Genomic DNA, 57,362 nt, shown 5'->3' with positions numbered 1-57,362 from the left:
GACGGCGGGGTGGAGCCTTCGTAGGTGGTGATCTGGTTGCTGTCGATGCCGAACATCAGCGAGACGGTGTCGGTCTCGGTCAGCGGCACGCCGAACACCACCTGCGCCGAACCATTGGTGCTGTTGTACTGCGCGGTGTTGAAGTCGGAGTAGTCCAGTTCGCGCCAGGACAGGTTGTAGCCCAGCGACACGCCGTCATCGGTGAAGTACGGGTTGGTGTAGCTGAAGCCGTAGCGCTGCAGGTAGCTGCTGCGCGAGGCTTCGACCGACACGCGGTTGCCGCCGCCGAGGAAGTTGTTCTGCGACAGCTGCACCGAGGTGGTCATGCCGTAGGACTGCGAGTAGCCCAGGCCGAACACGAAGCTGCCCGAGGTGGTTTCCTTGACGTTGTAGACGACGTCGACCTGGTCGTTGCTGCCGCTGACGGCCGGGGTTTCCACTTCCACCGATTCGAAGTAGCCCAGGCGCTGCAGGCGGATCTTGGAGCGGTCGATCGCGGCCTGCGAGTACCAGCTGTTCTCGAACTGGCGCAGCTCGCGACGCATCACTTCGTCGGAGGTACGGGTATTGCCGCGGAACAGGATGCGGCGCACCGACACGCGCGGGCCGGGCACGACCTGCATGTTGATGGCGACGGTCTGCTCGGCGCGGTTGGTGGTCGGAATCGGGTTCACCTTGGCGAACGCGTAGCCGATGTTGGACAGCGAATTGGTGATGGTGTCCGAGCTGAATTCCAGCAGGGCGCGCGAGAACGTGTCGCCGGACTTCTGGATCACCATGCGCTCGACGTCCTCCTGCGGGAGGATGGTGTCGCCGCTGACCTTGATCTCGGAGATCTTGTACTGCGCACCCTCGGTCACGCCCGCGGTCAGGAACATGTCGCGCTTGTCGGGGCTGATCGAGACCTGGGTGGAATCGATGCTGAAATCGACGTAGCCGCGGTCCAGGTACCAGGAGTTGAGCTTTTCCAGGTCGCCGGACAGCTTTTCCTTGGAGTACTGGTCGTCACGGCGGTACCACGAGGCCCAGTTGTGCTCCTTGGACTCCCAGGTCTCCAGGATGTCCTTGCTCTCGTACTTCTCGGTGCCGACCAGGTTGACGTGGCGGATCTTGGCCGCCTTGCCTTCCTTGATGGCGATGGCGATGTCCACGCGGTTGCGGTCCAGCGGGCTCACCGTCGGGGTGATGTCGACGTTGTACTTGCCGCGGTCGTTGTACTGGCGGCGCAGTTCCTGGGTCACGCGGTCCAGGCTCAGGCGATCGAAGGTGCCGCCTTCGGTCAGGCCGATGTCGGACAGGCCCTTGAGCAGCTGGTCGGACTTGATGTCCTTGTTGCCGGTCACGGTCAGCTTGTTGATCGCCGGGCGTTCCTTGACGGTCACCACCAGGATCGTGCCCTGGCGGTCGAGCTGCACGTCTTCGAAGAAGCCGGTCTTGTACAGGGCGCGGATCGTCTCGCCGACCTTGTTGTCGGTGACCGTCTCGCCACGTTCCACCGGCAGGTAGGTGAACACCGTGCCCGAGCTGATGCGCTGCAGGCCATCGACGCGGATGTCGCTGACAGTGAAGGGCTCGGCTGCCTGGGCCAGGGCGGGAGCGCCGGTGACGGCGGCGAGGGCGAGGGCCAGCAGGCGGCGATTGGGGAGTCGCGTCATGTCACGTCCGGTAGGAAGGTCGATTTCATTGGTGCGGGATGCCGACGCTGTAGACGGCAACAACGTGGAAAAGTTCATCGCGGGACCAGGCCGAGGATGTCGTTGTAGAACGCCAACCCCATCAGCCCGGCCAGCAACGCCAGGCCGATGTATTGGCCGGCGGCGATGGCACGCTCGCTCAGCGGGCTGCCCTTGACCAACTCGATAAGGTAATACAGCAGGTGGCCGCCGTCCAAGATCGGGATCGGCAGCAGGTTGATGATGCACAGGCTGAGGGACAGCAGGGCAAGGAACTGCAGGAACCAGTCCAGGCCGCGCTTGGCCGAGACATTGGCCACGCGGGCGATGGTGACCGGCCCGGAAACGTTCTGCAGCGAGGCCTTGCCGGTCACGATGCGGCCCATCATGCCCAGCGAGTCGGCCGCCAGGCGGCCGGTTTCGCGCACCGCGACGGTCACCGCGTCCAGCGGCCCGTAGCGCAGCAGGGTGTCGTAGGCGGGGCTGTAGGTGGTGGGGAAGCCGACGCCGATCTGCCAGACCGGGTTGCCCTTGCCGTCCTTGCCCTGGCGCGGGGTGACTTCCAGCGCCAGGCGCTCACCGCCACGCAGGACCTCGATCATGCCCGGGCCACCGGCACGCCCCAGCGCCTGGATCTCACCGATCACCTGGTCGGCGCCGTCGATGCGCTGGCCGTCGATGGCCACGATCAGGTCGCCCGGCTGCAGTTGCCCGCTGACGACCGAATCCGGGGTCAGCGACTCGACCAGCGCCGGCTGCAGCCACGACTGCCAGTACATGCCGGCCAGGATCGGCACCCGCCGTTCATCGAAACCCGCCGGCAGCTGCGACAGCGGCAGGGTGCGCGTGCGCACCTGGTCGGCCGTATCCAGCACTTCCAGCTTCACGTCGCGGCGGTCCATCGCGGCCGCTGTCAGCGCCATGCTGGCCTCGCCGAGGGTGACTACCTGGCGCTCGTCCACGCGCAGCACGCGGTCGCCGCTGGCCAGGCCGGCACTGGCGGCGATGCCGCTGACGCGGCCGATGGTGGGCGAGTAATCCTGCTTGCCGATCACGAACATCGCCCACAGCAGGAGGATGCACAGCAGCAGGTTGGCGATGGGGCCGGCGGCGACAATGGCGATGCGCTGCCAGACGGTCTTGTGGTTGAAGGCCTGGCCGCGTTCGTGCGGGTGGACTTCGACCTCGCGTTCGTCGAGGAACTTCACGTAGCCACCCAGCGGGATGGCGGCGATGGCGAACTCGGTACCGTGCCTGTCGCGACGCGACCACAGCGGCCGGCCGAAGCCGACCGAGAAACGCAGGATCTTGACCCCGCACAGGCGCCCGACCCAGTAATGCCCGAACTCGTGGAACGTGACCAGCAGCCCGAGGCTGACAATCATCCACCAGACCGATCCGATGAAGTCAGTCATGCAGGCTCACAGTGGCGGGCAGGGGCGGCGGCGTCATGCTGGGCGAGGCGGTCGTTCAGGCGGCGTCGATGGCGTTCAGGGTGAGCTGGCGTGCCCGCTGGTCGGCGGACAACAGGACCTCCAGTGTATCGGCTGGCTGGGTCGGCAGTGTTGAAAGAGCGTTAGCAACCAGCTCCGGGATCGTCAGGAAACCGATCCGGCCCTGAAGAAACGCTGAAACCGCCTCTTCATTGGCGGCGTTCAGCACCGCCGGGGCGGTGCCGCCGGCCTGCATTGCCTGCCAGGCCAGGGCCAGGCAGGGGAAGGCGTTGGTGTCCGGGGCTTCGAAATCCAGCCGGCCCTGGGCCAGCAGGTCCAGCCCGGCCACGCCCGATTCGATGCGCTGCGGCCAGCCCAGGCCGACGGCCAGGGTGGTACGCATGTCCGGCAGGCCCATCTGCGCCAGGGTCGAACCGTCAACGAACTCGACCAGCGAATGGACCAGGCTCTGCGGGTGTACCAGCACCTCAATGCGTTCGCCGGGCACGCCGAACAGGTGGTGGGCCTCGATGACTTCCAGGCCCTTGTTCATCAACGTCGCCGAATCGATCGAGATCTTCGGTCCCATCGACCACTTCGGGTGGGCAACGGCCTGGGCCGGGGTGACCTGGGCCAGTTCGGCGCGGCTGCGGCCACGGAACGGGCCGCCGGAGGCGGTCAGCAGGATCCGGCGCACCCCGGCGCCGTCGACGCTGGCGTCGCGCGAGCGCAGGCACTGGAAGATCGCGCTGTGTTCGCTGTCGATCGGGATGATTTCGGCACCGGCACGTTCGGCGGTGCGGGTCAGCAGTTCGCCGGCCAGCACCAGCGATTCCTTGTTGGCCAGCAGGATGCGCTTGCCGGCGGCGGCCGCGGCCAGGGTCGAGGACAGGCCGGCAGCGCCGACAATGGCCGCGACCACGGTGTCGCAGGCGTCGCTGGCGGCCAGCTGGTCCAGCGCGGCATTGCCTGCATGGGCCTCGGTGGCCAGTCCGGCGTCGCGCAGGCCGTCACGCAGTTCGGCGAACAGCGACTCGTCGGCGATCACCGCGTGCGCGGGTTTGTGTTGGCGGCACAACGCCAACAGCGCCTGCACCTGGCGACCGGCGGCGAGCACCGTGGCCTGGTAGCGCTGCGGGTGGCGGGCGATCACGTCCAGCGTGGAGGCACCAATCGAGCCGGTGGCGCCGAATACGGCGACCCGGCGCAGGTCTGCAGCAGCATTCATGGTCAGAACCCGAAGATTTCCTTGCCCAGCGCGAACACCGGCACGGCGGCGAGGACGCCGTCGACACGGTCGAGCACGCCGCCATGGCCGGGGATCAGGTGGCCCGAATCCTTGGCGCCGGCGTGGCGCTTGATCAGGCTTTCGAACAGGTCACCCAGCACCGAGGCGAACACGGCCACCACCGAGGTGATCAGCAGCCCCGGCAGGTGTGCGGTATCGATGCCGGCCAGCCAGCCCAGGCCGACGGCCACGGCGACACCGGCCAGCAGGCCGCCGAACAGGCCTTCCCAGGTCTTGTTGGGGCTGATCCGCGGGGCCAGCTTGTGCCTGCCGAAATGGCGGCCGGCGAAATAGGCGCCCGAGTCGGCCGCCCACACCAGCGCCAGTGCAGCCAGCAGCCACAGGTGGCCCTGCTTGCCCGGCGGATCGCCACCGGCATGGATCAGCACCAGCGCGGCCCAGGCCGGCACGATGGCCAGGGTGCCGGCCAGCATCTTCAGGATGCGCGAGGGCGCCGACGGTTGTGCACCGAAGTTGAAGAAGCGCAGCCAGACCAGCGCGGCCAGCCACCAGGCAACGCCGGCCAGGGTGGTTATCTGGAACAGCACCAGCGTACTGCCATCGGCCCAGACCAGCAGCACCATCAGCAGCAGGTTCAGCACCAGCAGCACGGTGCGCGCCAGGGTGTCTTCGATACCGGCCAGCTTCAGCCATTCCCACAGGCCGATCAGCAGCACCGCGGCGGCGGCGGCGGCCAGCCATTGCGTGGGCAGCAGCAGGATCGCCGCAATGGCAACCGGCGCCATGATCAGTGCGGCGAGGACTCGGGTCTTGGTCATGGGCTGGAAGTCTCGGTGGCCAGTGCGGCGATCTGGGCGCTGGTCAGGCCGAAACGACGCTCGCGGCCGGCATAGGCGTCAAGCGCCTGCTGCAGCTGCCCGGCATCGAAGTCCGGCCACAGGGCCTCGGTGAACCACAGCTCGGTGTAGGCCAGCTGCCACAGCAGGAAATTGCTGATGCGGGTGTCGCCGCCGGTGCGGATGAACAGGTCCGGCGGCGGCAGGTCGGCCAGGGCGACCTGGCTGCCCAGCAGCGATTCGTCGATCTGCTCGGGCAACAGGCGACCGGCCGCCACTTCGACGGCCAGGGCGCGCGCGGCGCGGGCGATGTCCTGGCGGCCACCATAGCTGGCGGCGATCGACAGGGTCAGGGTGGTGTTGTCGGCGGTGCGCTGCTCGGCCAGCTGCATGCGGCTGACCAGCCCTGCACCGAAGCGCTCGCGTTCGCCGATGAAGCGTACGCGCACGCCACGCCGGTGCAGCTCGTCCACTTCGCGGTCGAGTGCGCCGAGGAACAGCTTCATCAACGCATCCACTTCCTCCTGCGGCCGGCCCCAGTTCTCGCTGGAGAAGGCGAACAGGGTCAGCGCCGGAATGCCCAGTTCAAGGCAGCGCTCGATGGTGCGGTTGACCGCGCGCGCGCCGGCACGGTGGCCGATCACGCGGGGGCGACGGCGCTGCTGTGCCCAGCGACCATTGCCATCCATGATGATGGCAATGTGGCGGGGCAGGGCGGCCGGCAACGGAGGCGGGGCTGAAGGCATCGACTTCAGACCGACAGCAGTTCTTTTTCCTTGTCGGCGACGACCTTGTCGACGTCCTTGATGTTGGCGTCGGTCAGCTTCTGGATGTCGTCTTCGCCGCGCTTCTTCTCGTCTTCGCTGATCGCCTTGTCCTTGACCAGCTTGGCGATTTCCTTGTTCGCGTCCTGGCGGATGTTGCGGATCGCGATCTTGGCGCCTTCACCTTCCTTCTGCACCTGCTTGGCCAGCTCCTTGCGGCGCTCTTCGGTCGGCGGCGGCATGTTGATGCGGATCGCGGTGCCCAGGGTGTTCGGGGTGAACTCGGCGTTGTAGAGACCCTTCTCGATCTCCTTGATCATGCTCTTGTCGAACGGCGTGACCAGCAGCGAGTGCGCGTCGGCGTTGGAGATCGAGGCAACCTGGTTCAGCGGGGTGCTGGCGTTGCCATAGGCACTGACCGTCACGCGGTCCAGCAGGGCCGGCGTGGCACGCCCGGTCCGGATGGAGGTGAGGGTGTGCTTCAGAGCGTCGATGCTCTTGGCCATGCGCGTCTGCGCGTTGTTCTTGATGTCGTTGAGCATCGCCCGGTCCTGGATGTATCTGGAATCGGGCGATTATAGGCGAATACGGGACGCTGCCGGGCCTGAATCGGCCCGGTCGTCGCTTTGCGCTCAGGCTTAGGCCGGGTCGCGGCCCTGGACCAGGGTGCCGATGTTCGCGCCGTTGAGGATCTTCAGCAGCTCGCCCGGCTGGCCCATGTCGAACACGCGCATCGGGAGGTCGCTGTCGCGGGCCAGTGCGAAGGCCGCGGTGTCCATCACTTCCAGACCACGGCGGATCACTTCGTCGTAGCTCAGGCTGTCGAAGCGGACCGCATCGCTGTGCTTGTTCGGGTCCTTGTCGTACACGCCATCGACCTTGGTGGCCTTCAGCAGCAGGTCGGCGCCGATCTCGATCGCGCGCAGGGCGGCGCCGGAATCGGTGGTGAAGAACGGGCTGCCGACGCCGGCCGCGAAGATCACCAGGCGGCCCTTTTCCAGATGGCGGATGGCGCGGCGGCGGATGTAGTCCTCGCACACGTCGTTGATCTTGATCGCGCTCATCACGCGGGCCTTGGCGCCCAGCTTCTCCAAGGCGTCCTGCATGGCCAGGGCGTTGATGACCGTGGCCAGCATGCCCATCTGGTCGCCGGTGACCCGGTCCATGCCGCCAGCGGCCAGGCCGGCGCCGCGGAAGATGTTGCCACCACCGATCACCAGCGCCACTTCGGCACCGGCCTGCTGGGCTTCGATGACCTCACGGGCCAGGCGATTGATGATCTTCGGGTCGATGCCGTAGTCCTCATCTCCCATCAGCGCCTCCCCGGACAGTTTCAGAAGGATGCGGCGATAGGCGAGCTTGGACATGGGGACCTCGGGTGCGTGGAAATCGCGGGCGATTCTACGCGCATGCGGCGTCGTGCCAAAGTGTTTTGTGCACTGCGGCGCAGAATCCGGTGATTCGCCCCGGTCAACCGGGGCTTCCCGTTCAGCCCAGCTCGGCGCCGGCAGTGGCCGACAGCTCGTCGTGGCCGAGGGCGCCCGGTGAGCGGGCGATCACCCGGTTGCGGCCCAGGTTCTTGGAGCGGTACAGCACATCGTCGGCCGCGCGCAGCAGGTCCTGCACGTCGGCGAAGCGCTCGTAGCCACCCTGGGTAGCCACGCCGGCGGAGAAGGTGACGAACAGCGGCCCGCCCTCCAGCTCGGCCATCGGCGTGGCGACGATGTTGGCCAGCACCCGGCGGATCACGTCCAGGGCCACGCTTTCGCTGGTATTGGGCAGCAGCGCGACGAATTCCTCGCCGCCGAAGCGGGCGACGGTGTCGCTGTTGCGCAGCTGGCCCTGCAGCTTGCCGGCGAAGGCGCGCAGCACCTCGTCGCCGGTCAGGTGGCCGTGGGCGTCGTTGATCTTCTTGAAGTCGTCCAGGTCGATGAAGGCCACCGACAACGGCCAGCCCTGGCGGCCGGCGCGCAGGAATTCCTGCTCCAGCACCGCTTCCAGCTGGCGGCGGTTGAGCACGCCGGTCAACGCGTCACGATGGGCCTGGTCGGCGAGGCGCTTGGCGCGCGCCTCGAACTCGTCGGCGCGGCGGCGTGCCTGGTCGGCATCCTGCAGTTCGCGCAGGTTGCGCAGCGTCGCCAGCTCCTGCGCGTGATCGATCAGCTCGCGCACCCGGGACGGTGAATTGAGGCCGGCATCGAACAGGCTGGCGATGTCGGGCAGGGCGTCGCTGATGCGGGCCAGGACCTGGTCGAAGCGCGCGCTGTCCAGTTCCAGGCGGTCGTGCACCTGCTGCAGGGCGCGCTCACGCGCGGCATCGGCGTCGGTATCCAGCCAGATGTCGGCCACCGCGCCGGACAGCTGCACGCAGGCCTGGAACGGCGATTCGGCGGCGTCCTCGTCCTCGCTGTGGCTGATGCTCTCGACCAGGTAGCGGGGCAGGCCCCATTGCTCGGCCACCCAGGCGCCGACCTCGGCATGGCTGCAGCCCAGTTCCTCGCGCTCGCGGGCGACCAGGTCGATGTTGTCGCGTGCCTCGCGCAGCAGCGGCAGGTAGCGCTCCGACTCGGCCTGGGCCAGGCACAGCACGCCCAGGTCCTGCAGCAGGCCGGCCAGCATCAGTTCCTCCAGCCGGCGCAGACCGCGCGCCTGGCCCAGCTGGCTGGCGGCCAGGGCGCTGAGGATGCTGCGCTTCCACGCGCGCTGGCGCAGGTCATGGTCGGCGCCGGTGCCGCCGGTCAGGCCCTGGGTGACGGTGAAACCCAGGGCGAGGCTGATCGTGGCGTTCAGGCCCAGCATGGTCAGCGCCTGGCCGAGGTTTTCGATGCGGCGGCGGCTGGCATACAGCGGCGAATTGGCGATGCGCAGCATGCGAGCGCTCAGCGCCATGTCGATGGCGATGATGTCGGCGGCGGTGGCGATGTCCGCTTCCGGGTCCTGGGCCAGTTCGATGATGCGCAGGGCAATACCGGGTGGCGAAGGCAGGTTGCGGCAGAGCGCCAGGGCAGCTGTCAGCTCGGGAGGCATGTCGGGTCGTTCAATTCCATTAGGACAAGAATACCTAGGAATGCATCACAGTCCGCGATTTTCGTTCCTGCTATGTGACTGTGGATTCCCTGCGCCGAGTATCGGCTTGATTCGCGCGCAACGCAAAGGTGCCGGTTGTGCGCACCAACGGAGGCTGTGCGCACCAACGGTGCGCACCCACAGGTTCACCGGCATAAAAAAAGAGCCGCGGTTTCCCGCGGCTCCTTCTGGTCGCTTCACAGCCGGAAGGCTGGAATCAGACCTGCATCGCCTTGGCAACTTCGGCGGCGTAGTCTTCCACCACCTTCTCGATGCCTTCGCCGACGATCAGCAGCTTGAAGCCTGCCACGTCGGCGCCAGCGGCCTTGACCACCTGCTCGACGGTGGTGTCGCCCAGCACGTAGGTCTGGCCGTACAGGGTCACGTCGCTGACGATCTTGTTGATCTTGCCGCTGATGATCTTTTCCAGGATGTCGGCCGGCTTGGCCTTGTCCTTCTCGGACATCTTGGCCAGCTCGATTTCCTTTTCCTTCTCGACGAACTCGGCCGGGACGTCCGCAGCCTTGTTGTGCGGCGGCTTCAGCGCGGCCACGTGCATGGCCAGGCCGCGGGCCAGCTCGACGTCGCCGCCGACCAGATCGACCAGAACGCCGACCTTGCCGTTGGTGTGGACGTAGGCGCCGATGGTGTTGTTGCCATCCACCTTCACCATGCGACGGATCTGGATGTTCTCACCCAGGGTCTGCACGGCGGTGGCGCGGGCTTCTTCAACGGTGCGGCCGTCGGCCAGCTTGGCAGCCTTCACGGCTTCGACGTCGGTGGCGCCCGATGCCAGGGCAGCGGCGGCGACGGCGTTGACGAAGGACTTGAAGTTGTCGTCGTTGGCGACGAAGTCGGTTTCCGAGTTGACTTCGACCAGCACGGCCTTGCCGCCGTCCTGGGCCAGGCCCAGACGGCCTTCGGCGGCCACGCGGTCAGCCTTCTTGTCGGCCTTGGCAGCGCCGGACTTGCGCATGGCTTCAGCAGCAGCGTTGATGTCGCCGTTGGCTTCGGTAAGCGCCTTCTTGCATTCCATCATGCCGGCGCCGGTGCGCTCGCGCAGTTCCTTGACCAGGGAAGCAGTGATTTCCACGGGATTACCTCACGAAAGAAAGGGGTTGGGCCGGCATGGTGGCCGGCCCGTGTGACACGGTCCTGTCACGCGCCAAGGGCGGCGTGCAGGGAGGGTGGACGCCGGGCGTCCACCCCGGGGCCTGGATCAGGCCTGGGCGTCGTCGCCCTTCTTGGCAGCCTTCTTGGCCGGAGCGCGGCGGGCCGGCTTCTCTTCGCCTTCAGCAGCGGCTTCAGCGAACTCTTCCTCGCGCACCGAAGCGGCGTGCGGAGCAGCGGCCTTACCTTCCAGCACGGCGTCGGCAGCGGCGCGGGCGTACAGCTGCACAGCGCGGATGGCGTCGTCGTTGCCCGGGATGGCGTAATCAACCAGTTCCGGGTTGTAGTTGGTGTCGACCACGGCGATGACCGGGATGCCCAGCTTCTTGGCTTCCTTGATCGCGATGTCTTCGTGGCCGATGTCGATCACGAAGATGGCGTCCGGCAGACGGTTCATGTCCTTGATGCCGCCCAGCGAGGCTTCCAGCTTGTCGCGCTCGCGACGCAGGCCCAGCACTTCGTGCTTGACCAGCTTCTCGAAGGTGCCGTCGGTTTCACCGGCTTCCAGTTCCTTCAGGCGGGCAACCGACTGCTTGACGGTACGGAAGTTGGTCAGCGTGCCGCCCAGCCAACGCTGGTTCATGAACGGCATGCCGCAACGCTCGGCTTCTTCCTTGATGGTTTCGCGGGCGCTGCGCTTGGTGCCCAGGAACAGGACGGTGCCGCGCTTCTGGGCAACCGACGAGATGAAGTTCATCGCGTCGTTGAACAGCGGGACGGTCTTTTCCAGGTTGATGATGTGGATCTTGCCGCGGGCGCCGAAGATGTACGGAGCCATCTTCGGGTTCCAGTAGCGGGTCTGGTGGCCGAAGTGGACGCCGGCTTCCAGCATCTGACGCATGGTGACCTGGGGCATTGCAATACTCCTGATATGGAACCAGCGATTCCGCCCGCGGGGATAGGTATGCGGGACGCGTGGAAGCGCGATCGGTTCCGGGGTTGGGCTTCCCTGTTGCCTCCGTGGCCGAACTCCTTGCGGAGCACCCCGGCACGGATGGGGGCAGCAGGTGTGGATTCACCGGTGACGTCCGGTGTGGACGGGTTCCCGCGCACGCTGGCGGCAGGAATCCGGTCGATTATAGCCCGCTGGGGGCGCTTGCTGCAATTGCAGGGTCAGCAGTGGCCAGATCGACCTCGCGGCCGTCCTGCAGGCGTGCCTGGAAGCGGCCTCCAGCATAGCCATCGGCGCGGGCAGGCAGGGGCCAGCGGCGTTCATGGCCCGCCAGGATGTAGCCGGCCAGGCCAGCCGTCAGCAGCGTTGACTGGCCGTCCGCCGTGATGAAGCGCAGATCGTGCAGGCGGCCGTGCAGGGTACCGGTATTGCTGAGTCGCAGTGCGGGCTGCGACGCCTGGGCCTCGACGCGGCCCTGCAGGCGGGCATGCAACGGTGTTGCCGCTGGGCCGCGGAACAGTGGCAGGGAATAGCGCGGCAGCCCTGCCAGCGACGGCGCCAATACGATCCGATAGGCCTGTTCACCGACCGCCGCCGGCTCGGCTGGCAGCAGCCAGACGCGCTGGGTACTGCCGGGGGCGAGGTCCAGGCGCGCCGGGCTGACCCGGATCCGGTCGCTTGGCTGCAGCCGTTCGGCATCCAGCTGCTGATCCCAGGCCAGCACCTGCACCTGGCCCTGCCAGCGGCCGGGCCCGGGGTTGTGCAGCCACAGCTCGGCGCGGCCGCCCTGGGCCGGCAGCTGCAGGGTGGTCGGCAACAGCTCCAGCGCCGCGGCGGGCAGGGCCAGCAGTAGTGCCAGCAGGGTCAGCAGCGCGCGCATCAGTAGATGAGGGTCACGGAGGGTGTTGCGTTCACGTCCGTTGCCGGTGGCGCGAGCTCGCGGACCTGGGGCGGCACCTGGGGCGCGTCACTGCGCTGGTGCGGCGCCGGGCAGCGGACGCCACCGCCATCGTCGCTGCAGGATTCGACCACGGTCAGCCGGATCTGCAGGGTGCTGGTGCTGGGTTCGGCCCATGCCGGCAGGCTGGCGACCAGCATCGCCCCGATCAGAAATGCACGAACCACCTGCCATCCACCGTACTGAAAGACTCGCTGCGCGGTATCGGCGGGATGCGCCGGAACTGTAGCGTCGCGCTTGCCCGGCATCCGTATGCCCGCATCCACCGGTGGGTGCCGACCGTTGGTCGGCACGCGGATCGCCCCCGGTGGGTGCCAACCGTTGGTCGGCACGCAGGTCAATAAGTGATCGTCACCTGCACCAGGTCGTTGTAGGTGCCGGCCGGAGGCTGGCCGGTGACCGGCGGTACCCGGCCATAGATGGTCAGCTGCTGCGCGCTGCCGGTGCCGGTGCTGCTGGCCGTATCGACGGTCAACGTGTTGCCCCAGCGCTGGCTCCGTGCCGCGTCCCGGTAGAGCTCGTAGGTGAGGTAGTAGGTGCTGCCGCCGATGGTGGTGGCCATGCGCCGGGTGGTAGTGGCGGTGGGATTGTTCTGGCCGTTGTTGAGACCGACCTGGAAGGCGGTGTTCTTCAGGCAGGTCAGGGTCAGGGTTGCGGTCTGGTCGATGTTGGCCGGGATGCCACCGGTGACGTTGCCGAAGTTCATGTTGGTGGTGACGTAGCTGCCGCATTGCGGCAGCACATTGGCGGTGGCGGTGAAGCTGAAGGCCGCACTTGCGCTGTTGGTGCCGGTGGCGCCGCCGTTGCAGGTGGCGGGAATGGTGGCGGTGCCGAGCAGGACTTCGTTCCAGGCCCAGGTCAGCACCACGCTGGCACCGCTGAAGGTGCTGCTGTACGCGCCGGAGGCCAGGACCTGGTTGGCCGGGATCTGCCCGAACAGCTGCACCGTCTGTGCGCCGCTGCCGCCGGTCAGCAGCGGCACGTTGTAGCTCATGGTCAGTTCCTGCGCCGGGGGCGTGCCGTGCGGAGCCAGGCCAGTGACCTGGCCGAAGCTGGCGTTGTTGTACAGCTGGAAATTCATCGTGTCGCTGGTGGAGGTGGCCATCGTGCGGAACGTGGAACTGCTGCCGCCGCCACTGCCTGCGCCGATGCCCACGCAGACGCGCACGCCGGTGGTGGCCAGCAGGCTCAGCGCAGCGGTGGTGCAGGTCACCGTGATGTTGAGGTTGGCCGTGCTCGGGCCGGGTGCATTGCTGTTGATGTTGCCGAACGGCAGGGTCGGATTGGCGACCGCCGTGCAGACCGCGGTGGCACTGGCAGGCGCCGCTGCCAGCAGGCCGGCCCACAGCAGCAGGACGAGCAGCAGTACCCTCATGGCGCGACCTCCGGGATGCACTGCTGCGGTGCCGGCTTCGGCCGGGCGCCGGACGCCACCACCTTGGGCAGGTCCGGCACCTTCACCCGGCAGGGACCATGGCTGGTGGTGACGTACAGCACGCTGCCGGCGGCGACATCTTCCAGATAGAGCAGGCCGTCGTAGCCGACCGTGGCCTGGCGACCGTCAGGCAGCTGCACCTCGCTGCCCACCTCCAGAGGCTGGCCGTCCATCGCCAGCAGGGTCAGGCTCAGTGACGGCCGCGAGCGCAGCTGGAAGGTCACGCGGGTGCCGGCGCGCTGGCGCGGGGTCACCCAGTCCTCGATGCGGTCGGCGCGCATGTCTTCGGGCAGGTCCAGGGTGTCGATCGAGACCCGGTTGCGCTGCCAGGACAGCAACGGACTGACCAGCAGCAGGCCGCGATCATCGGTGACGCCGATCAGGCGGTTCTCCAGCCGCACCGGGACGCCGCCGACCCCATTGGTGCTGATCACCGCGAACGCATCGGAGACCTCGCGCGTGGCGAAGGCGTGCCCGCCCATCCACACCAGGCTGCCGCTGGCGCTGGCGTAGGCATAGTTGAGTCCACCCTGGCGCGAGGCGCCGAACGAATAGCGGCCGACATCGTTGAGGATGCCGACCTCGGCCAGGCCGCCGTTGCCGTCCTCGCCGTGGCGCAGCTGCGCGCGCCAGCCGACGCCGCCGGCGCTGCCATCGCCCGGCACCGGCTGGGTCACGTCCGCCACCCAGCTCTGGCTGTCGCCGTTGCGCTGGCTCGAAAGGCTGGCCTGGCGGTTGTTGCCCAGGCTGGCGGTCACCGACAGGTAGATGCTGCGGTCGTCGCTGCGGTCCAGGTTCTGGTTCAGCGACAGGTAGGCCGACCAGCGCTGGCTCCACGTACGCGACCAGAACAGGCTCGCGTAGCGGTTGTCGTCGCCGCCGGGGTAGCGCAGGCGCAGATAGCTGGCGCTGAGCGTGCCCAGCCGCAGCAGGTCCAGGCCGAGCGTGGCCTGCTCGCTGATGCTCGGTGGCAGGTTGCCCTGCAGCGCGCCCAGGTCGCGGTAGTCGCCGTGGCTGCGTACGCTGCGCAGATTGACGTTGAAGCGACGGTTGTTCCAGCTGTAGCCCAGCGCCCATTGCCCGCCCTGCAGGCCGTGGTAATCACTGTGTGCATAGGCGGCATTGAACACGCCGGCAGCGCCGAGCAGCCACCAGCCACCGATGCCGGCCTGGGCCAGGCCACCGCCGCCTTCGGCATGCGCTTCGCCGGTGAACGTGTCGGTGACACCGCCGCGCCAGCTGGCACTGGCCACCGTGCGATCGTCATAGGCGAAGGAACGTTCGCCGAAATCCCTGCGCAGCTGGCCGACGCCGACCGACCAGTCCGACAGGCCCTTGGCCAGCAGCTGCTGGGTGCCGTAGAAACTGAAATCCAGCGTCTGCATGCGGCCGAACGCATCGGTCACCACCACCTGCGCATTGCCGGTGCCGCTGATGCCGGGCTGCGCCGCCAGCTGGAAGGGTCCGACCGGCACCTGGCCGCTGTACTGGCGCAGGCCATCGACGTAAAGCTCGACCGTGGACGGCACCACGGCCTGGCCGAGAAAGCTCGGCGTGGGCGTGAGCACGCGGTAGGGCTGCAGCCCGTAGTTGCGGCCGATCTGCAGGCCGCCCAGGCGAACCGGGCGGGTCCAGTCGACGAAGCCGCTGTAGAAGTCACCGACCTCCAGCGTGGTTGCACTGTCCGGGAAATCCAGGCTCCAGCGTGTGTCCAGGCGCACGCTCTCGCCGCGCCAACGGCGGTCGCCGGGCTGCTGGTAGCGGCGGCTGATGGCGGTGTTCTCGAAGGTGCCGTTGCCGATGCCGAACACCCGCAGTTCCGAACTCAGGCTGAGGTTGCCGAGCGTGTCCACCCGGCTGCCGTAGACGTCGTAGTTGAGCAACACGCCCGGCGAGGCGTTGCCGGTGGGCGCGCGCGTCTGCGGGCGGCTGAGCACGGTGGTGGGCAGGGTCAGCTGGTCCAGCGGGACGTCCAGCGCCAGCGTCTGCATGTGTGCGTCGTAGCGCACCACCGCGCCGCTGATCTGGTCCAGGTAGACCGGTGCGTCGCCGCTGGCATTGAAGCCCAGCTGGCGCAGCACGTCGGGGCTGGCCTGCAGCCGGCCGCGGTTCTCGGTGAACGGCAGCAGGCCGCGCGGCGTGCTGTTGAGCGACACATCCAGGTACAGCGCCTGGCTGGCGGTCAGCGGGGTCGGTGGCGGCAGGATGGCATCTGCCGACACGCCGGATACATCAGCCGCCGCGCCGGACACATCGGCGGCCTCGGTCGCCGCGGGAGCCAGGGCAGCCAACAGCGCGCCCATCAACGCCTCAGCGAGCCGGTGGGGGCGACAGTGGCGTCTGTTCCGACTCGCCATTGAGCTTGGCCGTGATCTGGTCGTTGTCGCGGTCGATTGCCGTGCGTTCGATCGGCCAGCGCATCACCTGGCCGGGCAGCACATAGCCCAGCAGCCCGGGATGGACGATGCGCGGGCGCGTGGCGCTGCCCAGCGCGAGATCGGCGATCTGCGCGTAGCCGTCGCCCGAGTTGGCCACCTCCACGCCGTTGCGGCCGTCCGCCAACTGGACCAGGCGGGCCTGCAGCCGCGGTGCCAGCGTGCCGGACGAGGGCTGCACGAACACCGGGATCGAATAGCGCAGCACGAACTGCATGCCGCCGGCGCGCGTGGCCAGATCGGGCACCTCGTCGACGATCAGGCGGTAGTACCGCTGTGCCGGCGGCGGTTCCCGGTCCGGACGCATCACCCGCACCAGCTGCTGCTGGCCGGCAGCCAGTTCCTGCATCGGCGGCGTGGCCATCACTTCATCGGTGGGCAGCAGCTGTTCCTGGCCGTCCTGCTGCACCCAGCGGAACACGCGCACCTGCAGCTTCACCGGCGAGGTGCCGCTGTTGGTCAGCCACAACTCGCCGGCACGCTGGCGGGCTTCCAGCTGCAGGCTGGTCGGGGCGACCTGCAGGCTGGTGGCGCCTGCGGTGGCGGCGGCCAGCAGGTACAGGGCGAGCAGCGCCACGCCGGTGGCGCGCCACGGGCGGGGTCCGGCCATGCAGGCGTGCTCCATCAATAGGTGATCGTGGCGGTAACCGTATCCAGGTAGTTACCGGTAGCCGGGTTGTTGGTGCTCAGGTTCAGGATCTGGCCGTAGACGATGTAGGGCACGGCCAGGCCGGTGCCGATGCCGGCCTGGGTATTGGTACCGGACGTGGCGCCCCAGACCAGGGTATGGGCGGCGTCCTGGTAGAGCTGGTAGCCGACGTAGTTGTTGGCGGTCACCGCAGCATTGGTGTTCTTCATCCGCCGGGTGGTGACGTCATTGGCCGTGCTGGCATTGGCGCCCGCATTCAGCGAGATGGTGTAGGGCGTCAGTGCCGAGCACTGCGCGGTCACCGTGCCCTGGCCCAGGGTGGGCGTGGCGGTGGTCGAGGCGGCGGTGCCGAAGTCGACGTTGGTGGCGGCCGCCGCCGTGATGGTGCAGGCCTTGGTGACCACCAGCGTGACGTTGAAGGTGGTGGTGTCGGCGGCCAACGCCGGGCTGGACAGCAGGAGCCCGGCCACGACCCATGTCAGCGGGGATCGAACTGGGGATCGCATGGACAACCTCCCTGACCCGAAGGTCTGTTGAACAAGGCGAAGACGGCACGTTCGGCGCCGCTTTGACGACAGTGGGTCCAGCTTAGGAGGCGTAAGTGTCTGTAATCCGTGATAAATAGGCAGGCGAAAGAGTGGAGGGCATCACGCTTTCACTTTCCTTGCCGGAACCGCGCATGGCCCGGATCGCCAGTTGGGTGGCGTTCGTTCAGATTGCGGCCGGATCGGCGATAATGGGTGCCATGAGCGTGAATCTGAAAACCCCGCAGGAAATCGAGATGATGCGCATCGCCGGCCGCCTGGCCAGCGAAGTGCTCGACATCGTCACCCCCCACGTCAAGCCCGGTGTCACCACCGAGGAACTGGACCGCATCTGCCACGACCATATCGTGAACGTGCAGGGCGCCATTCCGGCCAACGTCGGCTACCGCGGCTTCCCGAAGACCGTGTGCACCTCGGTCAACAATGTCATCTGCCACGGCATTCCCAGCGAAGGGAAGGTGCTCAAGGATGGCGACATCATCAATATCGACGTCACCGTCATCAAGGACGGCTGGCACGGCGACACCAGCCGCATGTACTTCGTCGGCACCCCGTCGGTGATGGCCCGTCGCCTGGTGGAAACCACTTACGAAGCCATGTGGCGCGGCATCCGTGCGGTGCGTCCGGGCGCCACCCTGGGCGACATCGGCCACGCCATCCAGAGCTATGCCGAAGGCGAGCGTTTCAGCGTGGTGCGCGAGTACTGCGGCCACGGCATCGGCAAGGTCTACCACGACGAGCCGCAGGTGGTGCATTACGGCCGCCCGGGCCAGGGCCTGGTGCTGCAGCCGGGCATGACCTTCACCATCGAGCCGATGATCAACGAGGGCACCCGCTACAACAAGGTGCTGCCGGACGGCTGGACCGTGGTGACCAAGGACCGCAAGCTGTCGGCGCAGTGGGAGCACATGATCGCGGTCACCGAGACCGGCGTGGACGTGCTGACCCTGTCGCCAGGCGAGTCGCAGGTCTCCTGAAGATGCTGCCGGCGAGTTCGCTGCTGGACACGCCGGCCGCGTCGCTCAACGACCCGGATTGGGCTGCTGCCGCGCGCCAGGCGCTGCAGCAGGCCGACGCGCGCCTGTACCGCCGCTTCGACCAGGGCGACAACATCGAGCGCCTGCTGGCGCTGCGCGCGCGCGCTGCCGACCATCTGATCCGCCTGGCCTGGCAGCGCTGCCTGCCGGCCGACAGTGGCCTGTCGCTGTTCGCGGTCGGTGGCTATGGCCGCGGTGAACTGTTCCCGCGCTCGGACATCGACCTGCTGGTGTTCGGCGATCCGCCGGCACAGCTGGCGCACGAAGCGGCATTGGCGCGCCTGTTCGCGCTGCTGTGGGACTGCGGATTGGCCGTCAGCCATGCGGTGCGTTCGGCATCGCAGTGCCGCGAGGCGGCAGCTGACCAGACCGTGCTGACCGCGCTGATCGAGGCGCGTCCGATCCTGGCCGATGATGCCGCGCGCCGCGCGCTGCGCGAGGCCATCGACGACCGCGAGCTGTGGCCGGCACGCAGCTTTTTCCTGGCCAAGCTGGAAGAGCTGCGCAACCGCCACCAGCGCTTCGGCGATACCGCCGACAACCTGGAGCCGGACCTGAAGGATGGCCCCGGCGGCCTGCGCGATCTCAACACGCTGGGCTGGATGGCGTTGCGTGCCTTCGGCGTGCGCGACCTGGAGGCCCTGGTCGGGCTCGGCCATCTGGGCGCTGACGAAGCCGCGGCGTTGAAGCGCGAACGTGCCGTGCTGGCGCGGTTGCGCTTCGGCCTGCACCTGGTCGCGCGCCGTCCGGAAGAGCGCCTGCGTTTCGATTACCAGAAGACTCTGGCCGCGCGACTGGGCTTCGAAGACGATGCCGAGAATCTCGGTGTCGAAAAAATGATGCAGGGCTTCTACCGCGCCGCGCTGGTGGTGCGCCGGATCAGCGACCGCCTGCTGCAGCGCTTCGAGGAACAATTCGATGGCGAGGCCCAGCCGGAACCGCTGACCGTGGGCTTTTCCCTGCGCCGTGGCTACCTGGCCGCCAACGAGGCCGACTGGCCGCGCGGCGACATCGGCCAGGTGTTCGCACTGTTTTCCAGCTGGGCCAACAACCCGCAGGTGCGCGGACTGCACTCGCTGACCGCGCGTGCACTGGCCGAGTCGCTGCCGCTGCTGCCGGCCTATGACCAGGCCGACTCCGATGCACGCGAGCAGTTCCTGGCCCTGCTGCGCGGCCAGCGTCCGGTCGATACGCTTTCGCGCATGGCGCGGCTGGGCGTGCTTGGCCAGTGGATTCCCGCGTTCGCCCAGGTCAGCGGGCGCATGCAGTTCGACCTGTTCCATGTCTATACGGTCGACCAGCACACGCTGATGGTCCTGCGCAACGTCGGCCAGTTCGCCAGCAGCCGCGCCGACGAGCGCTTCTCGATCGCGCATGAAGTCTGGCCGCGCCTGCGCAAGCCGGAACTGCTGCTGCTGGCCGGCCTGTTCCATGACATCGCCAAGGGCCGTGGCGGCGACCACTCGGAGCTGGGTGCGGTGGACGCGCGTGCGTTCTGCCAGGCGCATGCGCTCAGTGGCACTGATACCGAGCTGGTGGCATGGCTGGTCGAACAGCACCTGCGCATGTCGGTGACCGCGCAGAAGCAGGACATCGCCGATCCGGTGGTGATCCACCGCTTCGCCACCCTGGTCGGCAGTCGCGACCGCCTGGACTACCTGTACCTGCTGACCTGTGCCGACATCGCCGGCACCAGCCCGAAACTGTGGAATGCCTGGAAGGATCGCCTGCTGGCCGACCTGTACTTCGCTACCCGGCGCGCGCTGCGCGAGGGGCTGGAGCACCCGGTACCGGCCGCCGAGCGCGTGGCCGAGGCACGTGACAGCGTGCGCGCACTGGTGCGCGAGCAGGGCTACGACGATGCCACCATCGACCGCCAGTTCGCGGTGATGCCCGATGAGGGCTTCATCCGCCTGCGCCCGGAGCAGCTGGCCTGGCAGGCTGCCGCGCTGGTGCCGGTGAAGCAGGGCCAGGCGCTGGTGAAGGTTCGCCGGATCAGCGTCGACGACCCGGCGCTGGAAGTGTTCGTGCACTCGCCCGACCGCGACGGCCTGTTTGCCGCGATCGTGATGACCCTGGACCGCAAGGGCTACGGCATCCACCGCGCACGCGTGCTGGACGGTCCGGCCGACACCATCTTCGATACCTTCGAAGTGAACCCGGCCGACACCTTTGCCGATGGCAGCAGCGCCAACCTGGAGGCGGCCCTGCGCGAGGCACTCAGCGGTGACCTGTCGCGGCTGCGGCCGTCGCGCCGGGTCGTGCCGCGGCAGCTGCGGCACTTCCGCTTCGCCCCGCGCATCGAGTTCCGCGATGAGCCAGGCGCAACCCGTTTTGCCCTGGTCGCCCCCGACCGTCCCGGCCTGCTGGCCGATGTGGCGTTCGTGCTGCGCAACCAGGGCCTGCGCGTGCATGATGCGCGCATTGCAACGTTCGGCGAACGCGCCGAAGACACCTTCGTGATCAGTGACGAACACGACCTCCCCCTGACTGAACCTGCCCGGCAGCAGCTGCATGACGCGATGCTGGCCTGCCTGGACCCTGATCGAAACGCCGGAGACCCCGCCTGATGGCCACCAAGCCCGCCAAGAAGACCGCCGCGACCCCCAAGAGCGCAGCGGCCCGGAAACCTGCTGCCGCCGCACCGGCCGCGAAGAAGACCCCTGCGCCGAAGAAGGCCGCTGCGGTGAAGGCCCCGGCGAAGAAGACGGCCGCGGTGAAGCGTGCTGTGAAGAAGCCGGCGCCGGCCAAGAGCGCCGAAGCGGTCCGCGCCGAGACCATCGCCCGCAAGTCGCTGCGCAAGCCGTCGGCACCGGGCGTGGAAGAGCTGAAGTTCGGCATCGAGAGCGCCTTCGAGCGCCGTGCGACGCTGACCCTGCACGAGCTGGAAGGTTCCACCCGTCCGCTGGTCAACCGCGTGATCGATGGCCTGGAAACCGGTGAATTCCGTGTCGCCGAGCCGGACGGCCAGGGTGGCTGGAAGGTCAACGAGTGGTTGAAGAAGGCAGTGCTGCTGTACTTCCGCGTCAACGACATGGCGGTGGTCGATGCGCGCCCGGCGCCGTTCTGGGACAAGGTCGAATCGCGCTTCGCCGGTTATGACGAAGCGAAGTTCCGCCGTGGCGGCGTGCGCGTGGTGCCGGGCGCGATCGCCCGCCGCGGTACCTACTTCGGCAAGGACGTGGTGCTGATGCCGAGCTTCACCAACATCGGCGCCTACGTCGGCGAAGGCACCATGGTCGACACCTGGGCCACCGTCGGTTCCTGCGCGCAGATCGGCCAGCACTGCCACCTGTCCGGCGGCGCCGGCATCGGCGGCGTGCTGGAGCCGCTGCAGGCCAGCCCGACCATCATCGAGGACCACTGCTTCATCGGTGCGCGCTCGGAAGTGGTGGAAGGCGTGGTGGTCGGCCACCACAGCGTGATCGGCATGGGCGTGTTCCTCAGCCAGAGCACCCGCATCTACAACCGCGCCACCGGCGAGATCACCTACGGCTACATCCCGCCGTACAGCGTGGTGGTGTCCGGCTCGCTGCCGAGCAAGGACGGTACCCATTCGCTGTACTGCGCGGTGATCGTCAAGCAGGTTGATGCCAAGACCCGCAGCAAGACCAGCGTCAACGACCTGCTGCGCGGCCTGGCCGACTGAGGATGACGGCGCCGGAGGATCTGGCGCAGTCCGCGATCTACCAGCATCCGTCCGACACCCTGTTCGGGCGGATGCTGCCGCGCCTGCTGCACGCCCCGCGCTGGACCCGGCTGCGCCGCGCGCTGTCGCGGCGCTGGCCGATGCCGGCGCTGGTCAGCGATGTACGCGACGTGGTCTACGTGAGCTGGTGGGTCGACGTGCGCCACGCGCCGATGCCACCACCAGGCCATCACTACGTGGTCCACGCCGGACGCACGCCCTACACCATCCTCAGCTACCGGCACGGGCACTTCGGGCCCGCGCTGGCCGGGCCGCTGCGCTCGCTGATGCCGTCTCCCAGGCAGAGCAACTGGCGCTGGTACCTGCGTCGCGACGACGCTCCGGATGGGGCGCCGGTGGTGCTGTTCGATCGCAACGTGATGGACCAGCTGGCCTTCGTCGCCGGCGCGCGCGCTTTCAGTGATGCCATGCAGCCGCACCTGTCGGTGCACTTCACGCATGCGCTGGATGCCGAAGGCAGTGGCCACACGCGGATCGAGGGCGGGCAGGGCAGTGCCCCGGCGTTGCACCTGCAGTGGCAGGCCGCTGCGGGCTGGGACGATGCCGGGTGGGCGGCGGCCTTCGGCAGCCATCAGGCCCTGCTGCGTTTCCTGACCTGCCAGGACGAGGCCATCGCCCGTACCTGCGACCAGCGCTGGGCCAGCACCCGCATCGCTCTGCCGGTGGACATCGCACAGCTGCAACCGCTGCAGCTGGAGGGCGAACCACATTGCCCGCGCCTGCAGGCAATGGGCGTGGCGCTGCACGAGGGGCTGGCCTTCCGGCTGCCAAGGGTACCGTTCCGGGTCGTGTCCGAGCGCCTGTTGTGAGATTCTGGCCCTCTGTTTTCCAGCATCACAGATGGCCATGAGCACCACTGTCTACGGTTTGAAGAACTGCGATACCTGCAAGAAGGCGACCAAGTGGCTGGACCGCTTCGGCGTGCCGTACACCTTCGTCGACTACCGCGACAACAAGCCCAGCCCGGAAACGCTGCTGGCATGGGCGGCGCAGCTGGGTGGCCTGGCCGCGATGGTCAACAAGTCCTCCACCACCTGGCGGCAGCTGCCGGACAACCGCAAGGCCGCCGACTCCGAGGCCGAATGGAAGCTGCTGCTGCGCGAGTATCCGCAACTGATCAAGCGCCCCGTGGTGGTCACCTCCGACGGTACGGTCAGCCAGGGCTTCAGTGACAACGGCTTCAAAGCACGCTTCGGCGTGGGTGGCGCGTGAGCGCGGTTCTCGACCTGACCTGCGAGCTGATCGCTCGGCCCTCGGTGACGCCGGACGACGCCGGCTGCCAGGCGCTGCTGGCGGCACGGCTGAAGCAGGCCGGGTTCCACTGCGACCATCTGCGGCTGGGCGAGGTCGACAATCTGTGGGCGACCCATGGACAGGGCGCGCCGGTTCTGGTGTTGCTGGGCCACACCGACGTGGTGCCGACGGGCCCGCGCGAGGCCTGGGCCAGCGACCCGTTCACGCCGCAGATCCGTGACGGCGTGCTGTACGGCCGTGGCACCGCCGACATGAAAGGCAGCGTGGCGGCGTTCGTGGTGGCGGCCGAGCAGTTCATCGCCGCACATCCTGATCACCCCGGCACGCTGGCGGTGCTGTTGACCAGCGACGAGGAAGGCGATGCCATCGATGGCGTGCGCCACGTCGCACGGCTGTTCGCCGAGCGCGGCCAGCGCATCGACTGGTGCATCACCGGCGAGCCGTCGTCGACCGCGACGCTGGGTGACCTGCTGCGCGTGGGTCGTCGCGGCAGCCTGTCGGCCAAGCTGCGCGTGCAGGGCGTGCAGGGCCATGTGGCGTATCCGGAGAAGGCACGCAACCCGATCCACCAGGCGGCGCCGGCCCTGGCAGAGCTGAGTGCACGGCGCTGGGATGACGGCTACGAGAGCTTCCCGCCGACCAGCCTGCAGATCTCCAACATCCATGCCGGTACCGGTGCCAACAATGTGATTCCCGGCGAGCTCGAAGTGGATTTCAACATCCGCTACAACCCGCACTGGGATGCACCGAAGCTGGAAGCGGAGATCACCGCGCTGCTGGATCGGCATGGCCTGCAGTACACGCTGAAGTGGCATCGCAGCGGCGAGCCGTTCTACACCCCGGAAGGCACGCTGCGCGCTACCGCGCGTGCGGTGCTGGCCGAGCACATTGGCCGTGCACCGGAGGAAAGCACCGGCGGCGGCACGTCCGATGCCCGCTTCATCGCGCCATTGGGCGCGCAGTGCATCGAAGTGGGGCCGGTCAACGCCAGCATCCACCAGGTGGACGAGAACGTGCGCGTGGACGATCTGGAGGCATTGCCGGGGCTGTACCAGCGGCTGGTGGAACGGCTGCTGGTGGGAACCCCATGACGGAATGAATTCCGCGAGGGTGGGTGCCGACCGTTGGTCGGCACGCCTCCCGCCGGGGCCGCTTCTCTACTCCGAAAAAATGAAGAACGGCGGCTCGACCGCTTTTTTCCAGTAACTCGGCGCGGCCATGTAGAAGTGCTGCGCTTCGGCCCTGGCGAACCAGTGCGTCGCTGCGTCGGTGTCCTTCTCCACGCCCGGCGCACCGCGGCCCAGCAGCAGTCCGGCGAAGTACTGGCCGAACACATTGCCCTGCTCGCCGGCGCGCTGGTACAGCTGCAGCGCGCGCGCGGGATCGCGTGGCAGGCCTACGCCTTTTTCCAGCAGCGCGCCCAGATCGACCTGTGCGCCGGCGTCACCCGCAGCGGCACGGCGTTGGATCCTCGCCACCAGCGGATGCACGGTATCGCCTGTGGCCGCTACCGCGCCGGGCAGTCCCGACGATGACGACGCATAGCGCTGGTAGACCATCGCGCGCAGGTCCCAGCGCAGTGCTCGCTGGGCATCACCGCGCTCGCGATAGGCCTTGGCCAGGTCAAAGAACGCATACGGATTGCCGTGGTTGGCGGCAGCCAGAGACCAGCGTTCACCGCGTCGCCAGGACGCGCGCAGCACCGGAGCCGGGTTGATGTGGGGGCTGTCGGCATACCGCAGCGTGCCGGAGATCCAGATCCGGCCCAGTGCTTCTTCCGCCCTGGTGTTGTGGAAGGTCCAGGGTGTGGCCGCTGCGGCACGCTCGTAGTAGGCGATGGCGCGCGGATCGTTGAAGCGCTCGAAGGTTTGCGCGGTATCAAAGGCACCCTCGAAGCTGCCGTCGGTTCCGCGTTGTTCCAGGCCCTGCAGCTGAGCCGGCGGCAGGGGCGACGGCGGGGGCAGGGTCTGGCAGGCGGCCAGGCCCAGGCAGAGCAGGGCGGCCAGCGCCGCGTTGCGTCCAGTGCGGTGTTGCATTTCCATTACACGTTTCACGGCGGGCCATTATGCGCGCCGTGGAGTGGTTGCCAACGCAACGGTTGCGCCGTGCCGGAAACCGGGGTAGGGTCGATGCCATGTCGATCCGCCTGGCCACCGCCGTCAATAACAACAACCGCAATAATCTGCGCGCGAATAATCGTGCGCGGCCGATGCGGGACTGCGCCCTGGGTAGATAGACAGCAACACACGCCCGGACACCAGAAAACCCGCATCAGCCGATGCGGGTTTTTTTGTGCCCGGGCGCAGCCCCACCCGGGCCTGGATGGCCGGTCGAACACCTTCCCACCCGTGAAATCCCCCAACAGGAGCTCTCCCATGTGTTCGATCTTCGGAATCTTCGGCCTGCAGGCCGGTGACGATCTTCCAGCCCTGCGCCGCCATGCGCTGGAACTGTCGCAGCGCCAGCGCCACCGTGGCCCGGACTGGAGCGGCGTATACCTCGACGAAGGTGCGCTGCTGGTTCACGAGCGGCTGGCCATCGTCGACCCGGCCGGTGGTTCGCAGCCGCTGCTGTCGGCCGATGGCCAGCTGGCGCTGGCGGTGAACGGCGAGATCTACAACCACCAGGCATTGAAGGCGGCACTGACCACCGCCTACGACTTCCAGACCGGCTCGGACTGCGAGGTGATCAACGCGCTGTACCGCCAGGGTGGCGCGCCGGCGCAGTGGCTGGAACAGCTCAACGGCATCTTCGCCTTCGCGCTGTGGGACCGCGACAGCGGGCGCGTGCTGGTGGCGCGTGACCCGGTCGGCGTGGTGCCGCTGTACTGGGGCCACGATGCCCAGGGGCGCCTGCGCGTGGCCTCGGAAATGAAGGCACTGGTCGATACCTGTGCCGACGTCGCGCAGTTCCCGCCGGGGCACTACTTCGACAGTGCCAGTGGTGAGCTGGTGCGCTACTACCAGCAACCGTGGCGCGACTACGCCGACGTGCAGGGCCGGCAGGCCGATCTGGCCGAACTGCGCCAGGCGTTCGAGCATGCGGTGGAGCGCCAGCTGATGAGCGACGTGCCGTACGGCGTGCTGCTGTCCGGTGGCCTGGACTCGTCGCTGGTGGCAGCGGTGGCCGCACGCTATGCACGTCGCCGCATCGAGGATGGGGGGCAGACCGAAGCCTGGTGGCCGCGCCTGCACTCGTTCGCGATCGGCTTGAAGGGCTCGCCCGATCTGGCCGCCGCTGCGATCGCCGCTGAAGCGCTGGGCACCGTGCATCACGGCTTCGAGTACACCTTCGAGGAAGGCCTCGATGCGCTGCCGGAAGTGATCCGCCACATCGAGACCTACGACGTCACCACCATCCGCGCATCGACGCCGATGTTCCTGCTGGCGCGGCGGATCAAGGCGATGGGGGTGAAGATGGTGCTGTCCGGCGAGGGCAGTGACGAGATCTTCGGTGGCTACCTGTACTTCCACAAGGCACCGGATGCGCGTGAATTCCACGACGAGCTGGTACGCAAGCTCGACGCCCTGCACAACTACGACTGCCTGCGCGCCAACAAGTCGATGATGGCCTGGGGCGTGGAGCCGCGCGTGCCGTTCCTCGACCGTGAGTTCCTCGATGTGGCGATGCGCTTCGATGCCGCGCACAAGATGGTCGGTGCCGGTTTTGGTGGCCGTCGCATCGAGAAGGCGGTGCTGCGCGAGGCATTCGACGGCTACCTGCCGGACAGCATCCTGTGGCGGCAGAAGGAACAGTTCAGTGATGGTGTTGGCTACGGCTGGATCGATGGGCTGAAGGCACATGCCGAAGCACAGGTGAGCGACCGCGTACTGGCAGCGGCCGACAAGCGCTTCCCGCACAACCCGCCGCAGACCAAGGAGGCGTACTACTACCGCCACCTGTTCGAGCAGTTCTTCCCGAGCCGTGCGGCTGCCGAGACCGTGCCGGGCGGCAAGTCGATCGCCTGTTCGTCGCCGGCGGCCATTGCCTGGGACGCCAGCTTCGCCGCAGCTGCAGATCCGTCGGGTCGCGCGATCGCCGGCGTGCACACGCAGGCCCTGGCCTAACCCCCCAAAAAGGGGACGGAGGGGATTAAGTCGTTTGTGCCACATACGACTTAATCCCCTCCGTCCCCTTTTTGTATCATCGCCCCCCTGCACATTGGGGAATGTTCATGGACGTACAGACCGGGGGCCGGGCGCCGCCGATCAAGTGGGGATGGCGCTACCTGGCCTGGGCCGGGGTGCCGTTGCTGGCTGGCGTGCTGCTGGCGCGGTATGCCGGGCCGGCGGCGCCCGAGGCGGTTGCCCGTGCCACGGCTGCGGCCGAAGGCAGCTGGACACAGCATCTGGCGTCTCCGCTGGGCCTGTTCCTGCTGCAGCTGCTGGTGCTGCTGCTGGTGGCCAAGGGCGCGGGTGCGCTGCTCAAGCGCTTCGGGCAACCGGCGGTGATCGGCGAGATGGCCGCCGGCCTGATGATGGGGCCGCTGGTGCTCGGCAGCCTGTTGCCACAGCTGCACGGCATCCTGTTCCCGGCCAGTTCGCTGGGTCCGCTGGGCATGCTCAGCCAGTTGGGCGTGCTGATGTTCCTGCTGGTGGCCGGTGCCGAGCTGGACCTGGCGGCGTTGCGTGGCCGCCGGCGTTTCGCCTTCACGGTCAGCCATGCCGGCATTGCAGTGCCGTTCGTGCTCGGCGTCGCGTTGGCGATCTGGTTGTATCCGCAGCACGGACCACAGGGTGTGGGCTTCACCGCATTCGCACTTTTCGTGGGTATCTCGATGAGCATCACGGCCTTCCCCGTGCTGCTGCGCATCCTGGCCGATCGCGGGATCATACAGACGCCACTGGGGCAGACCGCGATCGCCTGCGCTGCCTTGGGCGATGCCACCGCGTGGTGCCTGCTGGCACTGATCGTGGCCGCCGCCCAGGCCAGCGGCTGGTTGCCGGCCAGCCTCAACCTGTTGTGCGTGGTCGCGTTCGTGGCGCTGATGCTGGGGCTGGTGAAGCCGTGGTTCGCGCGCCAGCAGGTTGCGCCGGGCCGTGAGGGGCGCTGGCTGCTCGGCATCCTGCTGTTGTCGCTGGGCAGTGCGCTGGTCACCGAGATGCTGGGCATCCACGCGCTGTTCGGGGCGTTCGCTGCGGGCGTCGCGGTATCGTCCAATGCGCAGTTGCGTGACCTGCTGATGGCCCGTGTCGAGCCGTTCGCGGTCACCCTGCTGCTGCCTTTGTTCTTCGCCATGACCGGGCTGCGCATGCGCGCCGATGCGCTGCAGGCCAGCGACATCGTGTTGTGCGTGCTGGTGATCGCGGTGGCCACGACAGGCAAGCTGCTGGGCACCTTCAGTGCCGCGCGCAGTGCCGGCATGCCCACGCGCGAAGCGTGGCGGCTGGGCGCGTTGATGAACACCCGCGGCCTGATGGAGCTGATCGTGCTCAACCTGGGTTACGAGCTGGGCCTGCTCGGCGACCGCCTGTTTCCGGTGCTGGTGATCATGGCGCTGGTGACCACGGCGATGACCGGGCCGCTGCTGAACCTGATCGAGCGGCGCAGGGTCTGAGTGCTGGACGGTAGTGCCGGCCGCTGGCCGGCATCCAGGCAAGTGTGTCCAGCATCATGAGGTTGCCGGCCAGCGGCCGGCACTACCGGGCCGGCACCAGCGTCATCGTGTGCTGCGCCTTGCCGGGCAGGAACGGCGTCGGGCGCCCATGCACCCAGTCCTCGTGGCCGGCGCCCCAGTACGGTGACAGCGGGTGGCCGCTCTGGCCGCCGGGCATGTGCACGATGCCGTCGGCCTCGTGGCCGGGCGAGACCACCATGCGCTCGGAGGCGCCGAAGTTCGGCGTCTGCACGCGCGGCATGTCCCGGTCGCCGGGCAGGCGGTCGGCCGGCATGCACAGCCAGCGCTTGGCGATGTCCGGCAGTGCCCGCGCGATGGGATGGCAGATCGCCGCGGTATTGCGTTCGCCCCAGCTGCGCTTGGCCAACGGCCCCTGCTTGGCCAGCTCACGCTCGGTACGGCGCGCGGCGTCGATCAGCAGCGCATCCCAGCTGTCGAAGGCCGGTGGCAGCAGGTTGGCCGGACGCTGCTGCAGCATCGGCCAGGCCACGCCTTCCAGCTGTGCCAGGCGCGGATCCAGATAGGCATCGCCCAGCTGCGCGTTGGCCGGGGCAAGCAGTGCATCGGATAGGGTCTCCATCACCTGGGTGCGGAATTCACGCACCACCCGGTAGCTCACTGAACTGGCCGAGGCGCGCCCGCCCCATTGATGGCTGACCTCCTTCAAACGCTTCAGCGCAGGGTCGTCACTGCGTTCGATGACGTCGTGCAGCAGAGCCCACCAGCGCTGCAGGAACACGGCGCGGTCGTCGAGCTGGATAGCCAGCAGGTCGTGCTCGTCGAAGCGCTCCTGGATCGCCAGCAGGTCGCGGATCTGCCGCGCCCGGGCACCGAGGTCATAGCCGCCGTTGCCGACGCTGGCCAGTGCCTCGCCGTCGAGGACGCGTCCATTGGCGGTCCACAGGCGATGGTTGGGGGGATCGATCAATGCCGGCGAGGCATCGCTGCGGATCGGCCACGGCGCGCAGTCCTGGTTGCTGGCGGCATTGAAGCCGGCCGGTGCACAGCCAGGGCCACGGTCCGGGCGGGCGCCGATCAGGCGCCAGGCGATGCGCCCGCTGCGATCACCGACCACCAGGTTCTGCGCGGGGATGCCGGCACGGTCGGCGAAGTGCAGTGCACCGTCCAGGTCACCGGCGCGGGCCAGATCAGCGAAGTCCAGGCGCACGGCGCCGGGCAGGTGTGCGACCCAGCGCAGCGCATCGCCACTGCCATCGGCATGGGTATGCAGGATCGGCCCCCAGGCGGTTTCGCGTACCGGGAACAGCACGTCGGCCTGGCCGGCCACGGCGATGCGTTCTTCGTGCACGGTCACCGCGGCGTTGGCCGGTTCCGTGCGGTAGTCCGCCGTGTCGATGTAGCTGTTGGTGAAGCCCCAGGCGACGTGCCCGTTGCTGCCGACGATCACTGCCGGCAGGCCGGGCAGCGAGAAGCCGGTGACATCGACCTGGCCGCCGGCGGCCTGCGGGTCGGGGTAGCGCAGGCGCACGCGGAACCACAGGCCGGGTGCACGCAGGCCCAGGTGCATGTCGTCGGCGACGATCGCGCGGCCGTCGGCGGTGAGTGCACCGGCCACCGCGAAGTTGTTGCTGCCGATGACGTCGGCCTCTTCCTGCTCGGTGCCCGTTTTTCCCTTCAACGTGCGCAGGTCCAGCTGGCTGGCATCGGGCAGGGCGGCGTTGCCGGTGGGTTCGCCGAACAGCGGTGCATCCCATTCGGTGCCGTCGTGGGCGATCAGTGCGTACAGCGCCGGCGGCACCACCGCGCGGATGCGGCTGAGCGCAAGCTCGGTCTGGTTGTCCGGGTCCTGCAGGTCGGCGTACATGGCCAGCCCGGTCAGCACGCTGTCGCTGGCCTGCCACGGTTGCGGTGACTGCCGCAGCAGCAGGTAGGCCCACGGGCGCACGGAGAGATCGGCCAAGCCCTCATTGACCCCACCGATATAGGCGCTCACGGCTTCGATGTTGTCGCCCAGCGCAGCCTGCATGTTCGCCTCGGTGCGCGCGCGCAGCCGATGCACGCGCATCCGCTTGTCAGCATCGATGGCCTTCGGCCCGAACAGCGCCGACAGCTCGCCAGCGGCACTGCGGCGCATCAGGTCCATCTCGAAAAAACGTTCCTGCGCATGCACGCGGCCGAGCGCACGCATCGCGTCGGCCTGACTGCTGGCGGTAATGGTGACCACGCCCAGCGCATCGCGCTCGATCGTGACCGGCTTGGCCAGGCCCGGCAGCGTATGCTCGCCATCCAGGTCGGCCAGGCTGCCGCGCAGCAGCAGCCACAGCACCAGGGCGGTGACCAGCATGATGGCGATCAACACGCCCAGCACCCAACGCCATGTACGTCGCATCGCACGTCCTTTCCGAACTCGTGGGCTGATTGTAGCCGCAGGCGCAACTGCGACTGATTCCGATTAGATCACCGTATTTTGAAATGCGGCACCCTATGTCACATCGATTCACAGGAGCCCCCCCATGAAAGGCAACCCGGACGTCATCGCCTGCCTGAAGGAACTGCTGCGCGGCGAGCTTGCTGCCCGCGACCAGTACTTCATCCATTCCCGCCGCTACGAGGACCAGGGCCTGTTCGCGCTGTATGAACGCCTGAACCACGAGATGGAAGAGGAAACCCAGCACGCCGATGCGCTGCTGCGCCGGATCCTGTTCCTGGGCGGCGACCCGGACATGCGCCCGCATGCCACCGAGCCGGGCAAGACCGTGGAGGAGATGCTGCAGAAGGACCTCGATACTGAATACGCCGTTCGGAACAATCTCGCTGCCGGCATGAAGCTGTGCGAGGAGAAGGGCGACTACGTGAGCCGCGACATCCTGCTGGCGCAGCTGAAGGACACCGAGGAAGACCACGCCTGGTGGCTGGAGCAGCAGCTGGGCCTGATCAAGCGCATCGGCCTGGAGCTGTACCAGCTGAGCAAGATCGACGGCAACGGCGCTCCGGCGCACTGAGCCGCAGATGGCGCCGGGTCATGCCCGGCGACTACCCGGTAGAGCCGACCGCTGGTCGGCTGCTCTGCAAAAAGCAGCCGACCAGCGGTCGGCTCTACCAGAAGAAGCACAGCGTTCTGTCGCCAGCCAGCACCAGAGCATCGCCAGCCAGCCTTCGCCCGCCAGCTGCTCTACCGCCCGCCAGCCGACAACGAAAAAGCCGGGGAATGCCCCGGCTTTTTCGTGTCCGGGGTCGGATCCGTTTTCAACGAAAACGGCTCTGACCCCATTGGGATGGAAAACGCCAACCGGGGTTGGCGTCTACCGGGGCAAGGCGTGTCAACCAAGGTTGACACCTACCAGGAGCGGTTTCCCGGGGTCAGAGCCCTTTCTCCTGGAAAGGGATCCGACCCCTCACCCCTCACTCCACCGACAACCCTTCCACCTTCTGCCAGCCGCGCGGCAACAGGTGGCCGCGGGTGGCGCGGGCGCCGAGGTACGCTTCCAGTTCGTTGAACTTCAGGCCCATGGTGCGCTGGCCACTGCGTACCTGCAGGGTCTGGCCGGGGCTGATTGCAACCACGGCGACCACGCGTTCGGTGGCGAGCTTGGCCTTCGGGATCTCGATGATCTTGTTGCCCTTGCCCTTGTCCAGTTCCGGCAGGTCGTTGGCGGCGATCGCCAGCAGGTTGCCGGAGCTGGTCACCGCCACGATGCGATCGGTGGTGACGTTGGCGACCACCGACGGGGTCAGCACCGATGAACCGGCCGACAGGTTCAGCATCGCCTTGCCGGCCTTGTTGCGGCCGATCAGGTTTTCGAAGCGGGTGACGAAGCCGTAGCCGTGGGTGGAGGCCAGCACGAAGCGGGTGTCTGGCTCGGCGCTGGCCAGAGTCACGAAGCTGGTGCCCGGTGCCGGCGAGAAGCGGCCGGTCAGCGGTTCACCGTTGCCACGCGCGGAAGGCAGGGTATGCACCGGCGTCGAGTAGGCGCGGCCCTCGCTGTCGAGGAACGCCACCTGCTGCGTGCTGCGCGCACGTACCGCGCCCTGCAGGGCGTCGCCGTCGCGGTAGGACAGGGCGGACGCATCGACGTCGTGGCCCTTGGCCGCACGGATCCAGCCCTTCTCCGACAGCACCACGGTCATCGGCTCGCTCGGCACCAGCTCGGTCTCGTCGATGGCCTGTGCCGCCTGGCGCTGCACCAGCGGCGAGCGGCGGGCGTCGCCGAACTTCTTGGCGTCGGCGGTCAGTTCGTCGCGGATCAGCTTCTTCAGCTTGGCCTTGCTGTCGAGGATGCCGATGATCTTTTCGCGCTCCTTGGCCAGCTCGTCCTGCTCGCCACGGATCTTCATCTCTTCCAGGCGGGCCAGCTGCTTCAGCTTGGTTTCCAGGATGTACTCGGCCTGGTCGTCGGACAGGCCGAAGCGCGCGATCAGCGCCGCCTTCGGTTCGTCCTCGGTACGGATGATGTGGATCACCTCGTCCAGGTTGAGGAAGGCGACCAGCAGGCCTTCCAACAGATGCAGGCGGCGCTCGACCTTCTGCAGGCGGTGCTGCAGGCGGCGGGTGACCGTGTTGCTGCGGAAGGTCAGCCATTCGCTGAGCAGCATCTTCAGGTTCTTCACCTGCGGACGGCCGTCCAGCCCGATCACGTTGAGGTTGACGCGGTAGCTGCGCTCCATGTCCGTGGTCGCGAACAGGTGGCCCATCAGCTGGTCGGCGTCGACGCGGTTGGAACGCGGCACCAGCACCACGCGCACCGGGTTGGCATGGTCGGACTCATCGCGGATGTCCTCCAGCCACGGCAGCTTCTTGGCGCGCATCTGCGCGGCGATCTGCTCGATCACCTTCGACGGCGACACCTGGAACGGCAGCGCGGTGACCACGATGTTGTGCGCTTCCTTGGTGAAGGTCGCACGTGCGCGCACGCTGCCGTTGCCGGTCTCGTAGATGTTCCGCAGGTCGTTGGCCGAGGTGATGATCTCGGCGCTGGACGGGTAGTCCGGGCCCTGCACGTGCTCGCACAGGTCGCGCACGCTGGCATCGGGGTTGTCCAGCAGGTGCAGCAGCGCGCTGACGATCTCGTTGAGATTGTGCGGCGGCACGTCGGTGGCCATGCCCACGGCGATGCCGGTGGTGCCGTTCAGCAGCAGGTGCGGCAGCCGCGCCGGCATCCAGGTCGGCTCCTGCAGGGTGCCGTCGAAGTTCGGTGCCCAGTCGGTGGTGCCCTGGCCCAGCTCGCCCAGCAGCACTTCGGCGATCGGGGTCAGCTTGGATTCGGTGTAACGCATCGCCGCGAACGACTTCGGGTCGTCGCTGGAGCCGAAGTTGCCCTGGCCCTCGATCAGCGGGTAGCGGTACGAGAACGGCTGGGCCATCAGCACCAGCGCCTCGTAGCACGCGCTGTCGCCGTGCGGGTGGTACTTACCGATGACGTCACCGACGGTGCGCGCGGACTTCTTCGGCTTGGACGCGGCGTTCAGGCCCAGCTCGCTCATCGAATAGATGATGCGGCGCTGCACCGGCTTCAGGCCGTCGCCGATGAACGGCAGGGCGCGGTCCAGGACCACATACATCGAGTAGTCGAGGTAGGCGCGTTCGGCGTACTCGCGCAGCGGCAGTTGTTCGAATCCGTGGAACACGGGGCGGGCAAGTTCGGTCATGCGGCGTTGTTACCTGTTGTCGGGAGGCGGCGACGGCGGTCGCCGCTCGCAATCCTGTGATTATCCGGATGCGGCCGGGGATGCCAAGCCACGTGCAGGGTCCAGCCCGGTTTCCAGGCCGTGCCCGGCCCGTGCCAGGTAGCGCCCGGGCGGCAGCCCGAAGTGGCGGCGGAACACGGTGACGAAGGCGCTGGCGCTGCTGAAGCCCAGCGCGTGGGCGATGTCGGCCACGCTGCGGCCGTCGGTCAGCTGGCGCAGCGCCTCGGACAGGCGGGCCTGCTGCCGCCACTGGGCGAAGCTGAGCGTGGTCTCGTCGCGGAAGTGACGGGTCAGGCTGCGCGGTGACAGGCCGGCCCAATGCGCCCATTCGGCCAGGCTGCGCTCGTCGGAGGGGTCGGCCAGCAACTGCGAGGCGATCTTCAGCAGGCGCCTGTCGTGGGGCATCGGCAGGTGCATGCGCTGGCGCGGCGCGCTTCGGATCTCGTCCAGCAGCACGTCGATGATGTGCTGGCGCTCGGGCGTGGTGTCATAGCCCAGCGGCCATTCGCAGACGCGGTCGGCCAGCGCCTGCGCCAGCTTGGACAGGCCCAGCACGCAGGGATCGGCGGGCAGGGTGGCGCAGGCCGGTGCGGCCAACGCCATGCCCCAGCCGCGCAGCGGGCCGTCGAGGGTGACCGTGTGCGGTTCCAGCGGCGGCATCCAGCCGGCCGAGCCCGGCGCCAGCGACCAGGTGCCATGCGAGGTGCGGGTGGTCAGCAGGCCGCGTTCGACGCAGATCAGCTGGGCACGCTGGTGGTGGTGCCAGTCCACCTCACGGGCCAGGCCCTGCTGGCTGTCGAAGCGGAAGGCGATGACCGGCGGGCCGTCATTGCGCTCGAACCAGTCCAGTGCGTCATCCCTGAGCAGGCGCTTGGGAACCTGAATTTCTGCCTTGTTCATCATGCCCACTGGCTGAAATGTGTCATCCATTGGCTGGATTGTACTACCGGGCCACCTGACCAGATCATTAAGGTAGGCGCCTTCACTGATCGAGCCCGCTGCTGCAACACAGCATTCGATGCCAGATCGAATATTTCCATTGAGAAATATTTTTTTTGGAAGAGAATGCTCCCCCATGATCTGTCCTGCAACCACTCCCCCCAGCTTCGGCCTGCTGCTGCGCCAGGTGCGCGACGGCCTGGTCCGCCAACTCGACGCGTCCATGGCTGAAGAAGATCTGGGCATCGGCTTCACCCACTACATCGGGTTGAAGGTGCTATCCAGCATGGCGCCGTGCACCGCCAACGAACTGGCCCAGGCCATCGACCAGGTGCCCAGCGCGGTGACCCGGCTGCTGGACAAGCTGGAGGCGCTGGGCTGCGTCCGCCGCGAGCCGCATGCGCAGGACCGGCGGGCACTGCAGATCGTACTGACCGATGAAGGCCGCGCGTTGTGGGCGCGGCTGAAGCTGCGCGGCGACGCGGTGATGGATTACGCCCTGCGCGATCTTTCCGCCGATGAGCGCACGCTGCTGCTGTCCCTCCTTACCCGAATCCGCGATTCACTGACGACCCCATGAACCCGATCCCGCATTCCACTCTCCGCCGGTCCGGGCGCGCGCTGCTGGTGTCAGCGCTGGCCCTGGCCCTGGCCGCCTGCGCCAGCAGCCGTGGCCTCAATCCGCAGGGCCACGTGCTTGATGTGGACAGCCTGCACAGCGAACGCACGCTGGCCGACACCGACCTGAGCGCCGCCGGCTTCCCGGCGCAGGACTGGTGGAAGGCACTGGGCGATGCGCAGCTGGACGCGCTGGTTGCCGAGGGCCTGGCCGGTCACCCGAGCCTGGACGCCGCCGATGCGCGCCTGCGCCAGGCCCAGGCCCAGGTTGGCACCGCGCGTGCCGATGAGCTGCCCAGCCTGTCGGTGTCCGGTGGCTACACCGGCCTGCGCCTGCCCGAGTCGATGGTCGGCAGCGAGATGGGCGGCCGCTATGGCGGCAGCAGCCAGGTCGCCTTCGATTTCAGCTACGGCGTGGACCTGTGGGGCGGCAAGCGCGCCGCCTGGGAAGCCGCCGTGGATGGCGCGCATGCCGCCACCGTCGAAGCCCAGGCCGCACGCCTGAACCTGTCCACCGGCATTGCCCAGGCCTATGCCGATCTGGCTTACGCGTGGCAGCTCAACGACGTGGCCGAGGAAGAACTGACCCGCTCGCAGAAGTCGCTGCAGCTGACCCGCCAACGCCGCAGCGCCGGCATCGACAGCGATCTGCAGGTGCGCCAGGCCGAGGCCCGCGTGCCGGCCGCGCAGCAGCAGGTACTGGCCGCGCAGCAGCGCATCGATGCCGCCCGCACCGCGCTGGCCGCACTGGTCGGCAAGGGTCCGGATCGTGGCCTGTCGATCCAGCGCCCGCAGCCGTTGAACCCGATGGCATTGCAGCTGCCGGGCGTGCTGCCCAGCGAACTGCTGGGCCGTCGCCCCGACATCGTGGCTGCGCGCTGGCGCGTGGAAGCGGCCGACAAGCAGATCAAGGTTGCCAAGACCAAGTTCTACCCGAGCTTCAACCTGACCGCGCTGGCCGGCGTGGTTGCCCCGAACGTGGGTGACCTGCTGAAGAGCAGCTCCACCTTCGCCTACATCGGCCCGGCGTTGAGCCTGCCGATCTTCGAAGGCGGCAAGCTGCGCGCCAACCTGGCCAACACCGACGCGCAGTACGACCTGGCGGTGGCCAACTACAACCAGGCCGTGCTCGATGCACTGCGCGACGTCGCCGACCAGGTCAACGCGGTGCGCTCGCTGGCACAGCAGGCGCACGCGCAGCAGCAGGCCGTGGACACCGCACGCTCGGCCTTCGACCTGGCCCAGCAGCGCTACCGCGCCGGCATCGGCAGCTATCTGGACGTGCTGACCGCGCAGTCCACCCTGCTGCAATCGCAGCAGCAGCTGGCCGGCCTGCAGTCGCAGCAGGTGCAGACCTCGGTGCGCCTGAGCAAGGCGCTGGGCGGTGGTTTCCAGCCCGCTGACGCCGACCGCGCACCGATCGCCTCCCATTCCGATTCCTCGCATTCCTGAAGACGCCCGCCATGAGCCAGACCCAAGACACCGCGGCCCCGGCCGCCCCCAACCGCCGCGGCAACCTGCTGCGCGGCCTGTTCGTGATCGTCGTGCTGCTGCTTGCCGCACTGGCGCTGTGGTACTTCATGTTCGGCCGTTGGTTCGAAGAGACCGACGATGCCTACGTGCAGGGCAACCAGGTGCAGATCACCCCGCTGGTGGCCGGTACCGTGGTCGCCATCAATGCCGATGACGGCATGCGCGTGGAGCGCGGCCAGCTGCTGGTGCAGCTGGACCCGTCCGACACGTCGGTGGCGCTGCAGCAGGCCGAAGCCAACCTGGCCAAGACCGTGCGCCAGACCCGTGGCCTGTACCGCAGCGTGGAAGGCGCGCAGGCGGACTTGAACGCCCGCCAGGTGACCCTGAAGCGCGTGCGCGACGACTTCGCTCGCCGCAAGGACCTGGCCGCCACCGGCGCCATCTCCAACGAAGAACTGGCCCACGCCCGCGACGAGCTGGCTGCGGCCGAAGCGGCCGTGGCCGGTTCGCGCGAGACCGTCGAGCGCAACCGCGCGCTGGTCGACGACACCGTGATCGCCACCCAGCCGGACGTGCAGGCGGCCGCCGCGCAGCTGCGCCAGGCCTTCCTCAACAACGCCCGCGCCGGCATCGTCGCGCCGGTCACCGGCTACGTGGCCCGTCGTTCGGTGCAGGTGGGCCAGCGCGTGCAGCCGGGCAATGCCCTGATGGCCGTGGTGCCGACCGAGCAGATGTGGGTCGAGGCCAACTTCAAGGAAACCCAGCTGCGCCACATGCGCCTGGGCCAGGAAGTGGAGCTGAAGTCGGACCTGTACGCCGGTGACGTGAAGTACAAGGGCCGCATCCAGAGCCTGGGCCTGGGCACCGGCTCGGCGTTCTCGCTGCTGCCGGCGCAGAACGCCAGCGGCAACTGGATCAAGATCGTGCAGCGCGTGCCGGTGCGCATCGCCATCGATGCCAAGCAGCTGGCCGAACACCCGCTGCGCATCGGCCTGTCGATGAAGGCCGAAGTGAGCCTGCGCGACCAGAAGGGCGAAGTGCTGCCGAGCACCCCGGCCAAGGGCACGGTGTTCGACACCGACGTGTATGCCAAGCAGCTGCATGATGCCGACGAGGTGATCCACACGATCATCCAGGGCAACCTGCCGCAGCAGGCGAAGGTGGGCTGAGGTCGCCATGTCCGCACAAGCTCCAGCCGCGCCCGGCGCTCCGGGCGCACCGGCGGCGCCGGGTGCGGCCTCCGGGTTCCTGCCACCCAGCGTCGCCCTGTGCACCGTGGGCCTGGCGATGGCGTCGTTCATGCAGGTGCTCGACACCACCATCGCCAACGTCTCGCTGCCGACCATCGCCGGTAACCTCGGCGCCAGTTCGCAGCAGGCGACCTGGGTCATCACCTCGTTCGCGGTCAGCACGGCCATCGCGCTGCCGCTGACCGGCTGGCTCAGCCGCCGCTTCGGCGAACGCAAGCTGTTCGTCTGGGCCACGCTGGCCTTCGTCATCACCTCGCTGCTGTGCGGCCTGGCGCAGAGCATGGGCATGCTGGTGCTGTCGCGTGCGCTGCAGGGTTTCGTGGCCGGCCCGATGTACCCGATCACGCAGTCGTTGCTGGTCTCGATCTATCCGCGCGAGAAACGCGGACAGGCCTTGGCGCTGCTGGCGATGATCACGGTGGTGGCGCCCATCTGCGGTCCTATCCTCGGTGGCTGGATCACCGACAACTACAGCTGGGAATGGATCTTCCTGATCAATGTGCCACTGGGCATCTTCGCCGCGCTGGTGGTGGGCAACCAGTTGAAGGGGCGCCCGGAGCAGATCGAGAAGCCGAAGATGGACTACGTCGGCCTGATCACCCTGGTGATCGGCGTCGGTGCGCTGCAGCTGGTGCTCGATCTGGGCAACGACGAGGACTGGTTCTCGTCGATGAAGATCGTGGTGCTGGCCTGCGTGGCGGTGGTGACGCTGACGGTGTTCCTGATCTGGGAGCTGACCGACAAGGATCCGATCGTCGACCTGAAGCTGTTCCGTCATCGCAACTTCCGCGCCGGCACGCTGGCGATGGTGGTGGCTTACGCCGCGTTCTTCAGCGTGGCCCTGCTGATTCCGCAGTGGTTGCAGCGTGACATGGGCTACACCGCGATCTGGGCAGGCCTGGCGACCGCGCCGATCGGCATCCTGCCGGTGATCATGACGCCGTTCGTGGGCAAGTATGCATCGCGCTTCGACATGCGCATGCTGGCCACGGTCGCCTTCATCGTGCTGTCGATGACCAGCTTCCTGCGTTCGAACTTCAACCTGCAGGTGGACTACATGCACGTGGCTGGCGTACAGCTGATCATGGGCATCGGCGTCGCGCTGTTCTTCATGCCGGTGCTGCAGATCCTGCTGTCGGACCTGGATGGTCGCGAGATTGCGGCGGGCTCCGGCCTGGCCACGTTCCTGCGAACGCTGGGCGGCAGTTTCGCGGCGTCGCTGACGACGTGGCTGTGGGCGCGGCGCACCCAGGTGCACCATGCCGACCTGACCGAGCACATCTCGGCCTATCAGCCGGGCATGCAGGACCAGGTCACGGCGATGGGGCAGGGCGACCTGCAACACGGCGCAGCGGTACTGAACAACATGATCAACCACCAGGCGTCGCAGATGGGCTTCAACGACATCTTCTTCCTGCTGGGCTGGATCTTCCTGGCGATCATCGCGTTCCTGTGGCTGGCCAAACCGCCGTTCGGCGCGGGTGCGGGTGCAGCCGCCGGTGGCGGGCACTGACCGGTCTGCCATTCGGTAGCGCCAATGCAGAAACCCCGCCGGAAGGCGGGGTTTTTGTTTGGAGCGTTGTGCAATTCGGTAGATCCACGCCATGCGTGGATGAGCGTCGCCATCGCGTTGACATGGCAGACCCCGGAAACGAAAAAACCCGCTTTCGCGGGTTTGATCATCTTGAGTCGTGGTGCCCAGGAGAGGACTCGAACCTCCACGGTTTTACCCGCTAGTACCTGAAACTAGTGCGTCTACCAATTCCGCCACCTGGGCGACTCAGGAGATGAATTATGGGGAGCGGCAGAAGATGTGTCAACAACATTTCACACTTTTTTCTGCGGCTGCACGCCGAGGTGATGCAGCAGGCTGCGCATCGCCGGTGACAGTCGCGTCCACTCGGCAAAGCAGGCGCACAGGCGCCGTTGTGCCCACGCATCGGCGAGCGGTACGGCGACGGTGTGCGTGCTGCGCCGATGCTGGCGTGCAATGGTCCGCGGCACGATGCCGACGCCGATGCCGTGGCCGACCATGATGCACACGCCTTCGAAGGTCTTCATGCGGATGCGCACATCCAGGCGGCGCCCGATGTCGCGCGCCTGGTCCTCGATGTAGGTCTGCAGTGCATTGCCATCGGCCAGGGCAACGAAGGTCTCGCCGGCAACCTCGGCGAAGGTCACACTGCGCCGCGAGGCGAGGCGGTGATCGGCCGGCAGCAGCATCACCAGCGGGTCTTCGGCGACCACGTGCTGCTGCAGGCCGGCCGCGTCGACCGCGTCGCTGATGATGCCGGCCTCGGCCTGGCCGGCACTGATCGCGCGTACGACTTCGGGGCTGGTGCGCTCGATCAGTTCGACATGCAGGCGCGGGCGTTCGGCCAGCCACGGTGCGAGCCGCGCGGGCAGGTAGTTGGTCAGCGCGGCGGTGTTGGCATACAGGTGCAGGGTGCCGCGCGCGCCATGCGCGAACGCCTGCAGTTCGCCACGCAGCTGTGCCTGCTGCTGCAGGATCAGCCGTGCATGGTGGGCGAGGGCGGCGCCGGCTTCGGTCAGGCTGACGCCGCGTGGGTGCCGGTTCAACAGCGGGGTACCGGCATCGGCTTCGATCGTGCGCAGGCGCTCACTGGCTGAACCCAATGCCAGGTTTGCCTGCGCCGCGCCGGCGGTGATGCTGCCCGCTTCGGCGATGGCCAGGAACAGGCGCAGGTCGGCGATGTCCATCCGCATGTCGTGCCTCATTGCTGATCCGGCGCCTTCGGGTCAGCCGAAGGCTCGGCCGGGAAGACCGCATTGTGCGCCGGGCGGCGGCCCGATCCAATGAAGGCATGAATGAATCGATGTACTTCTACGTGCTGCTGGTGGTGGTGTTCGTGCTGGCCGGCATGGTCAAGGGCGTGACGGGGATGGGGTTGCCGACGGTGGCGATGGGCCTGCTCGGTGGCGCGCTGTCGCCGGTGGCGGCGGCGTCGATGCTGTTCATCCCGACCTTCGTCACCAATGCGTGGCAGCTGCTGTCCGGGCCGTCACTTGGCCACATCGTGCGACGCCTGTGGCCGATGATGCTGGCCGTGGTGGTGGTGACGCTGGGTTCGGCAGCATTGCTGGTGCGGGTCGATCGCACCTGGTCGCGCGTGGCTTTGGGCGTGGCACTGGTGGTCTACGCGGTGTATGCGCTGCTCGCGCCGGTGTTCCGCGTACCGCAGCGGCGCGAGCGTTGGCTGGGGCCGCTGGTGGGTGCGCTATCCGGTGTGGTGACGGGTGCGACGGGTGTGTTCGTGATGCCGGCGGTGCCGTACCTGCAGTCGCTGGGGTTGCAGCGCGAGGAGCTGGTGCAGGCGCTCGGGCTGGCGTTCACCGTGTCGACGATTGCGCTGACCACCGGCCTGGTGCTGCACGGTGCGTTCGGCATCCAGCAGCTGGGGCTGAGTGCGTTGGCGGTGTTGCCGGCGTTGCTGGGCATGTGGCTGGGCCAGGTGATCCGGCAGCGGATCAGTGCGCGGGTGTTCCGCGCCTGTTTCCTGGGGTTCCTGCTGCTGCTCGGCCTGGAGCTGGTGCTGCGGCCGTTGTTCTGATGCCGCATTCCGGGCATGAAAAAACCCGCTTTCGCGGGTTTTTCTCATTCTCGACGTGGTGCCCAGGAGAGGACTCGAACCTCCACGGTTTTACCCGCTAGTACCTGAAACTAGTGCGTCTACCAATTCCGCCACCTGGGCGTCGAGGAGCGAGATTATGGGGTGCTGTGACGGGGGTGTCAACACCTTTCGTGGATCCGGGGTCGGATCCCGTTTCGCCTGCGAAACGGGCTCTGACCCCATGGGGCTCGCGTTGGGGCCAGAGCCTTTTCCTGTGGAGAGGAATCCGACCCCGGCGCCGGATCGCAGGCAAAAAAAATCCCCGCCGAAGCGAGGAGTTTTTTCGTTGGTGCCCAGGAGAGGACTCGAACCTCCACGGTTTTACCCGCTAGTACCTGAAACTAGTGCGTCTACCAATTCCGCCACCTGGGCGTTCCAGAGGCGCAATTGTGAAGATGAATCCGCAGGCTGTCAACGACTTCCTGAATATTTTTCATGCAAGGCCTTCAAGGCGGCCGCTGACCCGTTCTGCACGCTGTCAGCGGCTACCATGTAGGGCGATGACTACCAAAAAACCAAGCAAGGGCGGGAGCAAGTCCCGCAGCCAGGCCCCGAACAAGGGCGCCAAGGCGGGCGCAGCCCGCACCCCCAAGCCGGGCAAGCCGTTGCCGGGCTGGTTCCCCGAATTGAATGAAGGTGGCACCGCGCCGCGTGGCCGCAAGGTTCGCGGTACGGACGCCCCCGGCCCGGCACCGGGCCGCAAGCTGCCGCCGACCGGCAAGGTGATCGACGATCCCTATGCCGCCCGCGAAGCCGAGAAATACGAACAGCCCATCGCCAGCCGCGAGGCCATCCTGGCCCTGCTGGAGCGCTGCGAAGGGCCGCAGACCGCCGAAGAACTGGGCGCGCGCCTGGGCCTGACCGCGCCGGACCGGGCCGAAGCACTGTCGCGCCGGCTCGGCGCCATGGTCCGCGATGGCCAGCTGGTGCAGAACCGCCGGGGCGGTTTCGCTCCGATCCAGACACTGAACCTGGTCACCGGCGTGGTGATCGCCAACCCGGAAGGGTTCGGCTTCCTGCGCCCGGTCGAAGGCGGCGACGACCTGTTCCTGCCGCCGTATGAGATGCGCAAGGTGATGCACGGCGACAAGGTGCTGGCCCGCGTGACCGGCATCGATCACCGTGGCCGTCGCGAAGGCAGCATCGCCCGCGTGCTCGAACGCGGCATGACCCGCCTGATCGGCCGCTTCAGCATTGAGATGGGCATCAACTATGTGGTGCCCGACGACAAGCGCGTGCAGCGCAACGTGCAGGTGCCGCCGGACCAGACCGGTGGTGCACGCGACGGCCAGCTGGTGGTCTGCGAACTGACCCAGGCGCCGGACAGCCGCCGTCCGCCGATCGGCCGCATCATCGCCGTGCTCGGCGACAAGCTGACCGCCTCGCTGGTGGTTGAGACCGCCATCCACGGCCACGAGCTGCCGTTCGAGTTTCCACAGGAAGTGCTGGACGAAGCGGCCTCGGTGCCGCTGGTGGTCGAGCCGGCAATGATCGGCGACCGCGTCGACCTGCGCAGCACGCCGCTGGTCACCATCGACGGTGAAGATGCCAAGGACTTCGACGACGCGGTGTACTGCGAGCCGAATGCCGAGGGTTTCCGCCTGGTGGTGGCGATCGCCGATGTCTCGAACTACGTGCGCCCCGGCACGCCGCTGGATGAGGAAGCGCAGAAGCGCGCCACCTCGGTGTACTTCCCGGGCTTCGTGGTGCCGATGCTGCCGGAGACGCTGTCCAACGGCATCTGCTCGCTGATGCCGAAGGTCGACCGCATGTGCTTTGTCTGCGACATGCAGATCGACCGCGATGGCCTGGTCACGCATTCGCGCTTCTATGAGGCGGTGATGAACTCGCATGCGCGCCTGACCTACACCCAGGTGTGGAAGGCGGTGGGCGAGGACGATGCCGATACCAAGGCCTGGATGGGCGACCTGCTGCCGCAGGTGCAGCGCCTGCACCAGCTGTACAAGGTGCTGTCCAAGGCACGTGCCAAGCGCGGTGCCATCGAGTTCGAAAGCAGTGAAGTGCGATTCGTGCTGGACAACCGCGGTGAAGTGACCCAGGCCGGCATGCTGGTGCGCAACGACGCGCACAAGCTGATCGAGGAATGCATGATCGCGGCCAACGTCGAGGCGGCCAAGTACCTGCTGTCGCGCCATGTGCCGGCGCCGTACCGCATCCACGAGAAGCCGCCGGAAACCAAGTACGCCGACCTGCTGGAATTCCTCAAGGAGTTCAAGCTGAGCCTGCCGCCGTGGTCGAAGGTGCGCCCGGGTGACTACACCAAGCTGCTGAAGAAGATCCGCGACCGCCCCGATGCCACGCTGCTGGAATCGGTGCTGCTGCGCAGCCAGAGCCTGGCGATCTACAGCCCGGAAAATCACGGCCACTTCGGCCTGGCGCTGGAGGCGTACGCGCATTTCACCTCGCCGATCCGCCGTTACCCCGACCTGCTGGTGCACCGCGCGATAAAGCACGCGTTGTCCGGCAAGCCGCTGGACAAGTTCACCTACAACGCGCGCGAAATGGCAGCCCTGGCGCTGCAGTGTTCCGAGCGTGAGCGTCGTGCCGACGAGGCCGAGCGCGAAGTCGATGAGCGTTACCGCGCGGCGTGGATGGAAAAGCACGTGGGCGGCCAGTTCGACGGCGTCATCAGCGGCGTGACCAGCTTCGGCCTGTTCGTGGAACTGGACGAGTCCAAGGTGCAGGGCCTGGTGCATGTGACCCAGCTGCCGCAGGACTATTACAAGTTCGACGCCACCCGCAAGACGCTGACCGGCGAGCGCCGCGGCAGCAGCTACCGGTTGGGCGACCGCGTGCGCATCCTGGTGCTGAAGGCCAGCATGGAAGAACGCAAGATCGACTTCCGCCTGGTCGAGCACAAGGGCGAAGACGAGGGCGATGGCCTGCCGCCGCTGCCCGAGCGTGGCAAGCCGGCCAAGCGCACCAAGAAGCAATATTGAAAGGCGTGCCGACCAACGGTCGGCACCCACCTCACCCGGTAGGCACCCACCTCACCCGGTAGGCATCCACCTCACCCGGTGGGTGCCCACCTCACCCGGTAGGTGCCAACCGTTGGTTGGCACGACGTTTCGGAGGAACGCACCATGCAGGGCCAACCCGAATACAGCGGCGGCTGCCAGTGCGGCGCGATCCGCTTCCAGGCGCGCGGTGCGCTGACCGACAGCTCGATCTGCCACTGCCGGATGTGCCAGAAGGCCTTCGGTGCCTATTACGCGCCGCTGGTATCCGTGCGCGGCGTGCAGTTCAGCTGGACCCGCGGCCAGCCGCGCTATTTCCAGTCGTCCAACGTGGTGCGGCGTGGCTTCTGCGCCGACTGCGGCACACCCCTGACCTACGAAGCCCCGGATGGCGTGGCCGTGGCCGCCGGTGCCTTCGACGAGCCGGAACGCCTGCCACCGACGATCCAGTACGGGGTGGAGCGCAAGCTGCCGTTCGTCGACAGTTTGTCCGGCCTGCCGGCGCGGCGCACCGAGGACGACATCGCGGCGCTGGAGTTCCTGGCCACCATCGTGTCCCACCAGCACCCCGACCACGACACCCCGCACTGGCCGCCGCGCAGCCGATGACCCACCTGCAGCACCGAGCCCACGCTCGGCGCTACAGCGGGCCGGCCGTCCGCAGCGCCGGGCCCGCCGATGCTCTACCATAGCCACCCCCTTTCCGGTCCCCGCCCGCATGAGCAAGAACAGCCAGTGGATTGTCGGCGTCAACGCCGTCGCCTCCTCCATCGAGAACGACGCCGAGAACGTCCGCGAAGTGCTGGTCGAGGCCGGTGCGAAGAACCCGCGCCTGACCGAGATCGAAGAGAACGCCCGCCGCAAGGGCATCGACGTGCGCAAGGTGAACAGCCAGGCGCTGGACGGTGTTGGCGGTTCGGTGCGCCACCAGGGCGTGGCCGCGCGCTATGCCGCCGCCCGCACCTACAGCGAGAACGAGCTGGAAGGCCTGGTCACCGCAGCCGAGGGCAAGGCCCTGCTGCTGGTGCTGGACGAAGTGCAGGACCCGCACAACCTGGGCGCCTGCCTGCGCTCGGCCGCTGCCGCCGGGGCGACTGCGGTGATCATCCCGAAGGACAAGTCGGCCACGGTCAATGCCACTGTGCGCAAGACCTCGGCCGGTGCCGCCGATCTCATCCCGGTGGTGGCGGTGACCAACCTGTCGCGCTGCCTGAAGGACCTGCAGAAGCAGGGCGTGTGGATCTACGGCCTGGCCGGTGAAGCCACCGCCTCGCTGTACCAGCTGGACCTGAAGGGCAACATCGCGCTGGTGCTGGGCGGCGAAGCCGATGGCCTGCGCCGCCTGACCCGCGAGAACTGCGATGGCCTGGTCAAGATCCCGATGCCGGGCGAGATCGAGAGCCTGAACGTCTCCGTCGCCGCCGGCGTCAGCCTGTTCGAGGCCGTGCGCCAGCGCGGTTGATTGGCAGCGCCATGTAATCGGGGTCAGATCCCTCTCCGCTGGAGAGGGATCTGACCCCTTTTTCATGTGCCGTGTCGGCCAGGGTCGACACCTGCCGGGTAGTCGCCAACCCTGGTTGGCGCTCTTGCCGTGTTACCCCGCGCTGCCGCCCAGCGCCTTGAACAGGGTCACGTCGTTGTTCAGCTGGCCCTGGCGCACGCGGGCCAGCGACAGCTCGGCATCACGCCGGGTCTGCTGCGCTTCCAGCCAGGTGCGCAGGTCGGTGGCGCCCACGCGGTAGCGCACTTCCTGTGCACGCTCCACTTCCACCGCTTCATCGTATGAAGCCTGTGAGGCGGCCACCTGGCGCACCAGCTGCTCGCGTGCCGACAGCGCGTTGTCCACTTCCGAGAGCGCGGTATACAGCGTCTTGCGGAAGTTGGTGGCGGCGATCTGGTAGGCGGTGCCGGCGATATCGGTATCCAGCTGCGCACGCTGCAGGTTGAGGAACGGCAGCGACAGGCCGGCGCCCAGCGTGGCCACCGGGTTGCGCAGCACATCGCCCAGCGAGGTCGCGCTGGAACCGAGGCTGCCGGTCAGGCTCAACGCCGGGTAGTACTGGGTGGCGGTGACCTTGATCGTCTTCAGGCTGTTGCGCAGGCGAAGCTCGGCCGCGCGCAGGTCGGGCCGGCGGCCGAGCAGGTCGGTCGGCAGGCCTTCAGCGATACCTGGGCTGCGTGCGCCCAGCAGGTCCTGTGGCTCGTCCTGCTGGGGCCAGGGCGTGCCGTCCAGCAGCACGGTCAGCGCATTGCGCACCTCCACCCGCTGCTGCTCCAGTGCGCTCTGCGAGGACCGCTGCGACTGCAGGTTCTGCAACGCCTGGCGCACTTCCAGGCGCGATACCGCACCGGCGTCGAAGCGGGCCTGTACCAGTTCGCGGGTGCGTTCCAGCCGCTCCAGGTTGGCCTGGCCGGTGGCGATCGACTGGTTCAGGTAAGCCAGGTTCCAGTACTGGGTGATGGTGTCGCTGATCACCAGCAGGGCGGTGTTCTGCCGGTCTTCCTCGCTGGCCTCGGCTTCCCAGCGGGCGATGTCGCGCTGGGTACGCAGGCGGCCCCACAGGTCCACTTCCCAGCCCAGCGAGACGCCGGTGGAATAGCTGCGGCGCCAGTCGTCGGCCTGGTCGGTGGCGCGGCTGGCGTTGCCGCTGACGCCGGATGACGAAGGCTGCGGCCACAGCGCGTTGCTGGCCAGGCCGGCCTGCAGGCGCGAACGCTGCACGGCCAGGCCGGCGGCGGCGAGATCGCTGTTGGCCGCCAGTGCCTGCGCCACCAGGCGGTCCAGGCGTTCATCGCCGAAGCCGGTCCACCAGGTGTCCTGGCGGATGTCGCGGCCCGGTGTATCCAGGCTGCTGCGCGGGTCGTCGGCCGGTGCGTTGAGGGTGGCATCGCCGCGCCCGTAGCGGGCCGCCACGTCGGGGTCGTGCACCGGATAGCGGCCGACCGACGCACAGCCGGACAAGGCGAGCAGTACAGCACCCGCCAGCAGCAGGCGCGGGGAAGCAGGGAAGGGCAGTCGGATCATCATCATCTTCATTCGCGGGCCAGGGCCTCCACCGGGTCGAGCTGCGCGGCATTGCGCGCGGGCAGGAAGCCGAACGCCACGCCGATCAGGGTCGAGCAGGCAAACGCGGCGACGATCGAGGCGGTGGAGAACAGCACCTGGAAGTCGCTGGCGAAGCGGCCGATCATCGAGCCCAGCAGCAGCGCCAGGCCGATGCCGAGCACGCCGCCGAGCAGGCACACCAGCACCGCTTCGATCAGGAACTGCTGGCGGATATCACTCTGCCGTGCGCCCACGGCCATGCGCACCCCGATCTCGCGGGTGCGCTCGGTCACCGACACCAGCATGATGTTCATCACGCCGATGCCGCCCACCAGCAGCGCGATGGCGGCGATGGCGCCGATCAACAGGGTCATCGTGCGCGTGGTCTGCTCGATGGTCTCGCGGATCTCGGCGCTGTTGCTGAGGAAGAAGTCCTCGGTGCCATGGCGCAGGGTCAGCAGGCGGGTGATCGCTTCCTGCGCGGCATCCATCGGCGTGGCGTCGTCCACGCGCACGGTGATGCTGGACACGTGGCTCTGGCCGAGCATGCGCGACATCACCGTGGTGTAGGGCACCCACACGCTGAGGCTGGTACTGCCGCCGAAGCCGAAACTCTGGCGCTTGGCCACGCCGACCACGCGTGCCGGCACGTTGCCGAGCAGGATCACCTGGCCGACCGGATCGACATCGGGGAAGAACTGGGTCTGGGTGTTCTCGTCGATCACGGCCACCTGGCCCAGGCCCTTGACCGCATCGGCGTCGAAGAAGCTGCCCCTGAGCAGGGTTACGCCCTTGACCCGGAAGAACTGCTCGCCGACGCCGCTGACCTGGGCGGTGGACGACTGGTTGCGGTAACGCGCGGTGACCGAGGTCGACACGCTGGGAGTGGCACTGTCCACGTAGCTCTGCTTTGCCAATGCATCGGCATCGCTGGCCTTGAGTGTCTGCACCCGTGCCGAGCGCATGTCGCCGAAGCCACGGCCGGGATAGACGTCGATGGTGTTGGTGCCGAGCGCGCTGATGTTCTGCAGGATCTGCTGCTGCGAGCCGTTGCCCAGCGCCACCACCGAGACGACCGAGGCGATGCCGATGATGATGCCGAGCATGGTCAGGAAGGTGCGCAGGCGGTGTGCGTTCATCGCCAGCAGGGCCATCCGGAACGCTTCGGTGAAGCGGTCGCGCGCCGCCCGCCAGCTGTTGCCGCGGGCGACGCCGGTGCTGGCCTCGCGCTGTGCGCGGTAGGTCGGCGCATTCGGGTTGGCGCGGTCGGCGATGATCTCGCCGTCGCGGATTTCGATGATGCGCTGTGCGTGCTCGGCCACGCTCATGTCGTGGGTGACGATGATGATGGTGTGGCCTTCGGCATGCAGCTCGCCGAGGATCGCCATCACTTCTTCGCCGGATTTCGTGTCGAGCGCACCGGTCGGTTCGTCGGCCAGGATCACCTCGCCGCCGTTCATCAGGGCACGTGCGATCGACACGCGCTGCTGCTGGCCACCGGACAGCTGGCCCGGCTTGTGATGCATGCGGTCGCTCAGGCCCAGCCGCTGCAGCAGCTGCTCGGCACGCGCGTTGCGCACTGGGCCGGGGCTGCCGGCGTACACCGCCGGCACCTCCACGTTGCCGCGCGCATCCAGATCGCCCAGCAGGTGGTAGCGCTGGAAGATGAAACCGAAATGCTCGCGGCGCAGTTCGGCCAGTTCGTCCGGCTCCATCTTTCCGGTCTCGCGGCCAGCCACCTGGTAGCTGCCACGGGTGGGACGATCGAGGCAGCCGAGGATGTTCATCAGCGTCGACTTGCCCGAGCCGGACTGGCCGACGATGGCCACCATCTCACCGGCGTGGATGTCGAGATTGACGTCGCGCAGCACGGCGATCACATCGTCGCCGGCCGGGAACTCGCGTCGCAGGTCGCGCAGGCGCAGCAGCGGCGCCGTCGTGCTCATCGGCGCCCCATGCCCGGGCCGCCGACCCGCATCTGCATGCCGCCGCGGTTGCCGCCGCCGGCACCGGCCGCGGCGGCGCTGGCTTCGCCGACCACCACGCGCTCGCCTTCCTTCAGCCCGGACAGGATCTCGGCCGAGGCGCCGTTGTTGATGCCCACGGTGACTTTACGCGGCTGCGGCTGGCCCTTGTCATCCAGTACCCGCACCATGCGCTCGTCGCCACGGCGCTTCGGCCCCAGTGCCACCGCCGGCACCATCAGCACGCCCTTGGCCTGCTTCAGCAGTACCGAGACCTGCGCGGTCATGTCGATGCGCAGGGTGCCATCCGGATTCTCCACGTCGAACAGCGCGTTGTAGTAGACCGCGCTGCTGGAACTGGAACTGGACGAACTGCTGGAACTGGACGAACTCTCGTTGGCGATCGAGGCCGGCGCCGGATTGATCTGGCGCAGCGTGGCGTGGTACTTGCGGTCCGGGTCGCCCAGCGTGGTGAAGTACACCGGCATGCCGGCCTTGATCTTGACCACGTCGGCTTCGGAGATCTCGGCATTGACTGTGACCACGTCCAGCCGGGCCAGCATGACGATGGTGGGCGCGGTCTGGTTGGCGTTCACGGTGCGGCCTTCCTCGGCCACCACCGCCACCACGGTGCCATCCATCGGCGCGGTGATGCGGGTATAGGCCAGGTTGGCGCGGGCGGTGCCCAGCTCGGTTTCGCGGCCCTTGATCTGCGCCTCGTAGGACTGCAGCTGGGCGCGGGCGGTCTTCAGCTGCGCTTCGGCGGCATCGTATTCCTGGCGTGAGGTGGCCTCGGCAGCCAGCATCTGCTGCTGGCGCGCGAACTCCAGTTCGGCCTGGCGCAGGGTGGCCTGCTGCACGGCACGCTGGGCGGTGACCTGGTCCAGCGAGGCCTGCGCGTTGAGCACCTGGTTCTGCTGGGTGGTGGCGTCGATCTCGGCGATCAGGTCGCCTTCCTTCACGGTGTCGCCCAGCTGCACCTTCAGCGACTTGATCTGGCCCGAGGCCTGCGCACCGACGCTGACCAGCTTGTAGGCATCGATCACGCCGGTGGCATCCACCGTCTGCTCGATGTCACCGCGGCTCACCGGCGAGGTCGCCACCGCCGGGGCCGCAGGCTTGCGCAGCAGCCACCAGGCGGCCGCAGCGACGATCAGGGCAAGCAGGGCGATCAGTATCAGGCGACTCCGTCGGGTCGCGGGCAGCAGGCGGAACGTCACGTCGTGGCTTCACTCTCGGGGCCGCGCGTGCGGCGTTGGTGGGCATTGTGAAGACCGGGCGATGGACGGCTCAATCCTCGGGGTATGTCTGTATGTAACACTGTCGGTGAATACGCGTAACCACAGGTATCCCGCCCGTAGGTGGATACACTGGTACGCATTGCCCCGGATGCGGTTCAGCTGCCGACACGGGATGATCGCGCCATGGAGACTGAAAACCCGATGCATCGACTGCTGATCGTCGACGACGACAACGACATCCGCACGCTGCTGGCCGAGCAGCTCGGCCGCGCCGGCTACCTGGTGAGCACGGCGGCCGATGGCACGGCCATGCGCCAGCTGCTGGACCGCGAGCACGTGGACCTGATCGTGCTGGACCTCAACCTGCCGCGCGAGGATGGCCTGACCCTGTGCCGCGACCTGCGTGCGCGTTCGAACACGCCGGTGATCATGCTGACCGCGCGCGCCGAGCCGATCGACCGCGTGCTGGGCCTGGAAATGGGCGCCGATGACTACCTGGCCAAGCCGTTCGAACCGCGCGAGCTGCTGGCGCGGATCCGCAACGTGCTGCGCCGGACCGAAGCGCTGCCGGCCAACCTGGAGCCACTGGCGGTACGCCGCGCACGCTTCTCGCGCTGGGTGTTCGACCTGGAGCATCGCCACCTGGTCGATCCGGATGACCGCGTGGTGGTGCTGTCCGGCGCCGAGTTCCGCCTGCTGCGGGTGTTCATCGCCCACGCCAACAAGGTGCTGTCGCGCGAGCAGCTGGTCGCGCTCAGCAGTGGCCGCAACTACGAGGCACAGGACCGCGCGATTGACCTGCAGGTCAGCCGCCTGCGCAACAAGCTGGGCGACGACGGTGGCCCGGACGGACTGATCAAGACCGTGCGCAACGAAGGCTACGTGCTGGCCTCCTCGGTCAACCTGGAATAAGCCGCGATGAAGCGCCTGCGCCATTTCCTGTCCTCGATGGTCGGGCGGTTATTCGTGATCCTGCTGCTGGGCATGGCGGTGGCTGCGATCGGTGCGACCATGCTGGCCACTTCCAAGCGCCAGCAGGAGTTCGAGCGGCAGAACCTGAACCGCATCGCCGACCGCCTGCAGGGCTACGTCAACCTGCTGGACGGCAATCCGGAGCTGCGCGAGCGCCTGCTGGCGATCGGCGGGCCGAGCGTGCGCGCGCTGCAGCCCGGAGCCCGCCTCGGGCGTGCCGACACGGCGCTGATGGAAGTGCTGGAAGACCGCCCCGGACCGGTGTCGCGCGCGCATGTGCACTTCACTTCGTTCCGCTCCTGCATTCCCAAGCTGCAGGACCTGCTGCCGCCGCCGCCGCCGGGTCACCGGCGGCCGCCGCGCGAACGCGACCCGGCGTTCATCCCGCCCAAGTGCCGTGCGGTCGACGTGACCCTCAACGACGGCACGCTGCTGAAGCTGGCGCTGGACTCGCCGGCGGTGGCGCACAACGGCATCCTGGCCGTGGACCCGTGGTTCCTGACCCTGCTGGTGCTGGCGATTGCCGTGCTGGCCTATATCGTTGCGCGCATGGCCAGTGCGCCACTGCAGGAGCTGGCCGCCGCCGCCGAGGACCTCGGCGACGATCTGCAGCGCGACCCGTTGCCGTTGCGCGGGCCGCGTGAAGTGCAGCGCGCCGCCGAAGCGTTCAATGCCATGCAGCACCGCCTGCAGAGGCACCTGGCCGAACGCACGCAGATGCTGGCGGCGATCACCCATGACCTGCAGACGCCACTGACCCGACTGCGCCTGCGCCTGGAGAATGTCAGCGACGAAGCCCTGCGCGAGCGCCTGATCGGCGACCTGGCGGCGATGCAGGCGCTGGTGCGCGAGGGCCTGGAACTGGCCCGCAGTGCCGAAAGTGCCGAGCAGCGCGCCGCACTCGACCTGGATTCGCTGCTGGAGAGCATTGTCGAGGACACCGCCGAAGGCGGCGCCGACGTGGTCTTCGAAGGCGGCAGTGGTTCGGTACTGATGCTGCGGCCACTGGCGATGCATCGCCTGTTCTCGAACCTGGTGGACAATGCGGTGATGTATGCGCAGCGGGCGCGGGTACGGGTCGAGCGCAGCGGCGGTGCGATCACCGTGGTGGTGGCCGATGACGGCCCCGGCCTGGCCGAGGAGCAGCTGGAGGCGGTGTTCGATCCGTTCGTGCGGGTGGAAACCTCGCGTTCGCGCGAAACCGGCGGGGCCGGCCTGGGCCTGACCATCGCCCGCGCCCTGGCCGAGAAGGACGGTGCCCGGTTGTGGCTGCGCAACCGGGCCGAAGGTGGCCTGGAGGCGGTGGTGCAGTGGCCGGCCAGTGCCCAGGTGGTGGCGCCCGGCCGCGCCGGCTGAGCCGGCGGGCTGCGGACGGTGACGCCGGGGCCGGGGTTTGGCCTATCATCTGCGCATCTCCCCAGTCTCCCCCCGATGAGCCAGCCCGTTCCCGCCGGCATGCCATTGCGCGCTGCCCGGTTGTTCCCGCACGCTGCCGCGCCCTGCAGCCGCACCTGGCCGCCGCCGTTGCGGTGATGGGCGGGCAGGGGGACGAGGGGCGCTGGGTGGAGCGCCGCGCATCAGGATTCAAGCGGGCACTGCGGCAGGGCCTGCTGTGGCTGCTGCTGGCCCTCGCGCTGCCGCTGGCTGCACAGGAGGGCGCGCCCCCGCTGCGCGACTACGCCATCGATGTATGGACCTCGCGCAACGGCCTGCCGCACAACTCGCTGCGCGACATCGCACAGACGCCGGAGGGCCATCTGTGGTTCGCCACCTGGGAAGGGCTGGTGCGCTACAACGGCCTGGACTTCACCGTGTTCGACCGCAGCACGCGCCCGGGCCTGCGCGACAACGGCATCGGCGCGCTGTTCGTCGACCGCCAGGGCGGGCTGTGGATCAGCGATTCGCGCGGCAACGTCAGCCACCGCGGCAGCGATGGGCAATGGCGGGTCTGGGAGCACCAGGCCGGTACACCGCAGGTGCTGATCCAGTCCATGCAGATGGACAGCCAGGGCCGGCTGTGGCTGCTGTACGAAGGCAAGGGCATCGGCTATCTGACGCCGGATGCCGGCATCGTCTACCAGGCGCCCGCGGCGGACCTGCCGATGGCGATGAGCTTCACCAAGCTGGTGGTCGATGCACAGGACCGGGTCTGGGTCGGCACGCTCGACGGGCTGGTGCTGCGCGACAACGATGGCGTGCTCAAGCGTGCCCCCGCTGCATGGGGGCTGGGCGCCGGCAGTGGCCTGTCGTGGCCGTACCGGGCACCGGATGGCGCGCTGTGGATCGTCGCCGGCGAGCGCCTGTACCGGGTGGAGGACGACCAGCTGGTGCTGGTGCACCGCCTGCCGGGCCAGCTGCACATGACCTCGATGCTGCAGGATCGCCATGGTGACCTGTGGCTGGGCACCGAGAACCAGGGCCTGCTGCGTATCTCCGCGCATGGCCTGGAGCGGCTGCCGGCCGGCCTGAACCTGCCGGGTGGACGCGTGGTCAGCCTGCGCGAGGATGCTGAGGGCAGCATCTGGGTGGGGGCCAACGGAGGCCTGTACCGCCTGCGCGAAACACTCTTCAGCAGCTACACCGAGCGCGACGGGCTCAGTGGCGACTACGTGCGCACGGTGTTCGAGGATCGCGACCGCCAGCTGTGGGTCGGCAGTGCCAGTGGCCTTGACCTGCAGACCGCCGACGGCCGTTTCCGCGCAATGCCGCTGCACAACCGTGGCGGCAAGGCACCCTCGGTCCTCAGCCTGGCGCAGGGGCCGGACGGTGACCTGTGGGTGGGAACGTTCGGCGACGGCGTCTACCGGCTGGGCCGCGACGGCCACCTGCGCCACAGCTATGCGGCGGACGACGGCATGCCGGGTGGCAACATCCGTGCGATCAGCGTTGATCCGCAGGGCGTGGTCTGGGCCGGTACGCAGAAGGGCGTGGTGCGCATCGACGGCGACCGGGTGCAGGTCTCGAACGTGCCGGGCATGCCCGGCGGCCTGATCACCGCGCTCGAGCATGACCATCAGGGCAACCTGTGGATCGGCACCATCGAGGGCATCCGCGTGCTGCGCGGCGACCACGTGCAGTCGATCGACCTGGCCCCGCTGGGCGGCGGCCGCAGTGTGTTCGGCTTCCACCAGCTGGGCGATGCGATGTGGATCAGCAGTGATCGTGGTCTGTACCGCTGGCGCAACGGCGCGCTGGCTCGGGTCGGCCTGGAGCAGGGCATGCCGGTGGACGCGGTATTCCAGCTGGTGCCGGACCGCCTCGGCAATGTCTGGATCAGCAGCAACCGTGGCGTGCTGCGCACCGACATGGGCACCCTCAATGCGGTGGCCGATGGGCGCACGCCGCGGGTGGTGGTGGAGCGCTACAACGAGATCGACGGCATGGCCAATGCACAGGCCAACGGCAGCTCCAGCCCATCGGCGATCCTGCGCCAGGACGGTACGTTCTGGGTGGTCACCGCCGGTGGCCTGAGCACGGTCGACCCGCAGCGCCTGCAGCGTTTCCGTGAACGGCCATCGCCGCCGGCGGCGATCGAGAGCGTGCAGGTGGATGGTGCGCCGGTGCACTGGGAGGGACCGGATCGCAATTACATTCCCGGTGGCCGCCGGCTGGCGGTGAGCTATGTTGGCCTGAGCTACCTGATGTCCGACCGGATCCGCTACCGCACGCGGCTGGATGGCCTCGATGCTGGCTGGGTCGAACGTGGCCCGCAGCGCAGCGTCGAGTTCGTTGGCCTGCCGCCGGGCGACTACACCCTGCACGTGGCGGCTGCACATCCGGGTGGCGCCTGGGGCCAGCAGGAAGCGGTATGGAGCTTCACCGTGGAGCCGTTCTGGTGGCAGCGCCGCAGCGTGCAGGTGCTGGCCGGGCTGTTGCTGCTGGCCGGGCTGGTGGCGTTGTACCGGCTGCTGCTGCAGCAGCTGAAGGCCAGCAACCTGCGCCTGGCGCGGCGGGTGGACGAAGCGACCTTCGACCTGCAGGCCAAGACCGTGCACCTGCAGGCGCTGAACCAGGAAAAGACCGAACTGGCCGAGCGCCTGGCGCGGCAGGCCGAGGCCTTTGAACGCCAGGCCCGCGAGGATGCGCTGACCGGTCTGGCCAACCGCCGCGGCTTCGACGAGACGCTGGCGCGTGACTTCGCCCGTTCGCAGCGCAGTGGTCATCCACTGTGCCTGGTGGTGCTGGACATCGACCACTTCAAGGACGTCAACGACCGCCACAGCCACAGCATCGGCGATGCCGTGCTGGTGCAGGTGGCGACGTTGATCGCGGCGGCCTGTCGCGACTCCGACCTGCCGGCGCGCACCGGCGGCGAAGAGTTCGCCCTGCTGCTCAACGACACCCGCCTGGAGGAAGCCGCGCAGCTGTGCGCGCGCCTGCGTGGTCTGTTCCATGACCATCCCGACTGGGCAGAAGTGCCGGGCCTGCGCGTGACCTTCAGCGCGGGCCTGGTGGAGCTGGATGCCGACGACCGCACCCCGGCGTTGCTGTACCAGCGTGCCGACCGCGCGCTGTACCGCGCCAAGAGCGATGGCCGGGATCGCACGAGCATCGGTTGATCGCATCCACGCATGGCGTGGATCTACTGGAGTGCCGTACCAACCGGCTATGCCGACCAACGGTCGGCACCCACCAGAGGAGTGACCTACCAGAGAAGTGACCCACCACCGAGATGATCGGCAGTTCCCAACGAGCGCAGCGACCCGCTGTTGCTCCCGTTTTTTCTGATCTTTCCGTGGCGGCCAGCAACCTGTCGAAGGCCGGGCAGGGTGGGTTCGCGGGGGTATCTGATCTGGCCCCCTGAAAACGGACGCCATGAAGCCGTTTCAGGCGGCAGCCCGGAGCTGCCGGGCGTAGTTGTTAGGCGAGTGGTAGCCCAGC

44 protein-coding genes and 3 tRNA genes (1 of these 47 running past the window's edge) are annotated in these 57,362 nt (G+C 67.9%); 20 read left to right on the top strand and 27 right to left on the bottom strand.

The features are described from left to right. The 16 genes from bamA to DFO63_RS11870 all read right to left on the bottom strand — a co-directional run. Positions 1-1,655, bottom strand: partial view of an outer membrane protein assembly factor BamA gene (gene bamA / locus DFO63_RS11945; protein ID WP_049446256.1) — the 5' portion only. It extends 709 nt beyond the left edge of the window; only the first 1,655 of its 2,364 coding nucleotides appear in the window; the start codon lies at positions 1,653-1,655; its stop codon lies off the left edge, out of view. 74 nt (positions 1,656-1,729) lie between these two features. Further along, on the bottom strand, positions 1,730-3,088 hold the full coding sequence (gene rseP, locus DFO63_RS11940; protein WP_119007030.1) for an RIP metalloprotease RseP: 1,359 nt from the start codon (positions 3,086-3,088) through the stop codon (positions 1,730-1,732). Positions 3,089-3,143: 55 nt separating this feature from the next. After that, entirely contained in the window at positions 3,144-4,334 is a 1,191-nt protein-coding gene (locus DFO63_RS11935) for a 1-deoxy-D-xylulose-5-phosphate reductoisomerase (RefSeq protein WP_119007028.1), read from the bottom strand. 2 nt (positions 4,335-4,336) lie between these two features. After that, positions 4,337-5,173 carry a phosphatidate cytidylyltransferase gene (locus DFO63_RS11930; protein WP_049446250.1) on the bottom strand — a complete coding sequence of 279 codons (837 nt, stop codon included), beginning with the start codon at positions 5,171-5,173 and terminating at the stop codon, positions 4,337-4,339. Further along, a complete protein-coding gene (gene uppS, locus DFO63_RS11925) occupies positions 5,170-5,937 on the bottom strand; it encodes a polyprenyl diphosphate synthase (RefSeq protein ID WP_032956844.1) in 768 nt (255 codons plus the stop codon). The genes DFO63_RS11930 and uppS overlap by 4 nt, the downstream gene beginning before the upstream one ends. 5 nt (positions 5,938-5,942) lie before the next feature. Then, positions 5,943-6,497: a ribosome recycling factor gene (frr, locus tag DFO63_RS11920; protein ID WP_014036506.1), complete on the bottom strand. Its 555-nt coding sequence runs from the start codon at positions 6,495-6,497 to the stop codon at positions 5,943-5,945. 96 nt (positions 6,498-6,593) lie between these two features. Continuing rightward, positions 6,594-7,322: a UMP kinase gene (gene pyrH / locus DFO63_RS11915; RefSeq protein WP_005415854.1), complete on the bottom strand. Its 729-nt coding sequence runs from the start codon at positions 7,320-7,322 to the stop codon at positions 6,594-6,596. A 121-nt stretch (positions 7,323-7,443) separates the two neighbouring features. Beyond that, positions 7,444-8,982 carry a GGDEF domain-containing protein gene (locus tag DFO63_RS11910; RefSeq protein ID WP_119007026.1) on the bottom strand — a complete coding sequence of 513 codons (1,539 nt, stop codon included), beginning with the start codon at positions 8,980-8,982 and terminating at the stop codon, positions 7,444-7,446. Between the two features lie 256 nt (positions 8,983-9,238). Continuing rightward, on the bottom strand, positions 9,239-10,114 hold the full coding sequence (gene tsf / locus DFO63_RS11905) for a translation elongation factor Ts (protein ID WP_049446244.1): 876 nt from the start codon (positions 10,112-10,114) through the stop codon (positions 9,239-9,241). Between the two features lie 126 nt (positions 10,115-10,240). After that, positions 10,241-11,047, bottom strand: a complete 807-nt coding sequence (rpsB, locus tag DFO63_RS11900; RefSeq protein ID WP_005408748.1) for a 30S ribosomal protein S2 — start codon at positions 11,045-11,047, stop codon at positions 10,241-10,243. A gap of 220 nt (positions 11,048-11,267) precedes the next feature. Next, positions 11,268-11,963 carry a pilus assembly protein gene (locus tag DFO63_RS11895; protein WP_101765190.1) on the bottom strand — a complete coding sequence of 232 codons (696 nt, stop codon included), beginning with the start codon at positions 11,961-11,963 and terminating at the stop codon, positions 11,268-11,270. Next, positions 11,963-12,181: a hypothetical protein gene (locus tag DFO63_RS11890; RefSeq protein WP_119007025.1), complete on the bottom strand. Its 219-nt coding sequence runs from the start codon at positions 12,179-12,181 to the stop codon at positions 11,963-11,965. The genes DFO63_RS11895 and DFO63_RS11890 overlap by 1 nt, the downstream gene beginning before the upstream one ends. 197 nt (positions 12,182-12,378) lie before the next feature. Next, a complete protein-coding gene (locus DFO63_RS11885; protein WP_049446239.1) occupies positions 12,379-13,416 on the bottom strand; it encodes a spore coat U domain-containing protein in 1,038 nt (345 codons plus the stop codon). Next, a complete protein-coding gene (locus DFO63_RS11880; RefSeq protein WP_119007024.1) occupies positions 13,413-15,779 on the bottom strand; it encodes a fimbria/pilus outer membrane usher protein in 2,367 nt (788 codons plus the stop codon). The genes DFO63_RS11885 and DFO63_RS11880 overlap by 4 nt, the downstream gene beginning before the upstream one ends. A gap of 7 nt (positions 15,780-15,786) precedes the next feature. Continuing rightward, complete coding sequence (locus tag DFO63_RS11875) at positions 15,787-16,536, bottom strand: molecular chaperone (protein WP_049446234.1); 750 nt, start codon at positions 16,534-16,536, stop codon at positions 15,787-15,789. Further along, positions 16,536-17,066 carry a spore coat U domain-containing protein gene (locus tag DFO63_RS11870; RefSeq protein WP_049446232.1) on the bottom strand — a complete coding sequence of 177 codons (531 nt, stop codon included), beginning with the start codon at positions 17,064-17,066 and terminating at the stop codon, positions 16,536-16,538. The genes DFO63_RS11875 and DFO63_RS11870 overlap by 1 nt, the downstream gene beginning before the upstream one ends. A gap of 173 nt (positions 17,067-17,239) precedes the next feature. Between DFO63_RS11870 and map the strand changes: the two genes are divergently transcribed. The 6 genes from map to dapE are packed head-to-tail and all read left to right on the top strand — an operon-like array spanning position 17,240 to position 24,196. Further along, positions 17,240-18,082: a type I methionyl aminopeptidase gene (gene map, locus DFO63_RS11865; RefSeq protein WP_014036515.1), complete on the top strand. Its 843-nt coding sequence runs from the start codon at positions 17,240-17,242 to the stop codon at positions 18,080-18,082. A gap of 2 nt (positions 18,083-18,084) precedes the next feature. Continuing rightward, the gene (locus DFO63_RS11860; protein ID WP_119007023.1) at positions 18,085-20,712 is read left to right on the top strand and encodes a [protein-PII] uridylyltransferase; all 2,628 of its coding nucleotides are present in this window, start codon (positions 18,085-18,087) and stop codon (positions 20,710-20,712) included. Next, complete coding sequence (gene dapD, locus DFO63_RS11855; RefSeq protein ID WP_014036517.1) at positions 20,712-21,791, top strand: 2,3,4,5-tetrahydropyridine-2,6-dicarboxylate N-succinyltransferase; 1,080 nt, start codon at positions 20,712-20,714, stop codon at positions 21,789-21,791. The genes DFO63_RS11860 and dapD overlap by 1 nt, the downstream gene beginning before the upstream one ends. A 2-nt stretch (positions 21,792-21,793) precedes the next feature. Continuing rightward, positions 21,794-22,660 (top strand): hypothetical protein, encoded by an 867-nt coding sequence (locus tag DFO63_RS11850; RefSeq protein ID WP_049446226.1) that lies wholly within the window; start codon positions 21,794-21,796, stop codon positions 22,658-22,660. 31 nt (positions 22,661-22,691) lie between these two features. Then, the gene (locus DFO63_RS11845; protein ID WP_182474420.1) at positions 22,692-23,063 is read left to right on the top strand and encodes an arsenate reductase; all 372 of its coding nucleotides are present in this window, start codon (positions 22,692-22,694) and stop codon (positions 23,061-23,063) included. Then, complete coding sequence (gene dapE / locus DFO63_RS11840; RefSeq protein WP_119007022.1) at positions 23,060-24,196, top strand: succinyl-diaminopimelate desuccinylase; 1,137 nt, start codon at positions 23,060-23,062, stop codon at positions 24,194-24,196. The genes DFO63_RS11845 and dapE overlap by 4 nt, the downstream gene beginning before the upstream one ends. Before the next feature lie 66 nt (positions 24,197-24,262). Here the strand turns inward: dapE and DFO63_RS11835 are convergent, their stop codons facing one another. Then, positions 24,263-25,141, bottom strand: coding sequence for an SEL1-like repeat protein (locus tag DFO63_RS11835; RefSeq protein ID WP_119007021.1), 879 nt, complete (start codon positions 25,139-25,141; stop codon positions 24,263-24,265). A gap of 339 nt (positions 25,142-25,480) precedes the next feature. On the opposite strand from DFO63_RS11835, the gene asnB reads away from it, so the two are divergent. Together asnB and DFO63_RS11825 are read left to right on the top strand one after the other, a co-directional pair. Then, entirely contained in the window at positions 25,481-27,172 is a 1,692-nt protein-coding gene (gene asnB / locus DFO63_RS11830) for an asparagine synthase B (RefSeq protein WP_119007020.1), read from the top strand. A gap of 101 nt (positions 27,173-27,273) precedes the next feature. Beyond that, on the top strand, positions 27,274-28,662 hold the full coding sequence (locus tag DFO63_RS11825; protein WP_119007019.1) for a cation:proton antiporter: 1,389 nt from the start codon (positions 27,274-27,276) through the stop codon (positions 28,660-28,662). An 82-nt stretch (positions 28,663-28,744) separates the two neighbouring features. Here DFO63_RS11825 and DFO63_RS11820 read toward each other — a convergent pair whose 3' ends face one another. Continuing rightward, positions 28,745-31,072, bottom strand: a complete 2,328-nt coding sequence (locus DFO63_RS11820; protein ID WP_119007018.1) for a penicillin acylase family protein — start codon at positions 31,070-31,072, stop codon at positions 28,745-28,747. Positions 31,073-31,196: 124 nt separating this feature from the next. Here DFO63_RS11820 and bfr point away from each other — a divergent pair, with 124 nt between their 5' ends. Then, positions 31,197-31,685, top strand: coding sequence for a bacterioferritin (bfr, locus tag DFO63_RS11815; RefSeq protein WP_005408763.1), 489 nt, complete (start codon positions 31,197-31,199; stop codon positions 31,683-31,685). Between the two features lie 400 nt (positions 31,686-32,085). Here the strand turns inward: bfr and parC are convergent, their stop codons facing one another. Continuing rightward, positions 32,086-34,329: a DNA topoisomerase IV subunit A gene (gene parC / locus DFO63_RS11810; protein WP_119007017.1), complete on the bottom strand. Its 2,244-nt coding sequence runs from the start codon at positions 34,327-34,329 to the stop codon at positions 32,086-32,088. 60 nt (positions 34,330-34,389) lie between these two features. After that, entirely contained in the window at positions 34,390-35,271 is an 882-nt protein-coding gene (locus tag DFO63_RS11805) for a helix-turn-helix transcriptional regulator (RefSeq protein ID WP_042358602.1), read from the bottom strand. 172 nt (positions 35,272-35,443) lie between these two features. On the opposite strand from DFO63_RS11805, the gene emrR reads away from it, so the two are divergent. From emrR to emrB, 4 genes are read left to right on the top strand one after another with little or no spacing between them, the layout of a single operon-like run. Further along, positions 35,444-35,887 (top strand): multidrug efflux system transcriptional regulator EmrR, encoded by a 444-nt coding sequence (gene emrR / locus DFO63_RS11800; RefSeq protein WP_014036527.1) that lies wholly within the window; start codon positions 35,444-35,446, stop codon positions 35,885-35,887. Further along, positions 35,884-37,377, top strand: coding sequence for a multidrug efflux transporter outer membrane subunit EmrC (gene emrC, locus DFO63_RS11795; RefSeq protein ID WP_049446211.1), 1,494 nt, complete (start codon positions 35,884-35,886; stop codon positions 37,375-37,377). The genes emrR and emrC overlap by 4 nt, the downstream gene beginning before the upstream one ends. 11 nt (positions 37,378-37,388) lie before the next feature. Next, on the top strand, positions 37,389-38,567 hold the full coding sequence (gene emrA / locus DFO63_RS11790) for a multidrug efflux MFS transporter periplasmic adaptor subunit EmrA (protein ID WP_014036529.1): 1,179 nt from the start codon (positions 37,389-37,391) through the stop codon (positions 38,565-38,567). 7 nt (positions 38,568-38,574) lie between these two features. After that, a complete protein-coding gene (gene emrB, locus DFO63_RS11785) occupies positions 38,575-40,161 on the top strand; it encodes a multidrug efflux MFS transporter permease subunit EmrB (protein WP_014036530.1) in 1,587 nt (528 codons plus the stop codon). Between the two features lie 179 nt (positions 40,162-40,340). On the opposite strand, the gene DFO63_RS11780 is transcribed toward emrB, so the two are convergent. Together DFO63_RS11780 and DFO63_RS11775 are read right to left on the bottom strand one after the other, a co-directional pair. Further along, positions 40,341-40,425 (bottom strand) — tRNA-Leu (locus tag DFO63_RS11780). A 50-nt stretch (positions 40,426-40,475) separates the two neighbouring features. Then, complete coding sequence (locus tag DFO63_RS11775) at positions 40,476-41,375, bottom strand: LysR family transcriptional regulator (RefSeq protein ID WP_049446208.1); 900 nt, start codon at positions 41,373-41,375, stop codon at positions 40,476-40,478. A gap of 98 nt (positions 41,376-41,473) precedes the next feature. On the opposite strand from DFO63_RS11775, the gene DFO63_RS11770 reads away from it, so the two are divergent. Then, positions 41,474-42,220: a sulfite exporter TauE/SafE family protein gene (locus DFO63_RS11770; protein WP_101765199.1), complete on the top strand. Its 747-nt coding sequence runs from the start codon at positions 41,474-41,476 to the stop codon at positions 42,218-42,220. 56 nt (positions 42,221-42,276) lie between these two features. Here the strand turns inward: DFO63_RS11770 and DFO63_RS11765 are convergent. Together DFO63_RS11765 and DFO63_RS11760 are read right to left on the bottom strand one after the other, a co-directional pair. Beyond that, positions 42,277-42,361 (bottom strand) — tRNA-Leu (locus tag DFO63_RS11765). A gap of 206 nt (positions 42,362-42,567) precedes the next feature. Then, positions 42,568-42,652: transfer RNA gene (locus DFO63_RS11760), tRNA-Leu, on the bottom strand. Between the two features lie 128 nt (positions 42,653-42,780). Here DFO63_RS11760 and rnr point away from each other — a divergent pair. From rnr to rlmB, 3 genes are all read left to right on the top strand, one after another. Further along, entirely contained in the window at positions 42,781-45,240 is a 2,460-nt protein-coding gene (gene rnr, locus DFO63_RS11755; RefSeq protein WP_119007015.1) for a ribonuclease R, read from the top strand. A 144-nt stretch (positions 45,241-45,384) separates the two neighbouring features. Then, positions 45,385-45,867: a GFA family protein gene (locus tag DFO63_RS11750; RefSeq protein WP_119007014.1), complete on the top strand. Its 483-nt coding sequence runs from the start codon at positions 45,385-45,387 to the stop codon at positions 45,865-45,867. 109 nt (positions 45,868-45,976) lie between these two features. After that, positions 45,977-46,720 (top strand): 23S rRNA (guanosine(2251)-2'-O)-methyltransferase RlmB, encoded by a 744-nt coding sequence (rlmB, locus tag DFO63_RS11745; protein ID WP_005408775.1) that lies wholly within the window; start codon positions 45,977-45,979, stop codon positions 46,718-46,720. A 132-nt stretch (positions 46,721-46,852) separates the two neighbouring features. Here the strand turns inward: rlmB and DFO63_RS11740 are convergent, their stop codons facing one another. The 3 genes from DFO63_RS11740 to DFO63_RS11730 are packed head-to-tail and all read right to left on the bottom strand — an operon-like array spanning position 46,853 to position 51,488. Beyond that, a complete protein-coding gene (locus DFO63_RS11740; RefSeq protein WP_119007013.1) occupies positions 46,853-48,295 on the bottom strand; it encodes a TolC family protein in 1,443 nt (480 codons plus the stop codon). After that, the gene (locus tag DFO63_RS11735) at positions 48,292-50,250 is read right to left on the bottom strand and encodes a MacB family efflux pump subunit (protein WP_119007012.1); all 1,959 of its coding nucleotides are present in this window, start codon (positions 50,248-50,250) and stop codon (positions 48,292-48,294) included. The genes DFO63_RS11740 and DFO63_RS11735 overlap by 4 nt, the downstream gene beginning before the upstream one ends. Then, on the bottom strand, positions 50,247-51,488 hold the full coding sequence (locus DFO63_RS11730) for an efflux RND transporter periplasmic adaptor subunit (protein ID WP_014036537.1): 1,242 nt from the start codon (positions 51,486-51,488) through the stop codon (positions 50,247-50,249). The genes DFO63_RS11735 and DFO63_RS11730 overlap by 4 nt, the downstream gene beginning before the upstream one ends. 204 nt (positions 51,489-51,692) lie before the next feature. On the opposite strand from DFO63_RS11730, the gene DFO63_RS11725 reads away from it, so the two are divergent. From DFO63_RS11725 to DFO63_RS11715, 3 genes are all read left to right on the top strand, one after another. Further along, positions 51,693-52,421 carry a response regulator gene (locus DFO63_RS11725; protein ID WP_014036538.1) on the top strand — a complete coding sequence of 243 codons (729 nt, stop codon included), beginning with the start codon at positions 51,693-51,695 and terminating at the stop codon, positions 52,419-52,421. A gap of 6 nt (positions 52,422-52,427) precedes the next feature. After that, a complete protein-coding gene (locus tag DFO63_RS11720; protein WP_119007011.1) occupies positions 52,428-53,837 on the top strand; it encodes an ATP-binding protein in 1,410 nt (469 codons plus the stop codon). 176 nt (positions 53,838-54,013) lie between these two features. Then, on the top strand, positions 54,014-57,040 hold the full coding sequence (locus DFO63_RS11715; RefSeq protein ID WP_049446195.1) for a ligand-binding sensor domain-containing diguanylate cyclase: 3,027 nt from the start codon (positions 54,014-54,016) through the stop codon (positions 57,038-57,040). The last annotated feature ends 322 nt before the right edge of the window (positions 57,041-57,362 follow it).

The organism is Stenotrophomonas sp. AG209, assembly GCF_003550055.1.
In the GTDB taxonomy this organism is placed as follows: Bacteria; Pseudomonadota; Gammaproteobacteria; order Xanthomonadales; family Xanthomonadaceae; genus Stenotrophomonas.
The sequence above is the reverse complement of the archived record's forward strand: the minus strand, read 5'-3'. Positions and strand labels throughout refer to the sequence as shown.

What these genes read in the sequence shown, in the direction of transcription:
- rseP (WP_119007030.1), bottom strand. Translation starts at nt 3,088, where the DNA reads ATGACTGACTTCATCGGATCGGTCTGGTGGATGATTGTCAGCCTCGGG.
- DFO63_RS11935 (WP_119007028.1), bottom strand. Translation starts at nt 4,334, where the DNA reads ATGAATGCTGCTGCAGACCTGCGCCGGGTCGCCGTATTCGGCGCCACC.
- DFO63_RS11930 (WP_049446250.1), bottom strand. Translation starts at nt 5,173, where the DNA reads ATGACCAAGACCCGAGTCCTCGCCGCACTGATCATGGCGCCGGTTGCC.
- uppS (WP_032956844.1), bottom strand. Translation starts at nt 5,937, where the DNA reads ATGCCTTCAGCCCCGCCTCCGTTGCCGGCCGCCCTGCCCCGCCACATT.
- frr (WP_014036506.1), bottom strand. Translation starts at nt 6,497, where the DNA reads ATGCTCAACGACATCAAGAACAACGCGCAGACGCGCATGGCCAAGAGC.
- pyrH (WP_005415854.1), bottom strand. Translation starts at nt 7,322, where the DNA reads ATGTCCAAGCTCGCCTATCGCCGCATCCTTCTGAAACTGTCCGGGGAG.
- DFO63_RS11910 (WP_119007026.1), bottom strand. Translation starts at nt 8,982, where the DNA reads ATGCCTCCCGAGCTGACAGCTGCCCTGGCGCTCTGCCGCAACCTGCCT.
- rpsB (WP_005408748.1), bottom strand. Translation starts at nt 11,047, where the DNA reads ATGCCCCAGGTCACCATGCGTCAGATGCTGGAAGCCGGCGTCCACTTC.
- DFO63_RS11895 (WP_101765190.1), bottom strand. Translation starts at nt 11,963, where the DNA reads ATGCGCGCGCTGCTGACCCTGCTGGCACTACTGCTGGCCCTGCCCGCC.
- DFO63_RS11890 (WP_119007025.1), bottom strand. Translation starts at nt 12,181, where the DNA reads ATGCTGGTCGCCAGCCTGCCGGCATGGGCCGAACCCAGCACCAGCACC.
- DFO63_RS11885 (WP_049446239.1), bottom strand. Translation starts at nt 13,416, where the DNA reads ATGAGGGTACTGCTGCTCGTCCTGCTGCTGTGGGCCGGCCTGCTGGCA.
- DFO63_RS11880 (WP_119007024.1), bottom strand. Translation starts at nt 15,779, where the DNA reads ATGGGCGCGCTGTTGGCTGCCCTGGCTCCCGCGGCGACCGAGGCCGCC.
- DFO63_RS11875 (WP_049446234.1), bottom strand. Translation starts at nt 16,536, where the DNA reads ATGGAGCACGCCTGCATGGCCGGACCCCGCCCGTGGCGCGCCACCGGC.
- DFO63_RS11870 (WP_049446232.1), bottom strand. Translation starts at nt 17,066, where the DNA reads ATGCGATCCCCAGTTCGATCCCCGCTGACATGGGTCGTGGCCGGGCTC.
- map (WP_014036515.1), top strand. Translation starts at nt 17,240, where the DNA reads ATGGCCCGGATCGCCAGTTGGGTGGCGTTCGTTCAGATTGCGGCCGGA.
- DFO63_RS11860 (WP_119007023.1), top strand. Translation starts at nt 18,085, where the DNA reads ATGCTGCCGGCGAGTTCGCTGCTGGACACGCCGGCCGCGTCGCTCAAC.
- dapD (WP_014036517.1), top strand. Translation starts at nt 20,712, where the DNA reads ATGGCCACCAAGCCCGCCAAGAAGACCGCCGCGACCCCCAAGAGCGCA.
- DFO63_RS11850 (WP_049446226.1), top strand. Translation starts at nt 21,794, where the DNA reads ATGACGGCGCCGGAGGATCTGGCGCAGTCCGCGATCTACCAGCATCCG.
- DFO63_RS11845 (WP_182474420.1), top strand. Translation starts at nt 22,692, where the DNA reads ATGGCCATGAGCACCACTGTCTACGGTTTGAAGAACTGCGATACCTGC.
- DFO63_RS11835 (WP_119007021.1), bottom strand. Translation starts at nt 25,141, where the DNA reads ATGCAACACCGCACTGGACGCAACGCGGCGCTGGCCGCCCTGCTCTGC.
- asnB (WP_119007020.1), top strand. Translation starts at nt 25,481, where the DNA reads ATGTGTTCGATCTTCGGAATCTTCGGCCTGCAGGCCGGTGACGATCTT.
- DFO63_RS11825 (WP_119007019.1), top strand. Translation starts at nt 27,274, where the DNA reads ATGTTCATGGACGTACAGACCGGGGGCCGGGCGCCGCCGATCAAGTGG.
- DFO63_RS11820 (WP_119007018.1), bottom strand. Translation starts at nt 31,072, where the DNA reads ATGCGACGTACATGGCGTTGGGTGCTGGGCGTGTTGATCGCCATCATG.
- bfr (WP_005408763.1), top strand. Translation starts at nt 31,197, where the DNA reads ATGAAAGGCAACCCGGACGTCATCGCCTGCCTGAAGGAACTGCTGCGC.
- parC (WP_119007017.1), bottom strand. Translation starts at nt 34,329, where the DNA reads ATGACCGAACTTGCCCGCCCCGTGTTCCACGGATTCGAACAACTGCCG.
- DFO63_RS11805 (WP_042358602.1), bottom strand. Translation starts at nt 35,271, where the DNA reads ATGATGAACAAGGCAGAAATTCAGGTTCCCAAGCGCCTGCTCAGGGAT.
- emrR (WP_014036527.1), top strand. Translation starts at nt 35,444, where the DNA reads ATGATCTGTCCTGCAACCACTCCCCCCAGCTTCGGCCTGCTGCTGCGC.
- emrC (WP_049446211.1), top strand. Translation starts at nt 35,884, where the DNA reads ATGAACCCGATCCCGCATTCCACTCTCCGCCGGTCCGGGCGCGCGCTG.
- emrA (WP_014036529.1), top strand. Translation starts at nt 37,389, where the DNA reads ATGAGCCAGACCCAAGACACCGCGGCCCCGGCCGCCCCCAACCGCCGC.
- emrB (WP_014036530.1), top strand. Translation starts at nt 38,575, where the DNA reads ATGTCCGCACAAGCTCCAGCCGCGCCCGGCGCTCCGGGCGCACCGGCG.
- DFO63_RS11775 (WP_049446208.1), bottom strand. Translation starts at nt 41,375, where the DNA reads ATGCGGATGGACATCGCCGACCTGCGCCTGTTCCTGGCCATCGCCGAA.
- DFO63_RS11770 (WP_101765199.1), top strand. Translation starts at nt 41,474, where the DNA reads ATGAATGAATCGATGTACTTCTACGTGCTGCTGGTGGTGGTGTTCGTG.
- rnr (WP_119007015.1), top strand. Translation starts at nt 42,781, where the DNA reads ATGACTACCAAAAAACCAAGCAAGGGCGGGAGCAAGTCCCGCAGCCAG.
- DFO63_RS11750 (WP_119007014.1), top strand. Translation starts at nt 45,385, where the DNA reads ATGCAGGGCCAACCCGAATACAGCGGCGGCTGCCAGTGCGGCGCGATC.
- rlmB (WP_005408775.1), top strand. Translation starts at nt 45,977, where the DNA reads ATGAGCAAGAACAGCCAGTGGATTGTCGGCGTCAACGCCGTCGCCTCC.
- DFO63_RS11740 (WP_119007013.1), bottom strand. Translation starts at nt 48,295, where the DNA reads ATGAAGATGATGATGATCCGACTGCCCTTCCCTGCTTCCCCGCGCCTG.
- DFO63_RS11735 (WP_119007012.1), bottom strand. Translation starts at nt 50,250, where the DNA reads ATGAGCACGACGGCGCCGCTGCTGCGCCTGCGCGACCTGCGACGCGAG.
- DFO63_RS11725 (WP_014036538.1), top strand. Translation starts at nt 51,693, where the DNA reads ATGGAGACTGAAAACCCGATGCATCGACTGCTGATCGTCGACGACGAC.
- DFO63_RS11720 (WP_119007011.1), top strand. Translation starts at nt 52,428, where the DNA reads ATGAAGCGCCTGCGCCATTTCCTGTCCTCGATGGTCGGGCGGTTATTC.
- DFO63_RS11715 (WP_049446195.1), top strand. Translation starts at nt 54,014, where the DNA reads ATGGGCGGGCAGGGGGACGAGGGGCGCTGGGTGGAGCGCCGCGCATCA.